Origin of the sequence: Pseudonocardia autotrophica, from assembly GCF_003945385.1 — a bacterium.
Lineage (GTDB): Bacteria > Actinomycetota > Actinomycetes > Mycobacteriales > Pseudonocardiaceae > Pseudonocardia > Pseudonocardia autotrophica.
Genome location: NZ_AP018920.1, coordinates 907,547 through 963,488, shown reverse-complemented (window position 1 = coordinate 963,488; position 55,942 = coordinate 907,547). Strand labels below are relative to the sequence as shown.

Sequence of the window (55,942 nt, the reverse complement as noted above, 5' to 3'; positions counted from 1 at the left end):
GCTCTGACACTGCTCCGACACGGCCCTGACAGGGCCGGACAGGATCGGATCGCTGCCGGCGGCGACCTCACACCGGCGATCGGCCCGGTCCCACCGCCACCCCCCGACGGCGGCGGCGGAACCGAACCGCTCCCCCCGTCACGGCGACGCTCCCCAGCCCGCCGTGACGTGTTCGACGGTATCCGCTGGAGAAGGCGTCCGTATCGGTCGAAGTACTGATCTCCAACCCCCGGCTCCTCCTACCGAGGTAGGAGGAACGCCCTATCCTTCGGCGCGCTCGGCGGCCGCCAGCCACTCGATCTCGACCGTCTCCCGCTCGGCGACGACCGCCTTGAGCTCCCGGTCCAGCTCCATCAGCCGGTCCGGGTCGGTGGCCGCCTCGGCCAGCTGGCCGTGCAGCCGCTCCTCACGCTTCGTGAGCTGTTCCATCCGCCGTTCGAGACGCTGCGCGTCCTTGCGGGCGGTCCGCTGCGCGGCGGCGTCCACCTTCGGGGCGTCCCCGGCCCGGGCCGGGGCCGACGCGGATGCCGGTGCGGCGGAGGCCTGCCCGGCCGGGCCGCGGCCCGCGGCCGCCCGGCGCTGCAGGTAATCGCCGATCCCACCGGGCAGGTGGGTCAGGTTCCCGTCGCCGAACAGCGCCAGCACCTGGTCGCAGACCCGCTCGGTGAGGTACCTGTCGTGGCTGACGACGACCAGCGTCCCCGGCCAGCCGTCGAGCAGGTCCTCCAGCCCGGCGAGGGTGTCGACGTCGAGATCGTTCGTCGGTTCGTCGAGCAGCAGCACGTTCGGCTCGTCCATCAGCAGCCGGGTCAGCTGCAACCGGCGACGCTCGCCGCCGGAGAGCCGTCCGACCGGTGTCCACTGCCGGGCCGCGGGGAACCCGAGCTGTTCCAGCACCTGCGACGCCGTCATCTCCTGCTTCCCGAGCCGCACGTACTTGGCGACGGCCTCGGTCGCCTCCAGCACCCGCATCTCGGCGGGCAGGTCGATCAGCTCCTGGGTCAGCTGCGCCAGCTTCACCGTGCTGCCCTGCACCCGGCGGCCGGAGTCCAGCTCCCGCTCACCGGTCAGCGCGCGCAGCAGCGTCGTCTTCCCGGATCCGTTGATCCCGACGATGCCGACCCGGTCGCCCGGGCCGAGCCGCCAGGTCACCCGGTCCAGCAGGGTCCGCCCGGCGATCTCGACCGTGGCGTCCTCCAGCTCCAGCACGGTGCGGCCGAGCCGGTTGGTGGCGAACTGCATCAGCTCGACGGTGTTGCGCGCGGCCGGGACGTCCGCGATCAGCGCCTCGGCGGCCTCGATCCGGTACCGCGGCTTCGAGGTGCGGGCGGGCGGGCCACGCCGCAGCCAGGCCAGTTCCTTGCGGGCGAGGTTGCGGCGGCGCTGCTCGGCGGCGTCGGCCTGCCGGGTGCGCTCGGCCCGGGCGTAGACCCAGTCGGCGTAGCCGCCGAGATACGACTCGACCTGCCCGTTCGCGACCTCCCAGGTGCGGGTGCAGACGGTGTCGAGGAACCAGCGGTCGTGCGTGACGACGACGAGTGCGATCCGGCGGGCGATCAGGTGGTTCGCCAGCCAGCCGATGCCCTCGACGTCGAGATGGTTGGTGGGCTCGTCGAGCACCACCAGGTCGAGCTCGCCGACGAGTGCCGCGGCCAGCGCGACCCGCCGCTTCTCCCCACCGGAGAGCCCGTCGGTGGGCCGCTCCAGTGCGGTGTCGACGGACGCTCCCGCTCCGCTCCGCGGCGTGATCCCGAGTCCGTCCAGCACGTCCCGCACCCGCGGATCGGACGCCCACTCGTGATCGGCGCCGTAGTGCTGCAGCACGATGTCGCGCACGGTCGACCCGGCCGGGAACCGGTCCCGCTGGGCGAGGTGCGCCATCCGCAGGCCGCCGAGCCTGCTGACCCGGCCGCCCTCGGTGGGGCGTTCCCCGGTGATCACGTCGAGCAGGGTGGTCTTGCCGCCGCCGTTGAGGCCGACGACGCCGATCCGCTCGCCGCGTTCCACCCCCAGCGAGACGGCGTCGAGCAGCACCCGCGAGGCGTCACCGGGCACGTGCGCGGTGACGTTCTCCAGGTTGAGCAGGTTCTCGGGCATCAGTTCCTCCGGCCCTCAGGCACGTGCCGGCGGCCAGCTGCCGGATCCGGTCGGACCGCCACGTCCCGGCGGCGGCTCGTGTTCGTCGATCACCCGCGCGCCGCCGACCGGTCCGTGCGCGACGCGGACGGTGCGGCACACGCCCATCCCGGCCAGCTCGGTGGCCACCTCGACGGCGGCGTCGGAGTCCGCGCAGAGGAACGCGCAGGTCGGCCCCGATCCGGAGACCAGCCCGGCGATCGCCCCGGCGTTCACCCCGGCGCGCAGCGTGCGGCGCAGGTCCGGCGCCATCGAGACGGCGGCGGCCTGCAGGTCGTTGCCCAGGTTCAGGGCGAGCTGGCGGGGATCCCCGCCGGCCAGTGCCTCCAGCACCGGTTCGACCGGGCGCTCGGGCGGCTCGGCGCCACCGCGCAGCCGGTCCAGCTCCCCGAACACCGCCGGGGTGGACAGCCCGCCGCGGGCCAGTGCGATCACCCAGTGCAGCCGGTGCCGGGCGAGCACCGGGATGACCTGCTCACCGCGGCCGGTGCCGAGCGCGGTGCCGCCGTGCAGGCCGAACGTGACGTCCGAGCCGAGCTCGGCGGCGAGCCCGGACAGCTCCTCGCGGCCCAGCTCCATCCGCCACAGCGCGGACAGTGCGACCAGCGCGCCCGCGGCATCGGCGGAGCCACCCGCCATCCCGCCGGCGACCGGGATGCCCTTGCGCAGGGTGACCCGGACGTCCGGTGCACGGCCGGCCCGCTCGGCCAGCAGCTCGACCGCACGCCAGGCCAGGTTGGTGGCGTCCAGCGGCACTTCGGCGACGCCGTCGCCGTGCACATCGAGCGTGGGCTCCTCGGCCGGCTCGACCGACACCTCGTCGAACAGGCTCACCGCGTGGAACACGGTGACCAGGTCATGGAATCCGTCCGGCCGCACCCCGCCCACGGCGAGATGCAGGTTGATCTTCGCGGGTACCCGGACGGTGACCGGTCGCGGCACGGCGGACAGCACCGCTCAACCCTACGGGCAGCGCCGCGCGGCGTGCCGCCACCCGGGCGGACGGGTGGCCCGGCTCACCGGCCGCGGCTGCGCATGTGCTGCGGCAGGGCGAAGCAGGCGACGGCCACGAACCCGACCACCAGCACCGCGGCGGGCAGCAGCACCGACTGCGCCATCGCCGTCGCGAAGGGTTCGCGCAGCTCGTCGGGCAGTGCGCCGGCCGCGAAGGCGGAGTCCGGGGTGGCCGCCGCCCCCGGCACCAGTGCGGTGATCCGGGCCTCCATCAGCACCGCGATGCCCGCGCTGCCCAGTACCGCACCCAGCTGCCGGGTGGTGTTGTAGACACCGGACCCCGATCCGGCCTGCTCCATCGGCAGGTTCCGGGTCGCACTGGTCGAGATCGGCGCCCACACGCAGGAGTTCGAGATGCCGAGCAGTGAGATCGGCAGCAGCAGCTGCCAGACCGGCGTGTCCGGGCTCATCACCGCGGCCAGCCAGAACAGCCCGATCGCGAACGTCGCCATGCCGAAGCCGCCGATCAGCCGCGGATGGATCCGGTCGGTGAGCCGCCCCGTCCACGGGGCCAGCGCCCCGGAGAGGACCGCGAGCGGCACCAGCAGCAGCGCCGCCTCGGTCGGCGAGAACCCGCGGACGTTCTGGGCGTAGATCATCAGCGGGAAGCCCTGCGCGGTGATCGCGAAGCCGACCGTGCAGATCGCGATGTTGGCGAGCGAGAAGTTGCGGTCGCGGAACAGCTGCAACGCGACCAGCGGCTCGGAGCGGGTGCGGGACTGCCACCACACGAAGACGACCAGCACCACCGCGCCGGCGACGATCAGCATCCACACCGGGATCGGGCCGACGATCGGCCCCCAGTCGTACCGCTGACCCTCCTGGATGCCGAAGACCAGCAGGAACACCCCGGTCGCCGACAGCACCACGCCGACCAGGTCGAACCGCCGCTTCGAGGTCTCCAGCGACGGCACCAGGTACCAGACGGCGGCGAACGCGACGACGCCGAGCGGCACGTTCACGAAGAAGATCCACTCCCAGCCGAGCGCGCCGACCAGCACCCCGCCGAGTACCGGCCCGGTGAGTGTCGCGACCCCGGCCACCGCGCCCCACAGGCTCATCGCCCGCCCGCGCTGGGCCGCCGGGAAGGTCCGGGTGATCACGGCCATCGTCTGCGGGGTCATCATCGCCGCGCCGAGCCCCTGCGCGACGCGGGCGACGATCAGCTCGCCGATGGTCCCGGTCAGGCCGCACCACAGCGACGCCACGGTGAACACGGCGAGCCCGGCCAGGTAGACGTTCTTGGGCCCGAACCGGTCACCGAGCCGGCCGGTGACCAGCAACGGCACGGCGTAGGCGAGCAGGTAGGCGCTCGTCACCCAGACCACGGTGTTGACGTCGGTGCCGAACGCGACCAGCAGCGCCGGCGTCGCGACGGTGACGATTGTCGCGTCGACGAGAATCATGAAGAAGCCGATGACGAGCGCCCAGAGCGCCGGCCACGGACTCGTCCCGTCCGCGCTCACGACCGCCTCGCGTGCCCTCGTCACCCGACCATCATGCGACCCACGGGCCCGGCCCGCCGCGACGGGCTCCCGCTTCCGCGCCGGCCTCCCGGAGCGTCGCTCAGGCCGGTGGGGTGAAGCGCCCGTCCACCGCGGTCCAGCCACCGTCGACGAACAGGGTCGAGCCGGTGACGAAGGCGGCCGCCTCCGAGGCGAGGTAGACCACCGCACCGGTCAGCTCGGACGGCCTGGCCCACCGGCCGAGCGCCCCCTTGGTGGCGTAGGCGGTGTACCAGGCGTCGTCGTTGCGGATCTGGGCGGTCAGCGGCGTCTCGACGACGCCCGGCGCGATCGCGTTGACCCGCACCCCGGCCTCGCCGAACTCCACGGCCGCCGTCTTCACCAGCTGCTCGGTGCCCGCCTTGGTCGCCGCGTAGACGGACTGCCCCGGCTCGACCACGGAACCGCGGATGGACGAGAAGAGGATCATGCTGCCGGTGCCGCGCTCGACCATCCCGCGGCCGAACGCCTGCACCACCGAGAAGGTCGCGCGCAGGTTGAGGCCGACGACCCGGTCGAACTCGTCGAGCGAGTAGTCGAGGATCCGCTTGCGGACGTTGGTCGCGGCGGTGTGCACGAGCACGTCGACCGGGCCGGCGTCGCGGGCGGCCCGCTCGACGGCGGCCGGATCGGTGACGTCGAGCACCAGCGGCTCCCCGCCGGTCGCCGCGGCGGCGGCCCGTGCGACGTCGGCGTCGCGATCGGCGCAGATCACCTGCGCACCGTGCGCGGCCAGCCCGAGCGCGAGCTCGTGGCCGATCCCACCGGCACCGATCAGCACGGCCCGCCGGCCGTCGAGGCGGAACAGGCCGGAGTACGGGTTGTCGGTCATGTCGGTCATGTCGGTCATGTCGGTCGTCTCGCTCATTCCGGCCGGATCACGGCCATCCGGGTGACGGTCAGTTCCTCGATCGCGAAGCGGGGGCCCTCCCGGCCGATGCCGGAGTCCTTCACGCCCCCGTAGGGCATGACGTCGGAGCGGAAACCGGGCACCTCGTTGACCACCACGCCACCCACCTCCAGCTCGTCCAACGCGGTGAAGGCGGTGGCCAGCGAGCGGGTGAACACGGCGGCGTGCAGGCCGTAGCGGGACCGGTTGACCGCCTCGAACGCGGCGGGCAGGTCGGGCACCGAGCGGATCGCGACGACCGGGCCGAAGATCTCCTCGCACCACGCGTCCGCGGACTCAGGGACGTCGAGCAGCAGGGTCGGCTCGACGGTCCGGTCGATCACCCGGCCGCCGTGCGGCACGGTCGCACCGGCCTGTCGTGCCCGGTCGATCCAGGAGAGCACCCGCTCGGTGGCGGCCGCGTCGATCAGCGGGGCGACGCGGGTGGAGGGCTCCCGCGGGTCGCCCACGGTCAGCTCCCCCATCCGCGCCGTCAATCGGGCGACGAACTCCTCGCGGACCGGCTCGCAGACGAGTACCCGCTGCACCGCGATGCAGGCCTGGCCGTTGAAGTAGAAGCCGCCACGCAGCACGGCGTCGGCGGCCCGATCGAGGTCGGCGTCCGCGGCGACCACCAGCGCGGTGTTCGAGCCCAGCTCGAGCAGGGTCTTGCGGGGCGCGGCGGCACGGGCGATGGCGTGCCCGACGGCCGCGGAGCCGGTGAACGACACCGCGGCGACCCGGGGATCGGTGACCAGGGTCCGCCCGACCTCGGCGTCGCCGGTGACGACCTGCACGAGCTCGGCGGGGGCACCGTGCGCGACGAGTGCCCGGCGGACGACGTCGGCCAGCCACAGCGTGGCCAGCGGGGTGGCCGGGGCCGGCTTGCAGATCACCGGGCAGCCCGCGGCGAGCGCCGGCGCGATCTTGTGCGAGGCGAGCAGGAACGGGGCGTTGAACCCGGCGATCCCGACGACGAGCCCGATCGGCTTGCGCACCCAGAAGCCGACCAGACCCTCGCCGGAGGGCTGCAGGTCCAGCGGGACCGTCTCGCCGTGCAGGTGGCCGATCTCCTCGGCGGCCGCCTCCCAGGTGAACAGGGTGCGGTCGACCTCGACCGTGCAGTCGGCGCGGGTCCTGCCGGTCTCGGCGATCAGCAGCTCGACGAACGCGTCGCGGTGCCCGGCCAGCTCGCGGTGCACGTCGAGCAGCACGGCCCGGCGGGTTCCCGCCGCGAGCCGGGCGGCAGGGCGGACGGCGGCGGCACCGGCGTCCAGCGCGGCCGTCGCGTGCTCGATCCGCCCGACCGGGGCCCCGGCGACCTCGGAGCCGTCGTAGGGGAACACCACCGGGGCGGACCCGGTGTCGGTCCGGTGACCGGCTCCGATCGGCAGGCCTGGCGGGAGCTCGGGCAGCACGAAGGTCATGGACGGGCACTCCTCGGGACCGCGATGTCGGGAACGGCGCGGGATCTGGTCAGACCAGCTCCGGCTTCAGCGCAGCATGCATACCCCGGCCGCTGCGCGTCAAGCCGCGTTGATGCAGGTGAAAGCCCATGACTCTTGACATGCGTCGTCGCGGCGGGTCAATCTCGATCCTGTATCCACTGATGCATCCACCGGATCCGGATTCACCGCCCCACCGACGGAGGTCGTCGATGACCGAGCCCCGCCCGGCCGCGTCCGGCCTGGTCGAGGAGGTCGCGTCGGTGCTGCGCGAGCGGATCTACGCCGGGCGCCTCGCGCCCGGCGAACGCCTGCGCCAGGAGGGGCTCGCCGGCGAGCTCGGGGTGAGCCGCACCCCGCTGCGCGAGGCGATCCGGCAGCTCGAACAGGACGGGTTGCTCCGGGTCGATCCGCGAAACGGCGCCCGGGTGGTCTCCGGCGACCGCGACACCCTGCTGCAGGCCTACGAGCTGCGCGCGGTCGTCGACGGGCTGGCCGCACGCCTCGCCGCCCGGGCCCGCCCCGGGGCGGGGCGGATCCGCGAGCTGCGGGCGATCCTGGCGGCCCAGCGCGCCGCACTCGACCCGTGGGAGGCCCGCACCTACACCGCGGCCAACGTGGACTTCCACGAGCACCTGCTGCACCTGTCGGGGAACGAGTTCCTGCTCGACCGCGCACCGCTGCTGCGGATGACCGCACAGGTGTTCACCCCGGTGGCGCTGATCGACCCGGCCGGTGCCCGGCGGGCGGTCACCGAGCACACCGCGATCGTCGGCGCCGTCGAGGCCGGCGACGAAGCCGCGGCGGAACGACTGGCCAGAGCCCACATCGAGACGACCATCGAGCAGCTGCGCGGCGATGCGGCGCACGCCCGGCGATGACGAGGGAGTGACCGGATGAGCACCTGCTACGTCGCGTCCGACATCGGTGGGACCTTCACCGACACGGTCGTGATCGACGACTCCGGCCCGACCGGCCGCCGCAGGTCGTCGACCGTGCCCGAGGACCCGGCGCAGGTAACCGGCGTGCCGGGCACGCACCGACTCGCGGTGCCCGGCCGCACCGGGATCATCGGCCGGCTGCCGGGCCCCGGCGCCCGGTCGCACCGCTCCTCCTCGGAAGGAACCACCCATGCGTGAGTACGACCTGGCCGTCGTCGGCGGGGACGGGATCGGCCCGGACGTCACCGACGCCGCCCTGGCCGGTGTGCTGGCCGCGGCCGGCCGCTTCGGCTTCGCGATCCGCACCACCCGGCACGATCTCGGCGCCGAGCGCTACCTGCGTACCGGCACCGTGCTGGACGACGACGCCGTCGCCGCGCTGCGCGGGCACGACGCGATCCTGCTCGGCGCCGTCGGCGATCCGCGGGTCCCGCCCGGCGTGCTGGAGCAGGGCCTGGTGATCGCGCTGCGGGTCGCGCTGCGCCAGTCGGTGAACCTGCGACCGGTCCGGCTGTACCCCGGCGTGACCAGCCCGGTCACCGGCGTCACCCCGGACAACTGCGACCTGGTGATCGTCCGGGAGAACACCGAGGGCCTCTACAGCGGCGGCGGTTCCACCTCGCACGCCGGGACGCCGCACGCCATCGCCCTGCAGCACTCGGTGACCACCACCGCCGCCACCCACGACGCGGTGCAGTTCGCGTTCCGGCTGGCCGCCGCCCGCCGGGGCCGGCTCACGCTGTGCCACAAGACGAACGTCCTGGTGCACGCAGGGCGGCTGTGGTCCGACGTGGTGGAGCAGGTCGCCGCGGACTTCCCCGATGTCGAGCACGACTACGTGCACGCCGACGCCATGTGCCAGCACCTGCCACTGGATCCCGGCCGCTTCGACGTGGTGGTCACCGACAACCTGTTCGGCGACATCATCAGCGACCTCGGCGCCACCGTGCAGGGCGGTCTCGGGCTGGCCGCCAGCGCCAACCACAACCCGCACGGCGACGGGCCCAGCATGTTCGAGCCGGTGCACGGCTCGGCGCCCGACATCGCCGGGACCGGCGGGGCGAACCCGGCCGCGGCGGCGCTGTCGGCCGCGATGTGCCTGGCCGGGCTCGGCGAGGCGGAGGCCGCACTGGCCCTGGAGGCGGCGACCGCGTCCGTGCTCGCGGAGCTGCCCGCCCTCGCCGGACCGGCGATGGGCGCCGACACCGCGACGATCGGGGCCCGGATCGCCGAGCGGGTCGGCAGCGCCGCGCCGATCGGTGATCCGGCGACGTCGTTCGTCGCGGCGTTCGCCGGTCTCGCGCCGCGCCGGACCGCACCGGCGTGACGACCGGGGACGCCGACCACCGGGTGTTCCAGCGGGTGGTCGACCACGTCGAGCGGGCGATCGCCGGGGGCGAGATCACCCCCGGCGACCGGCTGCCCAGCGAGCGCGAGCTCGGCGAGCGGTTCGCGATCGCCCGGACCTCGGTCCGCGAGGCGCTGCGGGTGCTCGAGCACGCCGGGCTGATCCGGTCGCAGCCCCGCGACCCGCGCGGACCGCTCGTACTGGCCCCCTCCCCCGGCCCGGCCCGCCGCTCGATCGCCACCTTCACCAGCACCGCCGGCTTCGGGCTGGCCGAGCTGGTACAGTTCCGGATGGTCGCCGACGCCTCGGCGAACCTGCTCGCCGCCCGCAGGCGCACCCCGGCCGACCTGGTCGCCCTGGAACGCAACACGGCCCGGATGCGCACCGCCATCGGCGCCGGCTACGTCGAGTTCGGACTCGCCGACCTGGAGTTCCACGAGATCATCGCCGGGGCCGCCGGGAACCGGCTGGTGCAGCTCTACGGCGACGTGACCCGGGAGGCGGTGCTCGGGATGATCCAGCGCACGATCATCGACGCCGACGACCGGCACACCCTGATGCTGCGGTCGGTGCGCCACCACCGCGCGGTGTTCGACGCGATCGCCGACCGGGACGGGCTGCTGGCGTCCCGGCTGGCTCGGGAGACCCTCTACGCCTACTACGCCGAGCACGTCGGCGACGACGATCGGGAGATCATGGCCGACCTGGTGCGGGAGGTGGGCGGCAGACTGCCGGAGCAACCCTGAGCCTTCTCCGATGATTCGGATCGTCCCGGCTCTCACGACCGCAACTGCGGACTACGTGATCTACTGTGCCGGTTGCGATGCGCAAGGCCGGGTGGAGGTCGGGATGGCGGGAACACGGCTCCGGGCGGTACTCGCCGCCGTGCTGGTGATGGCGTTGTCGGCGGGCTGCGCGCAGGGGGCCGCCCCGGCGGCACCACCGCGCACGGTGATCGATGCGACCGGGGCGGCGGTGGCCCTGCCCGCCACGGTGGACCGGATCGCCGACGCCTGGCCGGCGCACACCGAGGTCGTGCGCATGCTCGGCGCGGGTGACCGGATCGTCGCCACCGTGCTCACCCGGTCCGCGGCACCCTGGCTCTACGAGATCCAGCCCTCGCTCGACCGGGTGCCGACGGTGTTCACCAACTCCACGGTGTCCACCGAGGAGCTGCTGCAGACCCGTCCGGACGTGCTGTTCACCGACCGGGGAACGCAGATCGCGGCGAAGACCGACGAGCTCGGCATCCCGACCGTGCAGCTGGGCTTCCAGAACTACCCGGACCTCAAGCAGATGGTCAGCACGACCGCCGAGGTGCTCGGCGGTGACGCACCCGCCAGGGCCGTGGCCTACAACGACTATCTCGACCGGACGCTCGCGCAGGTCACCGGCCGTACACGGGATCTTCCCGAGCAGGCCCGCCCGAGCGTGCTGCACGTCTATTCGCTCGATCCGCTCGTCGTGGACGGCACCGGCAGCATCATCGACGAGTGGATCACCGCGGCGGGTGGTCGCAACGCCGCCCAGGTGCAGGGCAACGTCACCCCGGTCTCGACCGAACAGGTCGCGGCCTGGAATCCGGACGTGGTGATTCTCGCGAAGAGCGCGTTCGTCGCCCGCGACACCGGTGCCCAGACCGTGGACAAGCTGCGCGCCGACCCGTTCTGGAGCAGGCTGCCCGCGGTGGCGGGAGACCGGGTCGTGGTCAACCCGGCCGGCGGATGGCACTGGGCCCGCTACGGCGTCGAGTCCGCACTCCAGCTGCGCTGGGCGGCCACGGTCCTGCACCCGGACCGGTTCGGCGACATCGACATGGTCGCCGAGACCCGGTCGTTCTACCAGCAGTTCCTGGATCACCCGCTGGACGACGCGCAGGCGCGGCGGATGCTCGCCGCCCAAGATCCGGAGTGAGCGCACCACCGGCGGTGCGGGGCGGGCGGACGATCGCCGTTCTGGCGGTCCTGCTCACCGGAACGGTGATCGTGTCGTTCGTGCTGGGGGTGACCGGCTACCCGCCGGGTCTGGTGGCCCGGGTCCTGGTCGAGCATCTGGGCGGGCCCGCCTCCGGTGCGGCGGAGATCGACGACACGACGATCTGGCTGATCCGGATGCCCCGGATCGTGGCCGCCGTCGTGGTCGGCGCGGCGCTCGCCGCAGCCGGAACCGCGTACCAGGCACTGTTCCGCAACCCGATGGTGTCGCCGGACCTGCTGGGCGCCTCCGGCGGAGCGGGGGTGGGCGCCGCGACCGGCATCCTGCTGGCGTGGAGCGCCCCCGCCGTGCAGGTCGCCGCGTTCGCCTGCGGGCTGGCCGCGGTCGCGGCGACCTACACCGTCGGCCGGGCCGTCGGGCGGGGCGCCGACAGCACCCTGACACTCGTGCTGACCGGCATCGTCGTCTCCAGCCTGTGCTCGGCACTGATCTCGCTGGCGAAGTACCTGGCCGACCCCGACGATGCGCTCCCCCAGATCACGTTCTGGCTGCTCGGCGGCCTGGACTCGGTGACGCTGCGCGGCAACCTGTTGCCGATCCTGGCTCCGGTCGCACTGGGCCTGCTTCCGCTGGTCGTGCTGCGGTGGCAGCTGACGGTGCTCTCCACCGGTGACGACGACGCCGCGACCCTCGGGGTGGACACCCGGCTGGTGACCGGACTGGTGATCGTCGGGGCGACGCTGATGACCGCTGCCGCGGTGTCCGCGGCCGGTGTGATCGGCTGGGTCGGGCTCGTCGTCCCGCACGCCGCCCGGCTGCTCGTCGGGCCGGATCTGCGTCGCGCACTGCCGGTCGCCGCACTGCTGGGCGCGTTGTTCCTGCTGGTCGTGGACAACGTGGTGCGCGTCCTGCTGCCCGCCGAGGTGCCGATCGGCATCCTCACCGCGTTGATCGGCGCGCCGTTCTTCCTGGTGCTGCTCGCCCGGCGGGGGCGGGCATGGCGGTAGTGCTGGACCTCGACCGGGTGTGCTGCGGGTATCGGGACACCGACCTGTTCACCGACGTCTCGCTGCGGGTCGCCGAGTCCGAGGTGCTGTGCCTGCTCGGGCCGAACGGGGTCGGCAAGTCGACGCTGCTGCGCGCCGTGCTCGGATCACTGCAGCTGCGCGCCGGACGGGTGCGGATCGCCGGCCGGGACGTCGGTGAGTGGAGGCGGCGCGCGCTCGCCCGCACCGTGGCGCACGTGCCGCAGGCCGCGGCCGCCCCGTTCCCGTTCACCGTGGCGGAGGTCGTGCTGATGGGTCGCACGCCGCACCTGGGTGTGGCCCGCTCACCCGGGCGGGCCGACCGGGAGATCGCCGCCCGGTGCCTCGAACGGCTCGGGATCGGCCACCTCGCGCACCGCCCCTACACCGTGACCAGCGGCGGGGAGCGCCAGCTGGTGCTGGTGGCCCGGGCGCTGGCCCAGCAGCCGCGGCTGCTCCTGCTCGACGAACCCGCCTCGGATCTCGACCTGGGCAACCAGGCCATGCTGCTGCGGACGGTCCGCGACCTGGCGGCCGGCGGCCCGGCCGTCGTGATGATCTCGCACGCCCCCGAGCACGCCTTCGCCGTCGCGGACACCGCCGCGCTGCTCGACCGCGACGGCGTGTTGCGGACCGGCACACCGGCCGAGGTGCTGACCGAGTCCGAACTGACCCGGGTCTACGGCGGCCCGGTCCGGGTGCTCACCGGCACCGGCCCGGACGGTTCCACCGTCCGGGGCTGCGTACCCCTGCTCTGAGCTGCCCGCCCGCGCGCGGCTCAGCCGGGGTGGTGAGCCGCAGCGACGGCCGCGAAGTCGGCCACCGAGAGCCGCTCGGCCCGGGTGACGGGATCGATCCCGGCGGCCCGCAGCGCCGCCTCGGCGGCGGCCGGTGACCCGGCCCAGCCGGCGAGCGCCCCGCGCAATGCCTTGCGCCGCTGGGCGAACGCGGCCTCGATCACCGCGAACGTCATCCGCCGGTCGGCGCCGGCCGGCGGATCCTGCCGGACGAACCCGAGCAGTCCCGAGTCGACGCCGGGGACCGGCCAGAACACCGCGCGCGGCACCGGCCCGGCCCGGCGGGCGTCGGCGTACCAGGCGAGCTTCGCGCTGGGCGCGCCGTACTCCCTGGAGCCCGGACGGGCGGCGAGCCGGTCGGCGACCTCGGCCTGCACCATGACCAGCCCGCGCTCGATACCGGGCAGCTCGGCGAGCAGGTGCAGCAGGACCGGGACGGCGACGTTGTACGGCAGGTTCGCGACGATCGCGGTCGGGGCGGCGGCGCCGGGTCCCGCGGCGGCGGCCAGCTCCGCGGCGGTGATCCGCAGGGCGTCCGCTGCGGTGACGGTGAGCCGGTCCGCGAGACCGGGCGCCCGCTCGGCGACGGTCTCGGTGAGCACCCCGGCCAGCACCGGGTCGATCTCGACCGCGTGCACCCGGGCGACGGCGGGGAGCAGCGCCAGGGTGAGCGACCCGAGTCCGGGGCCGACCTCCAGCACCACGTCGTCGGGGCCGACGCCGGCGACCTTCACGATCCGCCGGACGGTGTTGCCGTCGTGCACGAAGTTCTGGCCGAGCTTCTTGGTGGGGCGCAGGCCGAGCCGGTCGGCCAGCACCCGGACGTCGGCGGGGCCCAGCATCCGGGCGGTCCCGTTGTCGCTCACGGCCCCATTGTCGCGGGGCGCCCGCGGGGCGGACGAGCCGGGGATCAGCGCAGGCCGAGCTTGCGCGAGCAGGCGGGCCATGCCCCGTAGCCGCCGCGGTCGTCGCGCACGTTCTCGGCGATGTCGATCTGCTGCTCGCGGCTCGCCTTGTCGGCGGTGGGCGCATACTTGCCGCCGCCGTAGGCCTGCCAGGTCTGCTTGTTGAACTGCAGGCCACCGTGGTAGCCGTTGCCGGTGTTGATCGACCAGTTGCCGCCGGACTCGCACTGGGCGAGCTTGTCCCAGGAGCCACCGTTCGACACGGCGGGCGCCGACGGGCTCTCCGGCGCCGGCTCCTCGACCTTCTTCTTCGTGCCGACCTTCACGACCCGCGGGGTCGCCGGGGTGTCCTGGCCGGCGCCGATCCGCTCACGGGAGACCTCGTCGCCCTGGTCGTAGGTGACGCGCCAGATCACGCTGCGTTCACCCTCGGCGCCCGGATCGACGATGGTGCGGGTGCCCTCCTCGAGGGTCGGGTCCGCCACCTCCTGCTCCGGGACGGGGAGCTTCAGCAGTTCGACGACCTGTGCGTCGACGATGTCCGATGCACTCGCCGGTGCGGCGACCGGGGCGAACGACGCCGGGGAGGCGGTGTTCTCCAGCGCCATCGTCGCGGTGCCGAGATCGGTCGCGCCGGCAGCCAGGTCGGCGCGCAGCGTCTGCGTCTCGGACTCGGCCTGCGGCGCCATCACGGCCGCGGCGAGGCCACCGGTCGGCAGCGAGAACAGCGCCGCCGCGGCGACGGTGCGTACACCCGCCTTCGAACGGCCGGAGGAACGGTGCCTGCCCTCGTACCCGGCACCGTCCAGACCGGCCGGTGCGGAAATGGGAAGCGGACGCGTGACGTCGTCGTCTCCGGACACACCAACGTTGCGCTCGAACATGACTTCCCGGGGGACTCGGCTCTCCGGGCAGGGGGTCTGACCAGCGGAGACGACGGCCGGCGCGGAGCCGGGGAGCGGAACCGATGCTGGGGAGCGGACCGGCCGTCGTCCCGCGGGTCAGGGGGAATTCCCATCCCGGTGGGTACGAGGCAGGACGTTAGCGGACCGTGACCCACCGGGGGGCACCCGACGCGCTTGCCGCGGCGAGCGGCTCGTGATCGACGGTGAGTGACGACCGGGTCGCCGCCGGGCTCGGCGGACGGCGTTATTCGGTTGCGCCCGTCCGGAAGACCCGCTCGGCGTTGCATCGAGCCATCTCGGCGACACGTGCTTCCGTCTCCCCGCGCGTCGCGGCCATCCCGCGGACCGTCCAGGGCAGTACGTAGGATTCGTTGGCCCGGCCGCGGTGCGGATGCGGGGTGAGGAACGGCGCGTCGGTCTCGACGAGGTACTGCTCGTCGGGCACGAGTGCCGCGGCGGCCCGCAGCTCGTCGTTCCGCTTGAAGGTGACCGGACCGGCGAACGACAGCAGGTAACCGGCGTCCACGCATTCGCGGGCCATCGCCGCGTCACCGGAGAAGCAGTGGAACACCACCGTGTCCGGTGCCCCCTCCTCGCGCAGGATGCGCAGCACGTCGTCGTGCGCGTCCCGGTCGTGGATCATCAGCGGCTTGCCGGTGCGCTTGGCCAGCCCGATGTGCCAGCGGAATGCGTCCTGCTGGGCGGACGGCGGCGAGTGGTCCCAGTAGTAGTCCAGGCCGGTCTCGCCGATCGCGACCACCCGATCGTCGGCGGCCAGCCGCTCGATCTCGGCGAGATCGGCGGCCGGCACCGACGCGGTCCGGGTCGGGTGCAGCGCGACCGCCGCCCACACCCGCCGGTCGGCGTGCGCGGCGCGCACCGCGAACCTGGCGGCCGCCAGGTCGTCCGCGATCGTCACCGCGCCGACCACGCCGACCGCCGCCGCCCGGTCCATCAGGGCGACGACGTCGGCGTCGGTCTCGCAGCCGCAGGCGTCGAGATGGGTGTGGCTGTCGATCGTCGGCGCGGCGAGGGGTTCCGGCGGGTCCGGCCTGGGTCGCCTGCCGTGCGGCGGACTCCCCTGCTCGCTCACTGCTGGATCGGGGCCCAGTCCGGGCCCGTCTCCCCCAGCTCGGGCGCGAGCTTGGTGAAGATCGGCGACGGCTTGGCCAGCGGGCGCCCGACCTCGATCGGGGTGGAGCCCCAGTGCGCCTGCTCGGCGGCGTAGTCGCCGGTCAGGACCGGGTACGACGGCCCGTCGCCGAGATCCTCGACCTCCTGGCACTCCGGCTGGGCCGCCCACACCCCGCTGCCGCCCAGCGCCTCGTGCACCTGCTGCGCGGAGTGCGGCAGGAACGGGGTGAGCATCGTGTTCGCGTCCTGTACGACCTGCAGCGCGGTGTGCAGGATGGTGTCCCGGCGCTCCGGCTCGTCCTTGCGCTTCCACGGCTCCTGGTCGGAGAGGTACCGGTTCGCAGCGGTGACCACGCGCATGGCCTCGCCGGCCGCCTGCTTGAACCGGTTCCGGGCGAGCAGCCCGCCGACCGTGTCGAACCCGGCCCGCGAGTAGGCGAGCAGTTCGGCATCGGCCGGGGCCGGTGCCGCCGGCGTCGGGATCGCGCCGACGTTCTTGTGGGCCATCGAGATCGACCGGTTGACCAGGTTGCCCCACTCGTTGGCCAGCTCGAAGTTGGTCCGGCGGACGAACTCGTCCCAGGTGAAGTCGACGTCCTGGTTCTCCGGACCGGCGACCGAGATGTGGTAGCGCAGCGCGTCCGGCCCGAACTCGCGCAGGAAGTCGCCGACGTAGATGACGGTGCCGCGGCTGGTCGAGAACTTCGAGCCGCTCATCGTCAGGTACTCCGAGGACACGACCTCGCTGGGCAGGTTCAGCGTGCCGAAGGCGCCGGGCTCGCCGCCGCGGTCGCCCTGGCCGTTGTGCCCGAGCATGATCGCCGGCCACATCACCGAGTGGAAGGTGATGTTGTCCTTGCCCATGAAGTAGTACGCCTGGGCCTCCGGGTCGGTCCACCACTGCTTCCAGGCGTCCGGGTCGCCGCTGCGCCGGGCCCACTCCACCGACGCGGACAGGTAGCCGATCACCGCGTCGAACCAGACGTAGATCCGCTTCATCGGATTGTCCGACCAGCCGTCCAGCGGCACCGGGACGCCCCACTCGAGATCCCGGGTGATCGCCCGCGGCTTGAGGTCCTTGGCCAGGTTCGCGGAGAACCGCAGCACGTTCGGCCGCCAGTCGGTGCGGGTGGACAGCCAGGAGCCCAGCGCCTCGGAGAACGCGGGGAGATCCAGGAAGAAGTGCTCGGTCTCGACGAACTTCGGCGTCTCACCGTTGATCTTCGAGCGGGGGTTCTTCAGGTCGGCCGGGTCGAGCTGATTGCCGCAGTTGTCGCACTGGTCGCCGCGGGCGCCGTCGTAGCCGCAGATCGGGCAGGTGCCCTCGACGTAGCGGTCCGGCAGGGTGCGGCCGGTGGACGGGCTGATCGCGGCCAGCTGCGTCTTCGGCACGATGTAGCCGTTGCGGTACAGCGACGAGAAGATCTGCTGCACGACCTCGTAGTGGTTCGAGGTGGTGGTACGGGTGAACAGGTCGTAGGACAGCCCCAGACCCTGCAGGTCGGAGGTGATGACCTTGTTGTACTTGTCCGCCAGCTGCCGCGGGGTCAGGCCCTCGGCGTCGGCCTGCACCTGGATCGGGGTGCCGTGCTCGTCGGTGCCGGAGACCATCAGCACCCGGTCCCCCACCATTCGCCGGTAGCGGGCGAAGACGTCGGAGGGCACACCGAAGCCGGAGACGTGGCCGATGTGCCGGGGGCCGTTGGCGTAGGGCCACGCCACGGCGGTCAGCACGGCTTTACTCATGCTCCCCAGCCTATTCACCGTGACCACCGGGTTGCCGGGCGGCACGTCCGCACCGCATCCCCGGGCCGGGTGATCCACCGGCCGCCGCATCCGGCCGGTGCCATGATGGACGTCATGGATGCTGCCGAGCGGGACCGCGACGCCCTGCTGGACGCGGCTCTGCAGCAGTGGGCGGACGGCGGCTGGGTGGCCGTGGACCTGGCGTCCGCCGCCGAGCGGGCCGGTCTGGCGGGCGGGTGCACCGACGAGTTCGGCTCCGGTGTCGACCTGGCGTGCGCGGTGTTCGACCAGGTCGTCGACGAGCGCGCGGCCGCCACGCTCAGCGCGGTCGAGCAGGCCGAACCGAACGTGATGGCGCGGGTGCGGGCGGCGCTCGAAGCGTTCTTCGACAACATCGCCACCGACCCGCGACGGGTGATCGCCCTGGTCGACGCGATCGGCTGCCCGCCGCTGGTCGCCCGGCGGCGCAGCGCCAACCGGGGCTTCGCGGAGCTGATGGTGAGCGGCAACGCCGAGAGCCGGATCGAACCCGACGACCTGCGGGTGGCCGGGCACTTCTGCCTCGGCGGGCTCACCGAGGTCATCCTGGCCTGGCAGGACCCGGAGAGCCCGGTGACCCGCAGCCAGGCCCTCGAGCACGGGATCCGGCTCTACGAGTCCTGCCTGGCGACCCGCTGACCCGGCCCGGGCTCACGCCTGCGCGGAGCCGCCGTCCCCGCTCAGGTGCAGGGCGCCGGCGGTGGTCCGCAGCCCGACGCCGAGCGTCTCGAGCCCGAGGACGGGTGGAGCACCGCCCTGATCCGCGCTTACCCCGGTGCGCAGCGGCCGGACCTTCGCCGGACCAGGGCCGCGGCGTACCGTTGCACCGTGAACGTGGACGTGACACCGCTGCCCGGGATCGGGGTGCGCAAGGAGATCGAGCTGCGCAGCGGGCGCCGGGTCGGGGTCATCGCGCACCGCGACGGCAGGATCGAACTGATCCTCTCCCGGGCCGACGATCCGGACGCGTGCCTCGCCGAGATCCCGCTCAGCACCGAGGAGGCGGGTGCACTGGCGAACCTGCTGGGCGCCCCGCAGCTGGTGAACCAGCTCAACGACGAGCACCGCGACCTGCCCGGCATCACCACCCGCAAACTGCCGATCAGGACGAACAGCCCGTACGACGGCCGGCCGCTCGGCGACACCGCGCTGCGCACCCGCACCCAGGTGTCGGTGGTGGCCGTGATGCGGGCCGGACAGGTGTGTCCGTCGCCCACCCCGGACTTCGTGCTCGTCGCCGGGGACATCGTGATCGCCGTCGGGGAGGCGGACAAGCTCGAGCAGGCCGCCGACGTACTGGCCCGCGGCTGAGCCGCCTTGGACCACACCGCGCTCGAACTGCTCGAACTCGGCGCCGTCTTCTTCGGCCTCGGCCTGTTGGGCAGGCTCGCCCACCGGATCGGACTGTCCCCCATCCCGCTGTACCTCGTCGGCGGGCTCGCGTTCGGCGTCGGCGGAATCGTGCCGCTCGGCGACATCGGTGACTTCACCTCGCTGGCCGGTGAGGTCGGCGTCGTCCTGCTGTTGTTGCTGCTCGGGCTGGAGTACTCGGCGGCCGAGCTGGTCACCGGGCTCCGCCGGTCCTGGCTGGCCGGGATCGTCGACATCGTGCTCAACGCGGCGCCGGGCGTGGCGGTCGCGCTGATCCTCGGCTGGGGCCCGGTCGGGGCGATGGTGCTCGGCGGCGTCACCTACATCTCGTCGTCCGGGATCGTCGCCAAGGTGCTGTCCGATCTCGGGCGGCTGGGTAACCGGGAGACCCCGGTGGTGTTGTCGGTGCTGGTGTTCGAGGACCTGGTGATGGCCCTCTACCTGCCGATCCTCACCGCGCTGCTGCTCGGGGTGACGCTGTGGGGCGGGATCGGCGCGGTCGGGATCTCGGTCGCGGTGATCTCGGTGGTGCTGGTCGTCGCGCTGCGCTACGGGCGCTACGTCTCCGCCGTCGTCGACTCCGACGACCAGGAGGTCTTCCTGCTCAAGGTGCTCGGCGCCGCACTGCTGGTCGCCGGGTTCGCGCAGGCGATGCAGGTCTCGGCGGCGGTCGGTGCGTTCCTGCTCGGGATCGCGATCTCCGGCTCCACCGCGGAGAACGCCACCCGGCTCCTGGAACCGCTGCGGGACCTCTTCGCGGCCGTGTTCTTCGTCGTGTTCGGGCTGTCCACCGACCCGGCGACGATCCCCCCGGTGCTCGGCTGGGCGCTCGTGCTGGTCGTGTCGACCACCGTCACCAAGTTCGCGACCGGTTGGTGGGCGGCCCGCCGGGCCCGGATCGGGCGGATGGGCCGCGCCCGCGCCGGGGCGGCGCTGGTCGCCCGGGGCGAGTTCTCCATCGTCATCGCCGGCTTGGCCGTCGGGTACGCCGCGGTGCCCGACGAGCTGTCCTCGCTGGCCACCGGGTACGTGCTGATCATGGCGATGGTGGGGCCGATCCTGGCCCGCTACGTCGAGCCGCTGGTGCGGCTGTTCCCGACCCGCCCCGCCACCCCGGTCTGATCCGGCCCGGCCCGGTCGGGCCGCGCCGGTCCGATCCGCGCCGTTCAGGCCGCACGGGTCGGGCCGCGCCGGTCGGGTCGGGCCGGTCGCGTCGCGCCGGTCAGCTGTCGCGGGCCGCGAGGGTCGCGTTGTAGAGGTCCCGCTTCGGCACCCCGGCCGCCTCGGCGACGGCGGCGACGGCGTCCTTCAGCCGCTCACCGTCGTCGACCCGCTCCCGGACGGCGTCGACCAGCGACGCCACCGGCGGCGCCTGCCCGGCTTCGGCGCCGGCCAGCACCATCGTCACCTCGCCGAGCACGTCCCCGCTCGCCGCCCACTCGGCCAGCTCCGCGAGGGTGCCGCGCCGGACCTGCTCGTAGGTCTTGGTCAGCTCCCGGCACACCGCGGCCCGTCGATCCGGCCCCAGCACCTCGACGGCCGCGCGCAACAAGTCTGCCGTGCGCCGCGGCGACTCGAAGAAGACCACGGCCCGGCGTTCGTCGCGCAGCGTCTCCAGCCAGCGGCGCCGCTCCCCCGGCCGCCGCGGCGGGAAGCCCTCGAAGCAGAACCGCTCGGCGGGCAGCCCGGACAGGACCAGCGCCGTCGTCACCGCGGACGGGCCGGGCAGGCACGTCACCGGGAGGTCCTCGGCGGCGGCCGCGGCGACCAGCCGGTAGCCGGGATCGGACACGGCGGGCATTCCGGCGTCGGACACGACCAGCACGGTCGCCCCGTCCCGGACGGCCGCCAGCAGGCCGGGTGCCCGCTCGCTCTCCACCGCGTCGTAGTGGCTGACGATCTTACCCGTGTAGGTGACGCCGAGCGCCGCGGCGAGCGTGCGGAACCGGCGGGTGTCCTCGGCCGCGATCACGTCCGCGGTGCCGATCAGCTCCCGCAGCCGGACCGACGCGTCCCGCGGGTCACCCAGCGGTGTGGCGGCCAGGACCAGGACACCGGGAGCAGCGGTCGATGCGGACATCGCACCACCCTACGATCGGGCCCTGTGGCCACCTCGACCGCCGACCCCGGGAGCCGGGTCGCGGGAGCGGCCCCCGAACCGGGGCTGACGCCCCGCGGCACTCCCCCACCGCTGCGCCGTGCCGATCCCGGTCCGGCCGCGCGGCTCGGCGCGCCGCCGGCCACCGACCGGCTGCGCGGCTGGCTGATCACCGCCGGGGTGGTGCTGCTGGCCGCGCTGCTGCGCTTCTACGAGCTGGGCCAGCCCACCGACCGGGGCACCCCGGTGTTCGACGAGAAGCACTACGTGCCGCAGGCCTGGGAGATGGTCCGCAACGGCGGGGTGGAGAACAACCCCGGCTACGAGAAGATCGTCCATCCACCGCTGGGTAAGCACCTCATCGCGCTGGGCCAGATGGTGTTCGGCTACGACGGCGTCGGCTGGCGGGTGGCCGCCGCGCTGGCCGGGGTACTCACCGTGCTGCTCGTCGTGCGGGCCGGGCGGCGGCTCACCCGGTCCTCGGCGCTCGGCGGGCTGGCCGGGCTGCTGCTGATCGTGGACGGCCTGTCCCACGTGCAGTCCCGGATGGGCATGCTGGACGTGTTCGCCGCACTGTTCGTGGTGGCCGGGTTCACCGCGCTGCTCTGCGACCGGGACGACGTACGGGCCCGGATGGCCCGGGTGGTGGCGCAGGGCCGGGTCGGGGATACGCCGTTCGGGCCACGCTGGGGGGTGCGCTGGTGGCGGCTCGCCGCCGGTGTCTGTCTCGGGCTGGCCTGCGGCGTGAAGTGGAGCGGCTCCTACTACGTCGCCGCGTTCGGCGTGCTCTGCGTGCTGTGGGACGTGTCGCTGCGCCGCCGTGCCGGCGTCGCCCGGCCGTGGGCGGGCACCGTGCTGCGCGACCTCGCCCCCGCCCTGTGGGCGCTGGCGCTGGTCCCGATCGTCACCTACGTCGCGTCCTGGTGGGCGTGGTTCGGCAGCGAGACCGGGATCGACCGGCACCAGGTGGGCCGCGAGATCGGCGTCGGCGGGCCGTTCGCCTGGGTGCCGGACGCGCTGCGGTCGCTCTGGTACTACCACGGTCAGGCGCTGGCGTTCCACGCGAACCTGACCACCGGCAGCGCCGGGCAGCATCCCTGGGAGTCCAAGCCGTGGACGTGGCCGATGGGCCTGCGGCCGATGCTCTACCGCTACTCCGACGAGGCCACCGGCTGCGGTGCCTCCGAGTGCGTCTCGGCGGTGATGCTGATCGGCACGCCGACGCTGTGGTGGGCGTCGATCCCGGTCCTGCTGTGGGGCCTGTGGCGGGCGGTCACCCGGGTGGACTGGCGCTGGACGGCCGTGCTGGTCGGCTACGGCGCCGGATTCCTGCCGTGGTTCATGAACCTCGACCGGCAGATGTACTTCTTCTACATGATGCCGGTGGCGCCGTTCCTGGTGCTGGCGGCCACGCTCGCGATGGGCCAGCTGCTCGGGTACGCGGGGCAGTCCGAACGACGACGCCGGACCGGCCTGCTGGCGGTCTCGGCCTGGGTGGCGCTGATCCTGGTCAACTTCGTGTGGCTGTGGCCGATCCTGGTGGGCGATCCGATCACCCCGGAGCACTGGCAGGCGCAGCTGTGGCTGCCGTCGTGGCGCTGACCCGGGCTGCGCCGGACGGGTGACCCGGGCCACCCCGGGGAACCGGGCGCCGGCGACGGCCGACTCCTTCCCGGTGATACCCGTACCCTCCCCGATCCGCCGGGTCACCCTCGTCCTGCCCGTGGTCCTGGTCGCGCTGCTGCTCGGCGCGGCGCCCGCGTGGGCGCACACCGAGCTCGAGTCCAGCACCCCCGCCGAGAACGCCGAGGTAGCGCAGGCACCGTCCGAGATCTCCCTGACCTTCTCCGAGGACGTGTCCGCGGGCACCGCCGAGATCACCGTGCGCGGCCCGGACGGCGCCGACCGTGTCGGGGGCCCCGCCACCGAGGACGCCGGCACCCTGACCGTGCCGCTCGAGCCGCTGGGTGTGGCCGGCACCTACACGATCGAGTACCGGGTCGTGTCCGACGACGGCCATCCGGTCGCCGGCACGGTCCCCTTCACCCTGACCCGGCCCGGACCGGCCGGTGCGGCGGCGAACAGCGCGCCGGCCCCGTCCGCCGTCCCGCCCGCGACACCGGCACCGGCGGCCGCCGAGGGTGCCGACGACGGCGCGGGCGGCGCCCCGGTCTGGCCGTGGGTGCTGCTCGCCGTCGTCGTGCTCGGGGGTGGGGTGGCGCTCGCGCTGCGCCGCCGTCCGGGTTGATCCCGACCGGCGACGCCATGACCGGCGACACCGCACGGCACGACGCCGGACCGGCCGTCGTCACGGGCTGGTGCGCGATCGCACTGGGTGCCGCCGTGGTCGCGGCCGGGGCGAGCGGCGGCATCGCAGCCGACTCGGTCCCGCTCGGTCTCGCCGCGACCGTCGTGCGGGGCGGCGCCGATCTGGCAGCGCTGCTCGTCGCCGGGGCGGCACTCGCCATGATCCTGGCGCCGGGGCGGGTCCCCGGCGCGGGCCGGATGCTGATCGCCGCCGTACCGGCCTGGTTCGCGGTCCTGCTGGTGGAGGCGGTCGTCCGGAGTTCGATCATGGCCGGGGAGTCGCCGGCGACGGTGCGCCCCGCCGACGTCGTCGGCTACCTGACCGGCCCGGCCGCCGGGACCGGCCTGATCGTGGCCGGGACGGCCACGCTGCTGCTGCTCGGCTGTGCCGCCGGGCTCCCGGCCGGCTCCGGCCACGGCGCCGGTCCGGCGGTGCTGGTGCTGGTCATCGCGGTCGCCGGGGCGGCCGCACCTCCGGCGTTCGGACACGCGGCCGCGTCGGCGAACGCGGTGATCGCCGTCCCCGGCGTGGTGCTGCACGTGGCCGCGGCGCTGCTGTGGGTCGGCGGGCTCGGTGCGGTGCTGGTGCTCGCCCGCGACCCGGTGCTGCTGGCGGACGCGCTGCCCCGGTTCTCCCGGCTGGCCGGATGGAGCGTCGGGGTGCTGGCGGTCTCCGGGCTGCTCGCCGCGACGGCGCGGCTGGGCTCCCCGGCTGAGCTCGTCGGCGGTGCCTACGGTGCCCTGGTGCTGGTGAAGATCGTGTTGCTGGCCGGTGCGGCCGCGCTCGGCGGCCTCACCCGGCGACGGCTGCGCGCCGGCCGGGTGCCGGTGCTCGCCTGGGCGGGGATGGAGATCGTGCTGCTGCTCGCCGCGGTCGGCGTCGCGGCGACCCTCACCCGCACCGCCTGACCCGGACCGGCCGGGCAGGCGATGTGGGCCGGGATCCCGGTCAGCCGGCGAGGCGTGCGCTGCCGGAGCCGAAGCCCAGCCAGGTGTGCCGGTTGTTCCACCAGCACCAGCCGACCTTCGCCGCGTCCTTGCGTTCGCGGCCGTCGCGTCCGGTGCCACCGGAGATCCAGACGGCCGGGGTGCGGGCGTCGAACCGGCCGGACGGTCTGCGCACCCTGGACCCGATCGTCATGAAGCAGGAGTTGCGTTCCAGCACCTCGGGCGCCTGCAGCACCCACTGGACACCTTCGGTGAGCAGCATCGGGGTCCGCCCGTCCTGGGTGAACCGGGCGTCGGCCTCGGCGGGTGAGGCGTTCGCCAGCAGGTCGCCGCGGTCCGGGTCGGCCAGCAACCAGACCGCGGCGTCGGGCACCTCGGCGACCGGGGCGAAGTCGTCGACGTCGGTCATGTCCTCGACCACGAATCCCGGCCGGTCCGCGCGGCGCATCAGCGGCGCCAGCTCCGATGGCCGCAATCCACCGACGACGAGCAGTCCGGGCCGGTCCGGCAGTGCCGCCGCCTCGGAGCGCAGGGCGTCCGGGGTGAACGCTCCGGTCGCGCCGAGCGAGATCAGCCGCTCGGCCTGGTCGGTGACGGGCGGCAGGACGGGTGCGGGCATGCGGAGACCTCCGGGGCCGGGCGACGGGGCAGACCTGCAACGCCCGCTCCGGCCGGACTGTTCCCGGACGGCCTTGCCCGATCTCGGTGCTGGATCGACCGGGCCGTGGTGCGGGGCCGGGCCGATTCCGTCGCCGGGGTGGCCGTCGCCCGGTCCGTGCGGTCACCCGTCACAGCCACTGCGCGACGCCCCCGTTGCGCGAGCAGGTCCCCGACCGGTTCTGGCTGAAGCTGTAGCTGCCGTTCTTGCACTTCGCGGTCGCCCCCGGCGGCGCACTCGAGGCTTGGGTCGGCCGCTGCACGCAGTTGCCGTCGGAGTTGATGTAGTGCGACGAGGAGTTGCAGGAGGGGGCAGCCGCGGGGGCCGGGCGCTGCGGCGGAGCCTGCGGGGCGGGTGCCGCCCGAAGCGGTGCCTGCTGGTCGGCCCGGGCCCGCGCCTGCTGTTCCTGCTCGACCCGCTCCCGCTCCGCGACCCGCGCCTGCTCGGCGCGTTCCTGCTCGACCCGCTGCTGCTCGGCGACCCGTGCCTGTTCGGCCTGCTCCTGCTCGACCCGTTCCCGCTCGACGCGTTCCTGTTCGACGCGCGCCTGCTCGATCCGTTCCTGCTCAGCCCGTTCCTGCTCGACCGCCGCGATCGCCCGCGCCTCGGTGGCCTCGGCGGTGGCGGCTGCGGTCCGCTCGCTCGCCGCGCGATCGACCGGCGGGGTCATGGCCACCGCGAGCACGAGCAGCACCGGCGCCGCGATGAGCGCGGTCATCGCCCGGCCCCGATTCGGGACCCGGCCCTCCCGGCTCCGCCACACGGCGATCGCGGCGCAGAACAGGGCGGCGAACGCGAACAGAACGCCGAACGGCGCCGTGGCCGAGAACGGGGTGGAGACCGCCGCGAGCAGCACGAGGACGATGCCCGTCGTCGCGAGCCGATTGCGCTTCGCCCGGGTTCCCACCACCGGAAGGCGCTCGGTCGGGGAGTCGTCGTGCCAGCCGGAGTGCAGGTGCCCGTTCACGTCCGTCGCCACCGTTTCGTTGAGTCACGCACCGTGTCCGGTGTCGCACTCACTGCATCGGCAGCGACGTTTCGTCCGTTTCCTCCGTAGCCACCGTTACCGCCGGTACTCCCCAACTCTGTGGATCCCGCTGCCCGGGACGACGCGGACCGACGGAGAGGGCGACCCCCTCGCCGCGGGCATGGCCCGGTGGCGGACAGGGCCCACCCGATCCCCGCAGCGAACCCGGTCCCGGCCGTGAGATCGGCAACTCCGTGCAGAGGAGGCCGAACCAGGGATCCCCGCCGATCACGGATCTACCGCTGGGGTCCGACCTCGGCGAGCAGCTCGTCGTGATCCGCCGCCGCATCGGCGAGCAGCTCGTCCGCCGGAGCCGTTTCCTCCGCGGGCGGCGTGGCGCCGTCGTCGGCCGCCCTCGTCCCGGAGGGCACTCCCTGCCGGCCCGCTCGCGCCGCTGCGGCCGCCTGCCAGCACATCTCGTCACTCCCAGGTGAATCCGTCGGGATCGGTGAGCCGACCCAGCCCACCGGAGATGCGCAGCCGGTGCGATCCCGTTCCGTCGGCGTCGACGCCGGCGTTCTTCGCCACGGCGCGACGGCTCTGCAGCGCCAGCGTCACCGCTGCGCCCGGGGTATCGAACTCGACGTACTTGGAACCGAAGCTCCGGCCGATCGCGAGCCCGGCCCCGTCGTAGAACGCCTTCGTCACGCGGACGTCGGACACTCCCAGCAACAGCACCACCTGGGCGACCCGCCCGGTGACCTCCGCGGTGTTCTTCTTCGACGACGAGGCGAGCGTCCAGACCGTCCCGTCCGGCGCGCGCACCGAGCCGCCGTATCCCCAGAAGCTCTTCGCCACCGGCTTGACCTGCGTCGCACCACCCGCCAGTGCGGCGGCCGCGACGCGGTCCACATCGGCCGGCTGCTCGAAGACCAACGAGAGGCTGAAGCCCCGGAACCCTGCCGTCGGCTCGTCCGAGGCGCGCACCTTCACGATGTCCCCGAGCCCGAGGGCCTCGTCCACGAACCGCTGCGTGCTCGCCGCGTCATCCGATTCGATGATCACCGAATCGATCCCCGTCACGGTGCTGGTACCCATCTCACGTCACCTCGTTCGTCTGATTTCCTGCGGTGACGGCAACGCTAGGTGGGCCACGACGACCCGTGCTTCTCGATTCGTGACCGGTTCGTTCGGCCCTGGCCGAGGCACGCTCGCGCCGGGCCGCGGCGCGACACCGGTTGAGCGTCCCCGATCCCGACCACGTCAGGCAGGTACTGCAGCCCTACGGCACCCCCGCCCGGCGCGGAGACTCCGGCGCCGCAGGTGCCGGCTGAACCCGGCTCACGCACGCGGCCCGGCGCCGGCGGTCACCAACGCATCGTCGACGTCGCGGCGGTGACCACCGGGACGATCGAGGAGGCCGAGCACATCCGGCGCTCCCGGAAGCCCTCGGACACAGCTGAGCAAGCCGGGCTGTCGCGCAGCGCCTTGTACCGTGCGGCGCGCGAGGGGCGACTCGAACGGATCGCTCGCGGCATCTATCTGCCGGCGGATGCCCCGGCGGCGGACTGGGACCGGACAGAGGCCTCGACCCGTCGCCCGGAGGCGACGATCTGTCTGACGGCGGCGCTCGCTCACCATGACCTGACCGATGCGATCCCTGCTGCGCTGGATGTGGCGATCCCGCGCGGCTCACGTACGCCGGTGACCACGGGTGCGATCGCCTGGCACCAGTTCGACCGAGCCACGTTCGACATCGGCCGGGAGGAGATCCCGATCTCGGGCACGGATCAGAGGATCGGGATCCACTCGCCCGAGCGATCCATCGCGGACGCGTTCCGCCTGCGTAGCCAGGTTGGGTACGAACTGGCGCGGGAGGCGTTGAAGGAGTGGCTGCGCCGCGGCGGGAAGGCTGCCCGGCTGATGGAGATCGCCTCGCGCCTTCCTCGAGCGAAGTCTCCAGTCCTCCACGCACTGGAGGTGCTGGCGTGACCGCCGGAGATGAGGTGTTCCGCCGCGTCCAATCCGCGGCGCGCACCGCAGCGGGGAAGACCGGGGCGAGTACACCGACACAGGATCTGATCAGCCCGGCGCGGCGCCAACTTGCGATTCGAGCACTCAAGCTTGCATTGCTCGGCAGGCGAAGCCACGCAGTGGACTCGGCATCCCACCCGGTAAGTCGAGCGATACCCGCTGGCGTCGTGACACGACGGTGGTGGGCCAGGGCAAGTCCCGAAGCCGTCAATCGCACCGCAACGAGGTCTTCAGCCGCCCATCGCCAGTCGACCCCGACGCGGTCGTCGTGAAGTTCGCGAGGATACTCGGTAACAAGATCTCGGTAGTCCTCTGGATCGCGAATGAGAAACACTGCATCAGCCGCAACTTCGTCGAATGCAAAACGCCGAAGCGGCCTGTTCAGCCCACTGAATTCACTGCCTTCACCGCGCGCCCATGCGCTGCTACCGTCGGGCAGGAAAGAGGACGTCCAGAGCGCCCCCTCGGGCTTGTCGCCGTGCAGGTCGCTCACGGGGTTGACGATATGGATCGGACGCACATCGACGGATTCCGTAAAGACGGCCTGAGGCGATTCTATACCGTCACCCCGTAGCCAACCCTGACTGAGGACCCGGCCAAGCGCATGAGCTGTCTGGTCGAGATCTTCGTCCGCTCGCTCCGTGAAATCTTCCACTGCATACTGGTGACTATTAGCGAGAACGATATCCCAGTGAGCTCTTTCCAACCTGCTGAGGTCGGATCGGTCACGTGCGGCGCGGCATCGCTGAAGTAGGTGAAGCTCCTGGTAGACGGGCGATTGACTAGATCAACTCGTCCAACCAGGAGCTTCAGGGTGCTTGTCTACCCGTCGTCGATGCCCGTGTCCAACCGCGCCCTGCAGGTCCTGGCCGACGCGCTGCGCCACCGCCGCACCGTCCTCGGAAGCCGATGGCGGCGACTCACCGCCGGCGAGCAGGCGCTGCTGGTGCTGGCACATCTGAACAAGGGCGAGACCTACACCGCGCTGGCGGGCGGATTCGGTGTCGGCACCACCACGGTGTTCCGCTACGTCCACGAGGGCATCGACGTCCTCGCCGCACTCGCGCCGACCCTCGACGAGGCCCTCGATGTCGCCCGGCGCAAGGCGTTCGTGATCCTGGACGGCACCCTGCTGGCGATCGATCGGGTCGGCATGGGATCGGGCTATGACCGGGCGTTCTACTCCGGCAAACACAAACGTCACGGCGTGAACGTCCAAGTCCTCGCCGACCCGTCTGGTCGGCTGGTGTGGGCCTCACCAGCTCTGCCCGGTGCCCGCCACGACATGGGCGCCGCCTGCGAACACGGCCTGATCGACGCGCTCAACGACACCGGGATCCACGTCGTCGCCGATACCGCGTACCAGGGTGGTGGTTCGGCGATCCGGGTCCCGCAGCGCCGTCGCCGCCTCGACCCCGACACCGGCCGCTACCGGCAGCTGTCGCGGGCGCAGAAGCAGGTCAACGCCGCACACGCCCGTCAACGCGGTCCCGGGGAGCGAGCGAACGCCCAGCTCAAGTCGTGGCAGGTGCTCCGCAAGATCCGCAGCTGCCCGCGCCGCGCGACGACCCTGGTCCAAGCGGTGATGGTGCTGATCCAGACCGCCTGAGATCAAGTTGGAAAGGGTTCAGTAGGTCTCAACCAGATCTTGACTACCCGGGTTGATCTGGTGCTCGACGAGCGACTCAGCCGCCTGCAGGATGACCGGACCCCAGACTCGAGTGCTCGGCATTCCTGGTCTCCCCCTGCGTGTGAGGCCGTTGGCTCGCCAGACGATCGCCGCCGGGGCGGCCATCCGGATCACCTTCTCCGCCGGATACGTCAGCGCCACCTCGATCCTGCCCGCCTTCGTCCATGGCGTCCGCAGGGACCCGGTCCCGGCAGACCGAGGTCCTGGCCGTCCCGGCAGGACTCGCCGTCGGAGTGACGCAACGAGGTACGTCCGGGGTGGGATGCCTGCGACGACTGCGATCTTGGATCACCCGGTGAGTGTCTCCAGGACGGCGTACGCCCACGGAGCCCGCGAGGACCCACGGGCGGGGAATCAGATGCTGAGTGCGTCCCCGAGAAGAGTCACGTAGGTCGGGTGCGCCAGGGGGAGGGAGTCGAGGAGGTCGCGCGCGGTGAACCAGCGGAGCTGTTGATGCTCGTGCGGGGCGAGGTTTCTGATGTCTCCGTGCCAGTGACGGATGAGCCACAGCGACAGGTCGATCCCCAGATCGTCGTCGGCCAGACGGCTCCAGGGCTCCTCGACGGTGGCCTCGATGCCCAGTTCCTCGCGCAGTTCGCGACGCAGGGCCCGGCGAGGAGATTCGCCCGGTTCCACGTGTCCGCCCGGAACATCCCACACGCCGGGGAACGAGACACGATCCGGATGCCTCAGCCCCAGCAGCACCCGGTCACCGTCCATGAGCACCCCACCCACCAGCGCGACCCGCGAGGACGCCGAGCTGCCGGTGAGGGCGAACCGTTCGAGCACCGTCCGCGTGGAGGCATCGGTCACCGTCCACAGCAGCTCCCTCACCCTGAACGACACGTCCAGGCCGCTGCCACTCAGCTGCGTCCAACACGCAGACAACGACTGTGCAGTGCTGGGGTGGGCGACGGTCGCGTGGAACGGGTACCCGCTGAATCTCTGGGGCGGAAGAAGCAGCCGATCCCTCAGCGCCTCCAAGCCGCCCCGGGAATCCTCGACCATGACGAAAACCCCACCTCGACCCTCCGCACAGCCGAAGGCTCCGAGCCGGATCGGAAACGCCGGCATCTCGTCGGCTGCGCGCGCCGCCCGCTCCAACAACAGTTCGGCATCGACCGTCTCTTCCGGGTATACGACCGTGACGTGCGCCGGGACCACATCACGCATCACGGGATCCCACACCGAACGCAACTCATCGACAGCACGCGCAGCATCGCCATCCAGATGCACCGCCAAGTGCCGCCGAGACCCTCGCTCCACCACCCTCACCAGCTAGCACCTGTGCTCGAGCATCCGGGTCGGATTCCAGCCCTGATGAGCGCCGACTCCGGCAAGACCCACCGACCGGGCGAACAGGAGACCGAGGGACCTCGACGAGCTCGGGCGCAAGCGCACAGCCCTGATGCGGGCCCACTACGACGATGCCGGCCCCATCGACTGCTGACGGTCGAGACGGACCGACCGGCTCGGGCATGAACGACACCACCCCGGCCTCTGTTGGAGGTCGGGGTGTGGATCAGACATTTATGGTGGAGCTGAGGGGAATCGAACCCCTGACCTTCTCGATGCGAACGAGACGCGCTACCAACTGCGCTACAGCCCCGCGGCCCGCCCTCGCGGGCTGACCTGAAGAACACTAACAGACCCCTATTCGCCCGCCGCACGCCGGTGCAGGGTCGGGTCGTCGAGGACGTCCGGCTCCTCCTCGGCGTCCACGTCGACCAGCGACGTGCCGTCCGGGACCGGCGGCGGCGGGGCCGCGACCAGCCTCGGGAGCGACGACTCGTGCTCGGTCGAGGCCGGTCCCTCCACGGTGCGCCGGCGGGCCGGAAGGACCCCGAGGGGCTGTCCGGTCCCGCGCACCCGGGTCGGTTCGCCGTCGTCGGCGGTCCAGTCGACGTCGTCGTCACCGTTGTCGGGCCGCTCGGCGTCCGCGGTCACGGCCTCGGTGTCCGGGTCGTCGATCTGCCCGGGCGCCTGCGGCTCCGGCTCGTCGGCCGTGGCCCGGCGGGGAGCCGCGAGCCGGGCCGCGCGGCGGGCCCGGATGGCCTCCTCGATCCGGACCTGCCGGCGCAGGTAGGTGAGGTAGCCGACCAGGCCGGCGCCCAGCACGCCGGCGACCCACCAGAACACGGTGGACACCAGCAGCGCGGTGACACCCGCCACGACCAGCAGCACGAGCAGCGCGAGCACCACGCGCTGACGGAACGTGTACTTGGCGTGCGCGGCCGCGGCGGCGGCCTCGGGATCGAAACCACCGCGGCCGGGGCGGTACCGGGACGGCGCGTGGTTCGCGTCCTCGTCGTCCGGATAACCGATGCCGGTTGCGTCCGGTTCGAGCATCTCGTCACGATCGGTCTCGGCGTCGTCGTCGGTGAACCGGTCGTCTACTAACCGGTCGTCGCCGAATCGGTCCGCGGCGAACCGGTCGTCGGCGGGATCGGCGTCACCGGGCTCGTCACCGTCACCGACGGCGGCCGGCTCGGCGGTCCGGGGGTCGCGCTCCCGGTCCGCGGCACGGCCGCCGTCACGCTCGGCGTCGTCACGCTCGGCGCCGTCGGTGTACTCGGCGTACTCGTCGTAGCCATCGTGCTCGGCGTGCTCGGCGTCGAGGTGGTCGTCCTCCAGGCCGTGCACGCGGCCGTCGTCGTCGATCTCCGCGTCGAGGCCGTCGTCGTAGTCGTGGTCACCACGTCCGTAGTCGCCACGGTCGTAGTCACCACGTCCGTAGTCACCGTGCTCGCGGTCTCCGCGGTCGTGATCGCCGCCGTGTGCATCGTCGTAGCCGTCGGTGCGCGGGCCGGGAACGCCGTCCCTGCTCTGCACCAGCTCACCTACGGTGCTCGGACCGGATCGCTCCATCACCAGTACCTCCGGGTATCGATGCCGCATCGGGCGTTCCAGCACCCGACCGGACAGCAGCGCCGGGCTGAGCCGGGCCACCTCCTGCTGACGCCGGGCGACGGTCGGCACCAGGATGAGCAGCCACAGCACGACCAGACCAACGAAGATCAGAGAGCTGGGCACGGGCTGCCTCCTCCCCGACCGGCGCAGTCCACCCGATGGCCGGGCCCCGATCCCGTCCACCGAGGATCACCGTAATCGGCGAACGGTGCCGCCCCCGGCCGCGACGCGCCGTGGTCCCCCGGACGGACGGCAGAACGTGAGGGACGAGCGGTACGCCAGTGACTCCGGAGGGTGACGAATCAGGCGCGGGCCGCCCGGCCGTCCCGGATCAGCTTCGCCGCGAAACCGCCGACCGGGCGTTCCTCCACGGTCATGGCATAGGCGTAGTGGTCGCGCCATCCGCCGTCGACGTCGAGATAGCGCAGCAGCAGCCCCTCGCGCCGGAAACCGAGCTTGCACAGCACGGTGATGCTGGCCACGTTCTCCGGTCGGACGGTCGCTTCCACCCGGTGCAGCCGGACCGACCCGAAGCAGTGGTCGAGCACCATCGCGACCGCGGCCGTCGTGATCCCCCGGCGGGCGAACCGCGAGTCGCACCAGTAACCGACGTAGGCCGAGAGCAGCGGCTCACGCACGATGTTCCCGACCATCACGTGGCCCGCGAGCACACCGTCGACGGTGATCGCGAACGGCAGCGACAGCCCCCGGCGGGCCGACGAGCGCAGCAGGTACCAGCGGCCCGGCCACTCGAACGACGAGTTCCGGCGGGCCCAGCCACCGTGCGTGGTGGGCTCCCACGGGCGCAGGTAGGCCTCGTCACGCTGCCGGATCCGGGCCCACTCGCGGCCGTCGCGCAGCCGCACCGGACGCAGCCGGACCTCGTGGTCGCGTACCCGCAGCGGGCCGAGCCGGGCGGGCCACCCGGGGTGGCTGCCCGGTGGCTCCGGCACCGCCGTGGGGGGCACCCCGGTCAGCCGCGGCCGCGGGGGACGAGCTCGACCTGCTCCCCCACCGTCATCTCGGTGACGTCCTCCGGGACGACCGCCAGTGCGTTGACCTCGGCGAGCACCGCGAGCAGGTGGTTCCCCGATCCACCGAGCGGCTGGGCGAGCAACTCGCCGCCCGCGTCGTCGCGCAACAGCCGCGCGGGGACGTAGGAGCGTCGCCCGGCAGGCGAGACCAGCGGCGAGGTCAGGCGTGCGGTCCAGGTCCGGCGCCGGGCCTCCTGGCCCAGCGCGAGCCGGACCAGCGGCCGCACGAACACCTCGAACAGCACCAGCGCCGTCGCCGGGTGCGGCGGGAACAGGAAGACCGGTACCGCGTCCGGGCCGAGCCGTCCGTAGCCCTGCGCGGATCCCGGGTGCACCGCGATCCGGGTGTCGTCGATCCCGCCGAGGTCGGCGAGCGCGCTGCGCGCCTCCGCGGCGGCCGTCCCGCCACCGGCTCCGCACACCACGATGATCTCGCTGGCGGGCAGCAGGTCCTCGACGGCGCCGCGGATCTCGTCGGCGCTGCCGCCGACCGTCCGTGCGCGGTTGGTCTCGGCACCGGCCTCCCGGGCGGCGGCGGTGAGCGCGTGCGAGCAGACGTCGGCGACCTGGCCGGACGACGCCGACCGGCTCACCTCGACCAGCTCGTCGCCGACCGACACGATCGACACCCGCGGCCGCGGGTGCACCAGCAGCTTGTCCCGACCGGCCGCGGCGAGCATCGCGACCTGCGCGGACCCGACGATGTCGCCCTCCCGGACGGCGACGTCACCGGACTGCACGTCCTCACCGACCCGGCGCACGAAACCGGCGGAGGGCACGCTGCGGTGCACCGTCAGCCGGGCCGCGCCGGAGTCGGTCCACGCCACCGGCGCGACGGCGTCGGCGAGGGTGGGCAGCGGCGCGCCGGCCGCCACCCGGACGGCCTGGCCGGGCTGCAGCCGCAGCGGCTGCCGGGATCCGGCGGCGATCTCGCCGACCACCGGGACGGTGACCGGGCTCGCCTCGGTCGCACCGGCGACGTCGACGCTGCGGACCGCATAGCCGTCGATCGCCGCCTGGTCGAACACCGGGAGCGGACGTCCGGTGACGACCTCCTCGGCACTGCGCAGCCCCTGCGCGTCCGCGATCGCGACCCGCACCGGGGCGGGCCGCACGGCCACGTCCAGGATCCGGGTGAGGTGCTCCTCGACCGTGCGCACGCCGCTCAGTCCTTCAGTCGGTCGGTCAGCCAGCCGCGCAGGCTCGCGCCGTACTCGGGGTGGAGCAGCATGAAGTCGACGTAGGCGCGCACGTAACCGGCCGGGTTGCCCAGGTCGTGCCGTCCGCCGCGGTGCACGACCACGTGCACCGGATGCCCCTCGGAGATCATCAGCGCGACGGCGTCGGTCAGCTGGAGCTCGCCGCCCGCCCCGGGGGTGATCCGGTCGAGTGCGTCGAACACCGCCCGGTCCAGGAGGTAGCGGCCCGCCGCAGCGAAGGTGGAGGGTGCCTCGTCGGCCGAGGGCTTCTCGACCATGCCGTGCACGCGCTTGACGTCGTCGTCACCGGTCTCGGAGACCTCGAACACGCCGTAGGCGGAGATCTCCTCGCGTGGCACGTCGACCGCGCAGAGCACGCTGCCGCCGTACTCGGCCCGGACCGCCGCCATCGTGGCCAGCACGCCGGTCGGCAGGACCAGGTCGTCCGGGAGCAGCACCGCGACGGCCTGCTCGTCGTCGGCCAGCGCCGGGCCGGCCTGGGCTACCGCGTGCCCGAGCCCTTTCGGCTCGTGCTGGTACACCGACTCGACCTCGAGCAGCCCGGGTGCGCGGCGGACCCGTTCGGCCAGCTCGCCCTTGCCCCGCTCCTCCAGGGTCTTGACCAGATCGCCGTCCTCACGGAAGTACGCGGCGACCGAGTCCTTGCCCGGTGAGGTCACGATCAGCAGCCGCTCGGCGCCCGCCTGCGCTGCCTCGGCGGCGACGAGTTCGATGCCCGGGGTGTCGACGACGGGGAGCAGTTCCTTCGGCACCGCCTTCGTGGTCGGCAGGAACCGCGTTCCGAGACCGGCCGCGGGGACCACGGCGGTGCGGAACGCCCCGGCCGTTCTGGTGGTCTGCGCGCTCATGGTCGGCGAGCCTAGCCACAGCCCTACCCTGGAGCCGTGACGGCTCGCGCGGAGACAACCGACGGATCGTCCCCTGATCAGGGCGGGGGACCCGGTGACGGCAAACAGACGCTGCGCCGCACGCTGCTGGCCGCACGCAGGAACCGGTCCGCCGAGGACCGGGCCGCGGCCACCGCATCGCTGAGCCGGCATGTGATCTCGCTCGCATCCGGCACGCCCGGTCCGGTCGCCTGCTATCTGCCGATCGGCGGTGAGCCCGGTGCCGCGGCCGGGGATGTTCCGGCGCTCCCGGACGCACTGCTCGCCGCCGGGCACGAGGTGCTCGTCCCGGTCGTTCCGGACGAACCCGGGCCGCTGGACTGGGCCCGCTACACCGGTCCGGACGGGCTGGTCGACGGCCCGTTCGGGACCCGGCAGCCGGCCGGTCCGCGATCGGGCCCCGACGCCGTGGCCTCGGCAGCGCTGGTCCTGGTCCCGGCGCTGGCGGTGGACCGGAGCGGGCGGCGGCTCGGCCGTGGCGGCGGCTACTACGACCGCACGCTGCCGAGGGTGGCCGAGGGCGCCGGGATCGCCGTGCTGCACGACGGCGAACTGCTCGACGCGGTCCCGGCCGAGCCGCACGACATCCCGGTCGGGCTCGTGGTGCTCCCCGGTGCCGGCGTGGTGCAGGTCTCGCCCGATCGGTGACCCTCGACGGACGGACGGGTCGGAGTCCCGGCGGCCGCAGAGTATGCTGGCACTCGCCGTCTTGGAGTGCCAACCGTCGTCCCGGAGGATGTTGTGCCGACCTACCAGTACGCATGCACAGCGTGTGACCACCGCTTCGAGGCGGTCCAGGCGTTCTCCGACGACGCTCTCTCCGAGTGCCCGAACTGCGCCGGCAAGCTGCGCAAGGTCTTCTCCTCGGTCGGCATCGTGTTCAAGGGCAGCGGCTTCTACCGCACCGACTCGCGTTCGGGCTCGGTGAGCGGCAACGGCTCCTCGGAGACCTCGTCCTCGTCCGACTCCTCCTCGTCGGACAAGTCGTCGGCCGGATCGTCGTCGGAGAAGTCGTCGTCCTCCGACTCGTCCTCGTCCTCGTCGTCCGACTCGTCGTCGAAGTCGTCGAAGTCGGAGAGCTCCTCCTCGTCGTCCTCCTCGAAGGCCGCCGCCACCTCCTGATCGGGAGAGTTGTCCACAGGCCGTCCGGTTGTCCACAGGTCGGCGGTCCACCTCCTGAACCACCTTTTTCCGCCTTACCGTCGATCCGTGGCCGGATCCGGAGGGCGGACGGATGGACGACGATCAGCGGTCCCGCAGACCCTGGGACAGGGTGCTGCCGGGAATCACGCACGGCCCGTCCTGGGCACGGGCGCTGTTGTTGCGCCGGGCGCTCGCGGCGGTGCTCGCAGTCGCGGCGCTGGTGGTCGCGCTGCTCCCCGATCCGGCCGACGAGCGATTGCCGGTGCTGGTCGCCGCCCATGATCTGGCGGCGGGCAGCCCGATCGGGCCTGCCGACGTCGCGGTGTCCGGGTGGCCGGCCGCGCTGGTCCCCGGCGGGGTGCTGCGGACCGTGGCGGAAGCGGGCGGCCGGGTGCCGGCCGGCCCGGTTCGGGCCGGCGAGCCGATCACCGACCTGCGCCTGGTCGGGCCGGGTCTCGCCGAGCGGACCGGTGGCCCCGGTGCCTCCGCGGTGCCGGTGCGTCCGGCCGATCCCGCGGTCGCGGCGCTCCTGACCCCGGGCACCCGGGTCGATGTGATCGCGGGCGGGCCGGAGGGGCCCCGGGTGCTGGCCGCCCGGGCCGGTGTCGTCGCCGTGCTGCCCGACACGCCGGCCGGTCCCGGATCCGGGACCGGGACCGGCCCGGGGCCGCTGGTGCTGGTCGCGCTGCCCGAGGCCGAGGCCACCGCGGTCGCCGCGGCGACCCTGGCCGGAGAGGTCACGGTGACGCTGCGATGACCGCCCGGCCGGGGGCACGCCCGGTGGCCCGGTGGATGACGCTGCGGATGACGCCGCCCGTGGCGCGGCCGGTGGCGCCGCCGGTGGCCCAGTCGGTGGCGCGGTCAGTACGGGCGGGACACCAGCCCGGTGCCGTGCGCTCCGGCGTACGCGGCGCGCGCAGGTGGCTCCCATCCCTGCAGCAGCGCGTCGTCGACCGCGTACACCGCCACCCCGATCGGCCGGCAGACCTCGATCGGGTCCCGGGCATCCGGGCCCCACATCGGGATCGACAGGTCACCACCGGGGCAGGTCGACAGCGCCGCGAGCAGGTCCACCTCGGCGAACAGCTCGATGAAGTCCCCGGGCCGGGCCGGGCACGCCTTCATGAAGTACTGGTCGCGCTCGTTCAGCCCGGTGCACTGGAAGACGTTGAGCACGTCGTGCACATCGAACTCGGTGAGCCCGTACGGTGCGACCGCCCGGACCAGGTTCGAGTGGCAGTGGAAGTCGAAGTCGGCGCCGGTCAGCATCCGGTTCACGTAGGGGTCGCAGCGCGAGCCGAGCGTGTCGTGCACCCGGCCGCCGTGGTCGTCGACGCCGTAGCGCTCCAGCGTGTCGGCGACGATCGTCGCCAGCGGCCGCAGATAGGGCAGCGTCGACCACAACCGGTCGAACCGGGTGACATGCGCCGCGTGCAGCTGACGGGTGCGCGCCGCCCAGAACCGTTCCCGCGGGTTGTCCCGGTGCCACAGATTGAGGTCGCCGACCTGCGGTCCCTCCACGGTGTACAGCCGTACGACGTGCCCCGCGGGCACGGTCCACGCCCGGCCGGAGCGGATCGGGATCTCGAACTCCTCGACCAGGGTGCGGCCCGCCGTGTCGTCGCCGATCGGGCCGTAGAGGTCGCGATCGACGTGCAGCGGCGATCCCGGGCCGGCCTGGTAGGCCGCATCCGTCGGTCCCATCGTGCTCAGCCTCCGTGGTGCGGCGGCCGGTTCTCGGTGAACCAGCGGTCCGGGTCGCGGTCGTCGCGTTCCTCGGCGGAGCCGCCGTCGGAGCGCTCGTCGGAGGTACCGACCGGGTCGTCGCCGAAGATGTCCTCGATCCGCCTGCGCCGGCGGTCCGCTGGTTCGGTCATGGCGTCCATGGTGCCGTGCCCGCAGATGTCGATCACGTTGCAGGAGGCCGTGGTGTGCCGTCGCGACCCCACCGGGCCGTCGCACGGTGCCACCATGGAGTCGGCCGTGACGCAACACGCCCGCGACCGTGGCGGGCCCGACGAGGAGGGGAGGCGGACATGGGGTTCCTGGACAAGGCCCGCGAGGCTGCGGAGAACGCACTGGAGAAGGCCGCGCCGCACCTGGAGAAGGCGAAGGAGAAGGCCGGACCACATCTGGAGAAGGCCCGGGAGAAGGCCGGTCCGCTGGTCGAGAAGGCTGCCGAGCGGGTCGATCACGCCACCGGCGGCAAGTACTCCGAGCAGATCGACGGCGTCAAGGGCAAGGTCGAGGAGGCGCTCCGGAACGACACCGGGACCGCCCCCGGCGCCGGCACGCACACCGACGGGGTCCCGCCGGTGCCGCCCGCTCCGCCGGGTGGCGACGCGCTCAAGCCCGACGGCAACCCGGCCGCGTCCCAGCCGTCCGCCTCGGACGACCGGAAGGACGGCGACGTCCCACCGGTTCCGCCGCCTCCGGCGAGCTGATCCGCACGAACGGCGGGCCCCGCACGGAGTGACTCCGCCGGGGCCCGTCCGGGTCAGCGGGGGATCAGGCGTCCAGGCCGGACAGCTCCGAGATCACGTGCGGCACGAGCGGGGTGACCGTTGCCATGCCGTCACGCACCGCAGCCCGCGAGGCGGCCAGGTTCACCACCAGCGTGCTGCCGGAGACACCGACGACACCACGGGACACCCCGGCGTCGACCGCTCCGGCGGCCAGGCCGGAGGCGCGGATCGCCTCGGCGATGCCCGGCACCGGCCGGTCCAGGACGCCGGTCGTCGCGTCCGGGGTGACGTCACGCGGCGAGACGCCGGTCCCGCCGACGGTCACCACCAGGTCGACGCCACCGATGACAGCGGTGTTCAGCGCGCTGCGGATGGCGACCACGTCGCCGGGGGCGCTCACCACGCCGTCGACGACGAAGTTCGCCTCCTCCAGCAACTCGGTGACCAGCGGGCCGGTGGCGTCGGACCGCTCACCGGCACTCACCCGGTCGTCGACGATCACCACGAGGGCACGACCGATCTGCGGATCCGACATCTCCATCCCCTCACCCTAACGCCGGGCCCAGCACACTCCCGGGGGGAGGCCGTGCCGGTACGGAGAGGGGGAACCCGCACCGGCACGACGCTCCGGTTCGCGTTCGACGGGGCACCATCGAACACCGGGCCAGCCCATCACGCCGGTCTTTCACACGTCAACGAGATCCAGGTCGCTCCCCCGGCCGGCCCCGTGCGGTCACTGCTCCCCGAGGGTCACCTGGACCGTCCGGTTCTCCAGCTGCAGCTCGACGGAGGTCCCCGGCGGCTGGGAGCGGACCGCAGCCTGCAGATCCGTCCCGGTGGAGATCCGCTGGTCGCCGAGGCGCACCACCAGGTCCTGCGGGACCAGACCCGCCTGCTCGGCCGCACCACCCGGGCTGACGGTCTGGATCCGCGCCCCGCCCAGCTGCGGATCGTCGGTCACCTCGACGCCGAGCACGGAGTGCGTTGCCGGGCCACCGGTCCGCAGCTGATCGGCGATCCGCCGGGCCTGGTTCATCGGGATCGAGAAGCCGACGCCGATCGAGCCGCCGCCCGGGCCGGCCGTCGCGATGGCCGAGTTGATGCCGACGACCCGGCCCTCCATGTCGACGAGCGGACCGCCCGAGTTGCCCGGGTTGATGGCCGCGTCGGTCTGGATGGCGTTGAGCACGGTCGACTCGTTGCCCGCATCGCCGCCGACGCTCACCGCGCGGTCCAGCGCGGAGACGATACCGGTGGTGACCGAGCCACCCAGCCCGAGCGGCGAGCCGATCGCGGTGACCTGCTGGCCGACCCGGACCCCGTCGGAGTTCCCGAGCTCCACCGGGACGAGACCGGCCAGCTGCACCCGGACCAGCGCGACGTCGGACTGCGAGTCCTGGCCGACGATCGACCCGACGGCGACCCGGCCGTCCTGCAGGACCGCGCGCAACGTCCCGCCCGCCGCGGCAGGCTCGACGACGTGGTTGTTGGTGAGGATCAGGCCGTCGTCGCTGATCACCATGCCGGAGCCCTCACCGCGGCCGCCGTTGTTGCCGGCGCCGCCCTCCACCCGCAGCTGCACCACGCTCGGCAGGACCCGCGCGGCGACCGCCTCGACCGGGGTCACCGGCAGATCGGACTCGACATCGGGCACCGGATCGGCGAGCACCCCGCCGCCGGACGCCGACGACCGGGAGATGTCCGCCCCGATCGCCCCGCCGATGGCGCCCGCGACCAGCGCGAGGATGAGCCCCCCGACGATCAGCGCGATCGTGCGCCGGGGCCGGCTCGGTGGCGGTTGCGCCACCCCGCTCGCGTACGGATGGGGCTGCTGCTCGGTCGGGTAGGCCGCCGTGCCGGGGTAGGGCGCCGCGCCGTAGGGCGGCGGGTACGGCAGGTGGCGCTCCCCCGCGTACTCCGGGGGCGGGGTGCCGGGGCGGGCCCACGGGTTGGCCGGGATCTCCCAGCGGTCGGTCGGTGGGTCCTGGCCCGGTGCCGTCCCCTGCTGGGCGGCAGCGGTACCGGGCCACGCCGGATCGGGCGCGGATGCCTGCCGGGCCGCGTCGCCGTGTTCGGAGCCGGCGACGCCGTCACGCTCGGGACCGGCCGTGCCGTCGGCACCGTCACCCCGGGAGCCGGCAGCGCTGTCCCCCGCGGAACGGGCGGCGCCCTCAGGCACAGAACCGGCCGTGCCCTCGCGCACGGAGCCTACGGTGCCGGTGCCTGCGGTGCCGGCGTGATCTCCCAGGGCACCGGCAGGATCGCTCAGCGCACCGGCGGCGTGATCGCCCGGGGCACCGGCCGTGCCGTCGGTCCCCGCCGAGGTGCCGCCGCCGGCTGCCCCGGTGTCCGCCGTCCCGGTACCGGTCCCGGCTGCACCGGCCGGCATCGCGCCGGCCGCGCCGTGCGCCGCAACAGCACCGTCCCGTGCCGCGCCACCGCGTGCCGCACCATCCTGTGCCGCACCGTCGGCGTCGGCACCAGCCGTGGCCGCACCTGCTGCACCGCCACCGGCTGCACCGCCACCGGCTGCACCGGCACCGGCTGTGTCGGCACCTGCTGCGCCGGCGCCGGCTGTGTCGACACCTGCCGTGTCATCCGGCGCCGGGTGTGCCGCGTCCCGCGGCCCACCGCCGGCCCGGTCGATCCCCGGCCCGGTGCCCGCAGCGCCGTTCCCACCGTCGCTCCGGTCACGCACCACGTCGTGGCCCGTCGCGTCGGACGCGTCCCCGGAGCCCTCCGGGCCCGACGAGCCGTCCGTTCCGGGGCTCTCGTCGGGCGGGTTCTCCTGGGCCATGCGTCCACCGTCCGTCACGTCGCCTGCACGGTCCGACCGCCCGGACCGTCACCCCTCCAGGCTATGGGCTGTCGGGTTCCGCCACGTATCGGCCCGGTAGCGCCATCGACAGCATCGCGCCCCCCTCCGGGGCGCTCCCGGCGCGCACCTCGCCACCGTGCCGGGACGCCGCCTGCGCCACGATCGACAGGCCGAGCCCGGATCCGGGCATGGTGCGCGAGGTGTCCGCGCGGTAGAAGCGGTCGAACACGTGCGGCAGGTCCTCCGCGGCGATGCCGTTTCCCTCGTCGGCGACCTCGATCACGATCCACTCCGCGGCGATCGGGATCATCGACAACCGCACCCGCCCGCCGGGCGGGCTCCACTTCACGGCATTGTCGAGCAGGTTCAGCACGGCGCGCTCGAGCGCGCTGGCGTCGCCGTCGAGGATCCACCGGGTCAGGTGGACGTCGAACTCGGTCTCCCCCGCGCGCCGGCGGACCCGTGCCAACGCCCGCTCGACGATCTCGCTCAGCTCGAGCGCCTCGGTCGTCATCGTCGGGGCGTCGTCACGGGCCAGCTCCACCAGGTCCCCCACCAGGTGCGACAGCTCCTCGACCTGGGCGCGGACGTCGTCGAGCAGCTCCACCCGGTCGTCGGCGGGGAGCTCGGGGGTGTCCGCCCGGTCCGCAGCGGTGAGCAGCTCCAGGTTCGTGCGCAGCGAGGTCAGCGGGGTCCGCAGCTCGTGCCCGGCATCGGCGACGAGCCTGCGCTGCTGCTCCCGGGACGCGGCGAGAGCACCGAGCATCGCGTTGAACGACTGCGTCAGCCGGGCCAGCTCGTCCGACCCGGCGACCGGGATCGGCCGCAGGTCGCCGGTGCTCGCGACCCGCTCGGTCGCCGCGGTCAGCCGCTGCACCGGCCGCAGACCGGTCCGCGCGACGGCGACACCGGCCAGCGCGGCCAGCACCACCCCACCGAGCCCGACCAGGGGCAGCGCGGTCCCCATCCGGGCCACCACCTTGGTGATGGTGTCCAGCTGCTGCGCGATGACGAGCGCGCGCCCCTCGTCGGCGCGCACGGCGACGACCCGGTACGGGACACCGTCCAGGATCTCGGTGCGCCCCGGCTGGGTCGGGCCGCCCTGGGCGACGGCCAGCTCCGGCTCTCCCACCGGCGGGATCGACGACTCGTCGGCCGAGGTGTAGACGCCCGACGAGTACAGCAACGCGATGTGCAGATCGGCCGCGCCGAGGACGGCCGGCGGCAGCGTCGCCAGCAGCTGCGGGTTGATCAGGTCGCTCTGCGCGGCCAGGTAGGCGCGCTGGCGGAGGCTCTCGTCGAGCGAGCTGGTGAGGTTCTGCCGGACGACCAGGAACGCCGCCATCGACACGATCAGCACCATCGCCGCGGCGACCAGCGCCGCCAGCACCCCGATCCGGGCGCGCAGGGTGAACCGCTCGCGCTCGTCGGCACCGTGCGTCCGGCGCCACCACCGCTCCGCGCGCTCCTCGGTCGGGGTCAGCCGCAGCGACGCGCTGATCTGCGACCGGATCCCGCTCACGGCGGCGACTCCCGCAGCACGTATCCGACGCCGCGCACGGTGTGGATCAGGCGGGGCTCACCGTCGGCCTCGGTCTTGCGACGCAGGTAGCCGACGTACACCTCGAGCGCGTTGCCGCTGGTCGGGAAGTCGTAGCCCCAGACCTGCTCCAGGATCTGCGCGCGGGTCAGCACCCGGCGCGGATGTGCGATCAGCAGCTCGAGCAGCGAGAACTCGGTGCGGGTGAGGCTGATCGGCCGGCTGCCCCGGGTGACCTCACGGGTGTCGGGGTCCAGCGACAGATCGGCGAAGGTCAGCGCGGCGCTCGCCCCGCCGGCCTCGTCCGGATCTGGGGTCCGCCTGCGCAGCAACGCACGCAGCCGGGCCAGCAGCTCCTCCAGCGCGAACGGCTTGGGCAGGTAGTCGTCGGCACCCGCGTCGAGCCCGGCGACCCGGTCGGACACCGCGTCCCGCGCCGTCAGCACCAGGATCGGCAGCGAGTCGCCCGCGCTGCGCAGCCGTCGGCAGACCTCCAGCCCGTCGACCCGCGGCATCATCACGTCGAGGACGAGTGCGTCCGGGCGATCGGTGAGCATCATGTCCAGCGCGGCCTGGCCGTCCTCGGCGAGGGCGACCTGATAGCCGTTGAAGGCCAGCGACCGGCGCAGCGAGTCCCGGACCGCCTTGTCGTCGTCGACGACCAGAATGCGCATGCCGCCCAGTCTCGCCCAGTCTCCTGAGAGAGGTCTGAGCGGGAGCTGATCGGTGCGGGTGTGGATCTGCCGCTCACCCGGGTAGTCGTCCGGTATGACCGACGAGTTCGAGTTCTTCTTCGACCCGATCTGCCCGTTCTGCTGGGTCACCTCGCGCTGGGTGGTGGAGGTCGGCAGGCAGCGCGAGATCGCGGTGAGCTGGCGTCCGCTGCCGCTCGCGCTGCTCAACGAGGGGATCTCCTACGAGGAGCGGCTGAAGGTCTCCGACGCCTACCCGGAGTCGCACCGGCGCGGGCTGGAGATGCTGCGGGTGATCGCGGCCGCGGAGGCGAAGCACGGCCCCGAGGTGGTCGGCGACCTCTACACCGCGTTCGGCGAGCTGGTGTGGGACACCGAGGCCCCGGACGGTGACGGCTTCAACCCGGTGATGCAGGTGATGGCGCAGCAGCGCGACCTGGGTCCGGTGCTGGAGAGGTTCGGACTGTCGCCCGGGCTCGCCGACGCCGCGCAGGACGACGGGCTCGACGCCGGGCTGCGCGACAACGTGGCCGAGGTCCGCAGGCGCTGCGGTGACGACGTCGGGACCCCGGTACTGGCGTTCACCCCGCCGGACGGGCCGGGGCTGTTCGGCCCGGTGATCGACACGGTGCCGTTCGGTGAGGACGCGTTGCGGCTGTGGGACGCCGTGTTCACCCTCGCCACCTGGCCCGGCTTCGCCGAGCTCAAGCGGGGCCTGCGCTCGTTCCCGGAGACCCCGCTCACCGCGCGGATCGCCCGCGGCGAGACGAGCGTGCGCTGAGGTTCTGCTTCACTGGCGTCCGTGACCGACCCGGGAGAGCTCGGCTTCTCGAACCGGACCGGCCGCCCGCCCGGGCGGCTGATCACGCTCGCGTCCCGGGTGCTGCCCGGTATCCGGCGGGTGCAGAGCCAGATCGAGCCGTACGCCGAGTTCTGGCAGGAACGCAACCGGGCCGAGCTGCGCCGGAACGGCCCGCTCTGTGTCGCACTCGGCGACTCGATGGCCCAGGGGATCGGGGCGTCCGGGCCGGAGGGCGGCTGGGCGGGCCGGCTCGCCCCGGCGCTCGGCTCGTCGTGGCGGCTGGTCAACCTCTCGCAGTACGGCGCCCGGGTCGACGACGTGCTGGACCGCCAGCTCCCGGCGGCCCTGCGGCTGGCACCGGACCTGCTGGTCTGCCTGGTCGGGTCGAACGACCTGATGCAGCCGCGGCACCAGGACGGGATCGGTGACCGCTACGTGCGGCTGCTCGACCGGCTCCCGCGCGGCACCGTGATCGGGAACCAGCCGGGGACGTTCGCGGCGGCGCTGCAGGTCAACGGCCTGATCGACGACGCGGTGCGGCGCCGCGGGCTGGTGCTCGCCGAACTGCGGGACCCGCGGACCCGGCACTGGCGGGGCAAGCTCGCCTCCGACCGGTTCCACCCGAACGACCGTGGCTACCACGCGATCGCGGAGGTCTTCACCGAAGCGCTGCGTCGCGCCGGGTACCGGCCGCGTCGCTCTGGTTAGGTGGTCCGATGGCGACCGAGAAGCTGCCGCGCAAGGTGTACGAGGCGGAGCTGCTGCACCTGCAGGGTGAGCTGCTGAAGATGCAGGAATGGGTCAGGGCGACCGGCGCACGGATCGTCGTCGCCTTCGAGGGCAGGGACGCGGCCGGTAAGGGCGGCGCGATCCAGCGGGTCAGCCAGTACCTCAATCCGCGGTTCTGCCGGATCGTCGCGCTGCCGGCGCCGACCGAGCGGCAGCGGACCCAGTGGTACTTCCAGCGCTACATCGAGCACCTGCCCGCGGCCGGGGAGATCGTCCTGCTGGACCGCTCCTGGTACAACCGCGCCGGCGTCGAGCGGGTCATGGGATTCTGCACCGACGCCGAGTACCGGCTGTTCCTGCGGCAGGCACCGGTGTTCGAGCAGCTGCTCGTCGACGAGGGCATCCACCTGCGGAAGTACTGGTTCTCGGTGAGCGCCGACGAGCAGGCCCGGCGGTTCGCCGAGCGGCTGGAGAACCCGCTGAAGCAGTGGAAGCTGTCGCCGATGGACCTGGAGTCGATGACCCGCTGGGACGACTACTCCAAGGCCCGCGACGACATGCTCGTGCACACCGACACCGAGCACGCGCCGTGGTGGATCGTGGAGGCCGAGCAGAAGCGCAACGCGCGGATCAACATGATCCACCACCTGCTGTCGTCGGTGCCGTGGGAACCGGTGGAGCGCAAGGTGTTGACGCTGCCGGACCGGAAGAGCTCGGGCAACTACGAGCGGCCGCCGCGGGAGGTCCAGCGCGACGTCCCGGACCACGCGGCGACCCTGCTGTGAGCGTCGTCCTCATCACCGGCTTCCCGGGCTTCCTCGGGTCGGCCCTGCTCCCGCGGACGCTGCACCGCGCGCCGGACGCGCGCGCGGTCGCGCTGGTGCAGGAGCGCTTCGCCGACCAGGCACGGGCGGCTCTGGCCCGGATCGAGCGCGACGACCCGGCGATCGCCGGCCGCACCGATCTCGTCGTCGGCGACATCACCGTGCCGGGGCTCGGCCTGCCCGACGACGAGCGTGCCCGGCTGCTCGCCGGACCGCTGGAGATCTTCCACCTGGCCGCCGTCTACGACCTGTCGGTGCCGGCCGACCTCGCCTGGCGGGTGAACGTCGAGGGCACCCGGAACGTCGTGGCGTTCGCCCGGGCCGCGACCTCGCTGACCCGGCTCCAGTACGTGTCCACCTGTTACGTCTCCGGCCGCTACGACGGCCTGTTCGCCGAGACCGACCTGGAGCTCGGGCAGCCGTTCGCGAACCACTACGACCACACCAAGCACGAGGCCGAACGGGTCGTCGCCCGCGCACGTGACGCGGGCCTGCCGGTGACCGTGTACCGGCCGTCCATCGTGGTCGGTGACTCGGCCACCGGGGCGACCCAGAAATTCGACGGGCCCTACTACCTGCTGCAACTGCTGGCCCGGCAGGGCGTGACGGCGGCCGTGCCGCTGCCCGGCCGAGCGGCGCGCACGCAGTTCAACCTGGTGCCGTCGGACTTCGTCGTGGACGCGATCGCCGCGCTCGCCGGGCACGACGGGGCGCTGAACCGGACCGTCGCGCTCGCCCAGCCGGACCCGCCGACGGTGACCCGGATGTGCGAGGTGTTCGCCGACCGGCTCGGGAAGCGACTGCGGACGGTGCCGATGCCGACCGGGCTCGCGGCGTTCTCGATCGACCGGGTGCCCGGGGTGGGCAGGCTGTTCCGGGTGCCGTCGAGCACCCTGGACTACCTCACCCACCCCACCCGCTACGACGTCGCGGCGACGACCGCGCTGCTCGACGAGGTCGGGGTGCGGTGCCCGGCGTTCGACGACCATGTCGACGCGATGGTCACGTTCTTCCTGCGCAATCCGGGGCTGGGTAGCGCCGCGATGGTGTGAGGGGACGGTCAGCCGAGCTCCGGCGGGCCGTCGGGCGCGTTCGTCCCGAGCGGGTCCTCGACCGACATCGCGGCCCGCTCGCTGGAGCGGACGTGATCACGCATGGCGAACTCGGCACCGAACCCGTCCTTCTCACGAACCAGCTCCAGCACACGCCGATGTTCGGCCAACGACGCACCGAGCCGGCCGGGCCGGGTCAACGACGCCGACACCAGCCGGTGATACGCGAGCTGGTTCATCAACGTCCGGTAATGCGCAACCAGCCGAGAATTGTCCGCACCGATCACCAACAGCTCGTGGAACTCGTGCACCAGCCGCGCATACGCCCCGGCATCATCACGAGCCACCGCCTCCCCCGACCGCTCCAGGTTCTCCGCGAGCTCGTCGAGAACGGGGATGTCCCCACGCCCGGCCAGCAACCGCGCGCCCATCCCCTCCAGCATCTCCTTGAGCTCGAACAGCTCGACGAGCTCACGCCGGGTCGGCACCCGCACGAACGTGCCGACCCGCGGCCGGATCTCGACGAGGCCCTCGATCTGCAGCTGTTTGAGGGCCTCGCGGACCGGGGTGCGGGAGACCTCGTACTCGGTGGCGAGGGCCACCTCCGACAGCGACTGTCCCGGGCCGTGCGCGCCGTCGACGATGGCCGCGCGCAGACCGTCCAGCACCCGGGCCTGGGCGCCGCGGGCGCCGCCGGTCGTGGCCGCTGCGCCCTGCCCCGGGACCGATGTCATGACGACCAACCTATCTTGCATGTCAGAATCGGCACAACGAACCGCCGGAGCCACAGCCGCACGCGGCGAGGTTCGGGAAACACGTCGTCGTCAGGCTTCCTACACGCACGACGACCGGCGTAATTGCATGCAAGAACACTACGATCGGAGGGTCCCCGTGGCCGTACCCCGCTTCCCCGCCACTCCGGACGTCCCGGAGATCGACTGCAGCGACCAGCCGATGTTCGTCGGCCGGGTCCGCGCCCGGTTCGCCCGGCCCGGCGGGCGGGCCGGCGACCTGACCGTGCTGGCGACGACGTTCGACCCCGGCGCGGGCACGGTCTGGCACAGCCACGACACCGACCAGGTCCTCGTCCTGACGGCCGGGGCGGGCCTGGTCGACTACGACGACGGCGACACCGTCCCGCTCACCGCCGGCGACACCGTCGTCGTGGACCGGGGGCGCCGGCACCGGCACCTCGCCGATGCCGCCGAGGGGATGACGCACCTGTCGGTGACCGGCCCCGGCGAGAGCCACCTCCTCGGATAGCCGGCCGCCCCGGCAGGTGGCAGCACGTCGTCGTGCGGCATCTCGGTCCCGCCCGGCGCGACGGCGACACCGGGCGCGGGCTCCCGCCGCCCGGCCGCCCGCCGCCGATGCGATGGCCGGGTACGACTAGGACCGCAGGACGAACGGGTCGCCCGCGGGCTCGTCGCTGGTGTTGATCCACACGCTCTTCAGGCGCGTGTACTCGCGAACGACCTCGGTGCCGTGCTCGACTCCCATGCCGGAGGTCTTGAAGCCCGATCGCGGCGACATCGGTGACATCGCGCGGTACATGTTCACCCACACCGTCCCGGCGTCGAGGGCGGCGGCGGCCCGGTGCGCGCGGGCCAGGTCACGGGTCCAGATCCCGGCCGCGAGGCCGTAGCTGGAGTCGTTGGCGATGCGCAGCGCCTCCGCGTCGTCGTCGAACGGCATGATCGCGACGACCGGCCCGAAGATCTCCTCGCGGCACATCCGGCTGTCGTTCCCGAGCCCGGTGAACACGGTGGGTTCGTGGAACCAGCCACCGAGTCCGGTGTCCGGCCGGCCGCCGCCGAACGCGACCGTCCCGCCGTCGGAACGCCCGGCGGCCACGTACTCCTCGACCTTGGCGAGCTGGGCCGGCATCGCCAGCGGGCCGAGCTCGGTGGCGGGATCGAGCGGGTCGCCGATCCGGATCGTGCGGGCCCTGTCCACGACCCGCTCGACGAGCTCGTCGTAGACCGAGCGGTGCACCAGCACCCGGCTGCCGGCGATGCAGGTCTGGCCGGCAGCGGCGAAGATCCCGGCGATCACGCCGTTCGCCGCGCTCGCCACGTCGGCGTCGGAGAACACCAGCTGGGGTGACTTGCCGCCCAGCTCGAGACCGGCCCGGACCAGCCGGCGGCCGGCGTGCTCGGCGATCCGGGCGCCGGTGGCGGTGCTGCCGGTGAAGGACAGTTTCGCGACGCCCGGGTGGTCGACCAGCGGGGCACCCGCCTCACCGCCCAGGCCGGTGACGACGTTGACGACGCCGTCCGGGAAGCCGGCCTCGGCGAACAGCGGCGCGAGCGCGAGCATCGAGGCGCTGGTGTACTCCGACGGTTTCACGACGGCGGTGTTCCCGCAGGCCAGCAGTGGTGCCAGCTTCGCGACCGTCAGCGTGAGCGGGGAGTTCCACGGGGTGATGGCGCCGACCACACCGACCGGTTCCCGGCGGGTGTAGTTGAGGACGTCGACGCTGCTCGCCGGAATCGTCTCGCCGTGGATCTTGTCCGCGAGGCCGGCGTAGTAGAAGAAGTACTCGGGAAGGCCTGCGAGCTGCGCCGTCATCTCACGCAGCAGCTTGCCGTTGTCGGTGCTCTCGACGCGCGCCAGCTCGTCGGCGTGCTCGCCGACCAGCTCCCCCATCCGGCGCAGCAGGGCGCCCCGGCGGGTCTGCGACATCCGGCGCCAGGCGGGCGACTCGAAGGCCCGGGTCGCGGCGTCCACGGCGCGTTCGACATCGGCCGCCGTGCCCCGGGCGGCTTCGTACCAGGGCTGCCCGGTGGTGGGGTTGTCGCTGCTCAGGTACTCCCCGCCGGCCGGCGGGACGTGCTCGCCACCGATCAGATGGTCGTGTCGCGGCAACGTCGCCGGAGTGGCGGCGGGGACGGTGGACATAGCGGTCATGGGACCAGTGCTCCTGTGGACGGGTCGGTCGTTGAGCGGTGCCGGACTGCGGCGACGACGGCATCCGGACGTTCCAGCGGCAGGAGGTGCCGGGCACCGGGAACGATCACCGCGTGGCCGTCGGGAACGCGGGCCGCGAGTGCCTCGGACATCGCCGGGGTCGAGCCGGGATCGTCGGCGCCGGTGATCGCGGTGACCGGTGGGACGAGCCGGGGCAGTTCCGCCCACAGCTCGGCGTCGGCACGCGCGAACACGTCGTAGCAGGCCAGATAGGAGCCGGGCCGGTTGGTCGCCAGCGTCGCCCGCACCCGTACCGCAAGATCGGGCTCCGCCGCGGACCACTCCGGTGAGAACCACCGTCGGACCGCCGCGTCGAACGTCGCGTCCAGGTCCGCACGGGCGGACCGCAGCCGGTCCACCACCGCCTCCCGCTCGGCGAGCGTGCGTCCGGCGACGCCGCTGACCAGGGTCAGCGCGGCGATCCGCGCCGGATGGTCCAGCGCGACCCGGGTGGCGACGAGCGCCCCGAGCGAGAACCCGGCGAGGAGCACCGGACGCGGCGCCGCCGCGAGCAGCTCGGCGACCGGAGCGGCGAGATCGGCGAGGGTCGTCCCGGGCGGGGCGTCCGGGGCGGCACCGTGCCCGAGCAGGTCAGGGGTGTGCACGGCGCGTCCGTCGGTGGCCAGCTCCGGCGCGACGCGGTCCCACATCGTGTGGTCGAGCCCCACACCGTGCAGCAGGATCACGTCGGCCGGCTTGCTCACTTCTCGCTCGCCAGCGGGGCGAGGCGGGCCTGCGGGCGGCCCTGTGCGGCGGCGGCGAGTCCGATCACGATCTCGTCGCTGCGCGGGCCGTCCGGGACCCGCGCCTCGACGGTCTGGTGGTGCGAGCGGATCGTCGCGTCGGTGACGTGCTTGAGCGGGATGTCGAACACGGTCCCGGCCGGGGCCCGCTTCTCGACGGCCGGCAGCAGCGTCGTGGCCTGCGCGGCGTCCCGGAAGTGGTTGCCGAACTTCAGGGTGTGGATCAGACCGGAGCCGTGCTCGATCTCCCCGTCGAGGCCGACGATCGCGGCCTTGCCGAACGCTTCCACCGGGGCACCGAGGGCGGTGACGACCCGGTCGGACAGGAGCTTGCCGAGCTCGGGCGCGACCTCGTCGATGGTCGGGCCGAGGTCCTGCACCCAGCCGCGGCCGGCCCACGGGTTCTCGACGACGGCCAGCACGACGGCGACCCGCGCCGGCGGCTCGACCGGCCGTCCGCCCTCGGTGTGGATCTCGTCGACGACGGTGTGGATGGCGCGGATCGTGACACTCATGAGACGGACTCCATCGGGTTCTCGGTGACGGCGGAGCGGCCGGTCGGGCCGTCCAGGACGGTTCGGGCCGGCGCGGCGTCGGTGCGCCGGTCCCCGATCCGGGCGTTCGGGCGCGGGCCGTCGGACGCGGCGGCGACCACCGCGATCTCGTCGGGGCCCGGGCCGTCCGGCACCCGGACGGTGATGGTCTGGTAGTGCGAACGGGTCGGCGCGTGGTCCTTGTGCCACAGCGGGACGGTCAGCGGTGCTCCGGCTGCGGCGCGCTGGTCGGAGAACACGATGATCGACTCGCCATCGGTGCGGTGGCGCAGCACGTCGCCGAAGTACGGGGTGTGGATCAGCGCTCCGGCGTGCTCGATCTCCCCGTCGAGGCCGACGATCGCGGCCTTGCCGAAGGCTTCCACCCTGTCTGGGCCGCCGAGCACGGCGAGCAGCCGGTCGGAGAGGGCGTGCGCGATCCGCGGGGCGAGATCCACGACCTCGGGCGACAGGTCGTCCTGGATTCCACGGCCCAGCCACGGGTTGGCGATCACGGCGACCGCCGCCACCCGCCGGACCGGGACGCGGACGGGCTCGCCGAGCTCGCGCAGGCTCTCCTCGACGACGGTGACGATGCGGCGGATCGGGCCGGTCACGCGGCGCCGCCGGCGAACTGGGGCATGACCTTCTCGGCGAACAGCTCGAAGCTGCGCATGGCCTTCCCGTGTGTCAGGCCGGGATGGGTGGTCCACAGCAGCAGGTCCTGCAGGTTCAGCTCCTCCTGCAACTCGTGCACCTTCTCCGCGACGTGGTCGGGGGTGCCGACGAGCAGGTTCCGCTCGGCGAGGAAGTCGTAGTCGAGTTCGCGGCCGGTGATGTCCTCGCCGACCTCGCGCAGGTTGTTCAGCCCGCGCCAGTGACAGATCCAGCGGTAGGAGGTGAGCAGTGCCTCCTCGAAGTCGGCCCGCGCCTGCTCCATGGTGTCGGCGACGTAGACGTCGCGGACCAGCGACAGGCCGGACCCGAGCGCCTGCTCGGCCCCGGTCGCCTCGGCCAGGGTGTCGCGGTACAGCTCGAACCGTCCCTTGAGCTCGGAGATCGGCGGCATCCAGAAGATGCCGTTCATCCCGGCCCGGGCGGCCCCCTGGATCGAGCGCGGGGTGTCGATGACCTGGTGCAACGGCGGGTGCGGACGCTGGAACGACTGCGGGACGACCTTCAGCGCGTTGAGCGTCCCGTCCTCGCCCAGGAACTCCGGCGACGGCGGCGACAGCGGGTGGCTCCACTCGATGCCGGGCTGCGGGTAGGTGAAGAACCGGCCGCTGTGCGAGAAGAACTCCCCGCTCCACGCCTTGCGCAGGATCTCCACCGACTCCTCGAACAGGGCACGGTTCTGTTCCTGGTCGCGCGGGTCGGCGACCGGGTTGAGGTTCATCGCCTCCCGCCCGTAGAGGCCGCGCCCGACGGCCACCTCGACCCGGCCGCCGGAGAGCTGGTCGAGCATCGCCACGTCCTCCGCCAGGCGGACCGGGTTCCAGAAGGTGACGATGTTGGCGGCCTGGCCGATCCGGATCCGCGAGGTCCGGGCGGCGATGTCGGTGCCCATCTGGACCGGGTTCGGGATGAGCTCGTAGCCCTCGTGCCCGAAGTGGTGCTCGGTGTACCAGATGGAGTGGTAGCCGGCTGTGTCCGCGTAGGTCGCGACCTCCCGGATCTCGTCGAGGACGCCCGCGACGTCGTCGAGCCGGCCGGGTGCGCCGACGTTGTGGAAGATGGAGAAACGCATCTCAGGACTCCTTCGTCGATGAGTGGCCGCCGAGTGGGTCGGCGGCGGCGAGGGTCGCCCGCTCGCTGGAGCGGACGTGATCACGCATGGCGAACTCGGCACCGAACCCGTCCTTCTCACGAACCAGCTCCAGCACACGCCGATGTTCGGCCAACGACGCACCGAGCCGGCCGGGCCGGGTCAACGACGCCGACACCAGCCGGTGATACGCGAGCTGGTTCATCAACGTCCGGTAGTGCGCAACCAGCCGAGTGTTGTCCGCACCGATCACCAACAGCTCGTGGAACTCGTGGACCAGCCGCGCGTAGGCCCCGGCGTCATCACGAGCCACCGCCTCCCCCGACCGATCGAGGTTCTCGGCCAGCTCGTCGACCTCCCGGACGGCCCCACGGGCGGCCAGCAATCGCGCGCCCACCCCCTCGAGCATCTCCTTCAGCTCGAAGAGTTCGACCACCTCTCGACGGTCCGGGGAGCGGACGAAGGTGCCGACCCGCGGGCGGATCTCGACCAGGCCCTCGATCTGCAGCTGCTTGAGCGCCTCCCGGACCGGGGTCCGGGAGACCTCGTAGCCGGCAGCGAGAGCGATCTCGGACAACGGCTGCCCGGGCAGGTACCTGCCCTCGATGATGTCCCGTCGCACCCCACCGAGGACGCGCTCCTGCGCACCCTGCCGGTGGTCGGTCGTCAGCTCTTGCATGCATCACAGCCTACAAACCGAGTGTCCTGCTCGTCAACGAACGGCACCCCGGAGCACACATACCTCCCATAATGCCTGGTCCCGCGCCGCGCACTGACGTCCGACCAACCGTGACAACGTTCTTGACCGTCGGCCACTTGCATGCCACAGTGCCATGCATCACCACCTGGGGCATCCGCTCCGCGAGCGCACGCTCATCTGCTCCCGCTTCGGAGGCATCAATGTCGACGCCCAGCGCCGAGCCGTCGGAGACCCGACGTCCCGGTTCCGTCCTGTACGTCTCACTCGGGCTCACCATCGCGATCGTGGTCTGGGGCGCCGCCGCCGGCGGATCGCTCTCCCGCGCCGGTGCCGCCGCGCTCGACGGCATCACCCGCGGCTTCGGATGGGCCTATCTGCTCGTCTCGCTCGGTTTCCTGGTCTTCCTGGTGTTCCTGGCATGCAGCAGGTTCGGCAGGCTGCGCCTGGGCCGCGACGACGAGCGACCGGCGTTCCGCCGCGTCACCTGGTACGCCATGATCCTGTCGGCGGTGATGGGGATCGGGCTGATCTCCTACGGCGTCGCCGAGCCGATCTCGCATCTCGCCGCGCCGCCGCACGGGCTCGCCGATCCGATGACCGCGGACGCGGCCGTCACCGCGATGCAGTTCTCCTTCTTCGACTGGGGGCTGCACGCCTGGGGCATTTTCGCCGTGTTCGGCCTGGCGATGGCCTGGTCGATGTTCCGGCGCGGACGCCGTGGCCTGGTCAGCGCCCTGTTCCGCCCGTTGCTCGGCAAGCGTGCCGACGGCCCGGTCGGCGCTGCGATCGACGTGTTCGCGGTGATCGCCACCCTGTTCGGCACCACGACGTCGCTCGGGCTGGGTGCCATGCAGATCAACGGCGGGTTCTCGGCGCTGTTCGGCGCACCGAACTCGGCCGGGATGCAGTTCGTGATCATCGGCGTGATCACCCTGTTGTTCACCGCGTCGGCGCTGACCGGCGTCGCCCGCGGGATCCGCTACCTCTCCGAGATCAGCATCGGGCTCGGTGGGCTGCTGTTCCTCTTCGTGCTCGCGGTCGGGCCGACGATCTACCTGATCGATCTCTACGTGCAGTCCGTCGGGCGCTACCTGAGCCAGCTGGTCTCCGCCAGCCTGATCACCCCGGCCGGTGGCGACATCGCCTTCATGCAGTCGTGGACGTACTTCATGCTCGCGTGGTGGCTGTCCTGGGCCGCCTTCGTCGGCGTGTTCCTGGCCCGCATCTCCCGCGGCCGGACCGTCCGCGAGTTCATCGTCGGCGTGCTGCTCGTCCCGA

General features: G+C 73.0%; 58 protein-coding genes, 1 tRNA gene and 1 pseudogene (1 of these 60 only partly in view). 25 read left to right on the top strand and 35 right to left on the bottom strand.

Going from position 1 to position 55,942, the window contains the following annotated elements:
* Positions 1-261: 261 nt before the first annotated feature.
* The 5 genes from Pdca_RS04730 to Pdca_RS04710 all read right to left on the bottom strand — a co-directional run bounded on the left by Pdca_RS04730 (position 262) and on the right by Pdca_RS04710 (position 6,971).
* The gene (locus Pdca_RS04730) at positions 262-2,097 is read right to left on the bottom strand and encodes an ABC-F family ATP-binding cassette domain-containing protein (protein WP_085914740.1); all 1,836 of its coding nucleotides are present in this window, start codon (positions 2,095-2,097) and stop codon (positions 262-264) included.
* Positions 2,098-2,112: 15 nt separating this feature from the next.
* Complete coding sequence (locus Pdca_RS04725) at positions 2,113-3,090, bottom strand: 4-(cytidine 5'-diphospho)-2-C-methyl-D-erythritol kinase (protein WP_085914741.1); 978 nt, start codon at positions 3,088-3,090, stop codon at positions 2,113-2,115.
* A 62-nt stretch (positions 3,091-3,152) separates the two neighbouring features.
* Positions 3,153-4,640, bottom strand: coding sequence for a DHA2 family efflux MFS transporter permease subunit (locus Pdca_RS04720; RefSeq protein WP_085914742.1), 1,488 nt, complete (start codon positions 4,638-4,640; stop codon positions 3,153-3,155).
* A 76-nt stretch (positions 4,641-4,716) separates the two neighbouring features.
* On the bottom strand, positions 4,717-5,523 hold the full coding sequence (locus Pdca_RS04715) for an SDR family NAD(P)-dependent oxidoreductase (RefSeq protein ID WP_232021416.1): 807 nt from the start codon (positions 5,521-5,523) through the stop codon (positions 4,717-4,719).
* Positions 5,520-6,971, bottom strand: coding sequence for an aldehyde dehydrogenase family protein (locus tag Pdca_RS04710; protein ID WP_085914743.1), 1,452 nt, complete (start codon positions 6,969-6,971; stop codon positions 5,520-5,522). Before Pdca_RS04710 ends, Pdca_RS04715 begins: the two co-directional genes overlap by 4 nt.
* A 230-nt stretch (positions 6,972-7,201) precedes the next feature.
* Between Pdca_RS04710 and Pdca_RS04705 the strand changes: the two genes are divergently transcribed.
* The 7 genes from Pdca_RS04705 (at position 7,202) to Pdca_RS04675 (ending at position 12,996) form a co-directional block, all read left to right on the top strand.
* On the top strand, positions 7,202-7,870 hold the full coding sequence (locus Pdca_RS04705; RefSeq protein ID WP_085914744.1) for a GntR family transcriptional regulator: 669 nt from the start codon (positions 7,202-7,204) through the stop codon (positions 7,868-7,870).
* A gap of 15 nt (positions 7,871-7,885) precedes the next feature.
* Positions 7,886-8,128: a hypothetical protein gene (locus Pdca_RS04700; RefSeq protein ID WP_085914745.1), complete on the top strand. Its 243-nt coding sequence runs from the start codon at positions 7,886-7,888 to the stop codon at positions 8,126-8,128.
* Positions 8,121-9,257 carry a 3-isopropylmalate dehydrogenase gene (locus tag Pdca_RS04695; RefSeq protein ID WP_085914746.1) on the top strand — a complete coding sequence of 379 codons (1,137 nt, stop codon included), beginning with the start codon at positions 8,121-8,123 and terminating at the stop codon, positions 9,255-9,257. Before Pdca_RS04700 ends, Pdca_RS04695 begins: the two co-directional genes overlap by 8 nt.
* Entirely contained in the window at positions 9,254-10,024 is a 771-nt protein-coding gene (locus Pdca_RS04690) for a FadR/GntR family transcriptional regulator (protein WP_085914747.1), read from the top strand. Before Pdca_RS04695 ends, Pdca_RS04690 begins: the two co-directional genes overlap by 4 nt.
* A gap of 103 nt (positions 10,025-10,127) precedes the next feature.
* Complete coding sequence (locus Pdca_RS36280; RefSeq protein WP_125911264.1) at positions 10,128-11,192, top strand: ABC transporter substrate-binding protein; 1,065 nt, start codon at positions 10,128-10,130, stop codon at positions 11,190-11,192.
* Positions 11,189-12,220: a FecCD family ABC transporter permease gene (locus tag Pdca_RS04680; protein WP_197719922.1), complete on the top strand. Its 1,032-nt coding sequence runs from the start codon at positions 11,189-11,191 to the stop codon at positions 12,218-12,220. Before Pdca_RS36280 ends, Pdca_RS04680 begins: the two co-directional genes overlap by 4 nt.
* Positions 12,211-12,996: an ABC transporter ATP-binding protein gene (locus Pdca_RS04675; protein ID WP_125911263.1), complete on the top strand. Its 786-nt coding sequence runs from the start codon at positions 12,211-12,213 to the stop codon at positions 12,994-12,996. Before Pdca_RS04680 ends, Pdca_RS04675 begins: the two co-directional genes overlap by 10 nt.
* A gap of 20 nt (positions 12,997-13,016) precedes the next feature.
* Here Pdca_RS04675 and rsmA read toward each other — a convergent pair whose 3' ends face one another.
* The 4 genes from rsmA to metG all read right to left on the bottom strand — a co-directional run bounded on the left by rsmA (position 13,017) and on the right by metG (position 17,725).
* Positions 13,017-13,877, bottom strand: coding sequence for a 16S rRNA (adenine(1518)-N(6)/adenine(1519)-N(6))-dimethyltransferase RsmA (gene rsmA, locus Pdca_RS04670; protein ID WP_218031429.1), 861 nt, complete (start codon positions 13,875-13,877; stop codon positions 13,017-13,019).
* Between the two features lie 68 nt (positions 13,878-13,945).
* Positions 13,946-14,803: a resuscitation-promoting factor gene (locus tag Pdca_RS37440; RefSeq protein ID WP_269462837.1), complete on the bottom strand. Its 858-nt coding sequence runs from the start codon at positions 14,801-14,803 to the stop codon at positions 13,946-13,948.
* Positions 14,804-15,089: 286 nt separating this feature from the next.
* The gene (locus Pdca_RS04660; protein WP_085914752.1) at positions 15,090-15,938 is read right to left on the bottom strand and encodes a TatD family hydrolase; all 849 of its coding nucleotides are present in this window, start codon (positions 15,936-15,938) and stop codon (positions 15,090-15,092) included.
* Complete coding sequence (gene metG / locus Pdca_RS04655; protein ID WP_085914753.1) at positions 15,935-17,725, bottom strand: methionine--tRNA ligase; 1,791 nt, start codon at positions 17,723-17,725, stop codon at positions 15,935-15,937. The genes Pdca_RS04660 and metG overlap by 4 nt, the downstream gene beginning before the upstream one ends.
* 114 nt (positions 17,726-17,839) lie before the next feature.
* Between metG and Pdca_RS04650 the strand changes: the two genes are divergently transcribed.
* The 3 genes from Pdca_RS04650 (at position 17,840) to Pdca_RS04640 (ending at position 20,257) form a co-directional block, all read left to right on the top strand.
* On the top strand, positions 17,840-18,403 hold the full coding sequence (locus Pdca_RS04650; RefSeq protein WP_125911262.1) for a TetR/AcrR family transcriptional regulator: 564 nt from the start codon (positions 17,840-17,842) through the stop codon (positions 18,401-18,403).
* A 189-nt stretch (positions 18,404-18,592) separates the two neighbouring features.
* The gene (locus Pdca_RS04645; protein WP_085914771.1) at positions 18,593-19,075 is read left to right on the top strand and encodes a cation:proton antiporter regulatory subunit; all 483 of its coding nucleotides are present in this window, start codon (positions 18,593-18,595) and stop codon (positions 19,073-19,075) included.
* Positions 19,076-19,081: 6 nt separating this feature from the next.
* Positions 19,082-20,257 (top strand): cation:proton antiporter, encoded by a 1,176-nt coding sequence (locus Pdca_RS04640; RefSeq protein ID WP_085914755.1) that lies wholly within the window; start codon positions 19,082-19,084, stop codon positions 20,255-20,257.
* A 100-nt stretch (positions 20,258-20,357) separates the two neighbouring features.
* Here the strand turns inward: Pdca_RS04640 and rsmI are convergent, their stop codons facing one another.
* Positions 20,358-21,215, bottom strand: coding sequence for a 16S rRNA (cytidine(1402)-2'-O)-methyltransferase (gene rsmI, locus Pdca_RS04635; RefSeq protein ID WP_085914756.1), 858 nt, complete (start codon positions 21,213-21,215; stop codon positions 20,358-20,360).
* 24 nt (positions 21,216-21,239) lie between these two features.
* Between rsmI and Pdca_RS04630 the strand changes: the two genes are divergently transcribed.
* The 3 genes from Pdca_RS04630 to Pdca_RS04620 all read left to right on the top strand — a co-directional run bounded on the left by Pdca_RS04630 (position 21,240) and on the right by Pdca_RS04620 (position 24,449).
* Positions 21,240-22,835 carry a dolichyl-phosphate-mannose--protein mannosyltransferase gene (locus tag Pdca_RS04630; RefSeq protein WP_166665898.1) on the top strand — a complete coding sequence of 532 codons (1,596 nt, stop codon included), beginning with the start codon at positions 21,240-21,242 and terminating at the stop codon, positions 22,833-22,835.
* A 73-nt stretch (positions 22,836-22,908) separates the two neighbouring features.
* Positions 22,909-23,481: a copper resistance CopC family protein gene (locus Pdca_RS04625; RefSeq protein WP_085914773.1), complete on the top strand. Its 573-nt coding sequence runs from the start codon at positions 22,909-22,911 to the stop codon at positions 23,479-23,481.
* Positions 23,482-23,498: 17 nt separating this feature from the next.
* A complete protein-coding gene (locus Pdca_RS04620) occupies positions 23,499-24,449 on the top strand; it encodes a CopD family protein (protein WP_085914757.1) in 951 nt (316 codons plus the stop codon).
* 40 nt (positions 24,450-24,489) lie between these two features.
* Here Pdca_RS04620 and Pdca_RS04615 read toward each other — a convergent pair whose 3' ends face one another.
* From Pdca_RS04615 to Pdca_RS04600, 4 genes are all read right to left on the bottom strand, one after another.
* Positions 24,490-25,107: a DUF5701 family protein gene (locus Pdca_RS04615; RefSeq protein WP_085914758.1), complete on the bottom strand. Its 618-nt coding sequence runs from the start codon at positions 25,105-25,107 to the stop codon at positions 24,490-24,492.
* 169 nt (positions 25,108-25,276) lie between these two features.
* Complete coding sequence (locus Pdca_RS37760; protein ID WP_232021415.1) at positions 25,277-26,125, bottom strand: DUF3761 domain-containing protein; 849 nt, start codon at positions 26,123-26,125, stop codon at positions 25,277-25,279.
* A gap of 284 nt (positions 26,126-26,409) precedes the next feature.
* A complete protein-coding gene (locus Pdca_RS04605) occupies positions 26,410-26,589 on the bottom strand; it encodes a hypothetical protein (RefSeq protein ID WP_085914759.1) in 180 nt (59 codons plus the stop codon).
* Positions 26,590-26,593: 4 nt separating this feature from the next.
* Positions 26,594-27,211: a VOC family protein gene (locus tag Pdca_RS04600; RefSeq protein WP_166665897.1), complete on the bottom strand. Its 618-nt coding sequence runs from the start codon at positions 27,209-27,211 to the stop codon at positions 26,594-26,596.
* A 225-nt stretch (positions 27,212-27,436) separates the two neighbouring features.
* Here Pdca_RS04600 and Pdca_RS04595 point away from each other — a divergent pair, with 225 nt between their 5' ends.
* A complete protein-coding gene (locus Pdca_RS04595; protein ID WP_197719921.1) occupies positions 27,437-28,105 on the top strand; it encodes a type IV toxin-antitoxin system AbiEi family antitoxin domain-containing protein in 669 nt (222 codons plus the stop codon).
* Positions 28,106-28,961: 856 nt separating this feature from the next.
* Entirely contained in the window at positions 28,962-29,756 is a 795-nt protein-coding gene (locus Pdca_RS04590) for a transposase family protein (RefSeq protein WP_125911261.1), read from the top strand.
* A gap of 18 nt (positions 29,757-29,774) precedes the next feature.
* Here Pdca_RS04590 and Pdca_RS35195 read toward each other — a convergent pair whose 3' ends face one another.
* The 7 genes from Pdca_RS35195 to Pdca_RS04560 form a co-directional block, all read right to left on the bottom strand.
* Positions 29,775-29,978, bottom strand: coding sequence for a hypothetical protein (locus tag Pdca_RS35195; RefSeq protein WP_141287000.1), 204 nt, complete (start codon positions 29,976-29,978; stop codon positions 29,775-29,777).
* Positions 29,979-30,191: 213 nt separating this feature from the next.
* On the bottom strand, positions 30,192-31,073 hold the full coding sequence (locus Pdca_RS04585; protein ID WP_232021623.1) for an NUDIX domain-containing protein: 882 nt from the start codon (positions 31,071-31,073) through the stop codon (positions 30,192-30,194).
* A 297-nt stretch (positions 31,074-31,370) separates the two neighbouring features.
* Positions 31,371-31,446: transfer RNA gene (locus tag Pdca_RS04580), tRNA-Ala, on the bottom strand.
* A 44-nt stretch (positions 31,447-31,490) separates the two neighbouring features.
* Positions 31,491-32,870, bottom strand: coding sequence for a divisome protein SepX/GlpR (gene sepX / locus Pdca_RS04575; RefSeq protein WP_085915971.1), 1,380 nt, complete (start codon positions 32,868-32,870; stop codon positions 31,491-31,493).
* 179 nt (positions 32,871-33,049) lie between these two features.
* A complete protein-coding gene (locus Pdca_RS04570) occupies positions 33,050-33,700 on the bottom strand; it encodes a GNAT family N-acetyltransferase (protein WP_269462836.1) in 651 nt (216 codons plus the stop codon).
* 20 nt (positions 33,701-33,720) lie between these two features.
* The gene (gene glp / locus Pdca_RS04565; RefSeq protein WP_085915973.1) at positions 33,721-34,941 is read right to left on the bottom strand and encodes a molybdotransferase-like divisome protein Glp; all 1,221 of its coding nucleotides are present in this window, start codon (positions 34,939-34,941) and stop codon (positions 33,721-33,723) included.
* Positions 34,942-34,946: 5 nt separating this feature from the next.
* Positions 34,947-35,849, bottom strand: a complete 903-nt coding sequence (locus Pdca_RS04560; RefSeq protein ID WP_085915974.1) for a UTP--glucose-1-phosphate uridylyltransferase — start codon at positions 35,847-35,849, stop codon at positions 34,947-34,949.
* A 36-nt stretch (positions 35,850-35,885) separates the two neighbouring features.
* Between Pdca_RS04560 and Pdca_RS04555 the strand changes: the two genes are divergently transcribed.
* Both Pdca_RS04555 and Pdca_RS37755 read left to right on the top strand, forming a co-directional pair.
* Positions 35,886-36,536 (top strand): 5-formyltetrahydrofolate cyclo-ligase, encoded by a 651-nt coding sequence (locus Pdca_RS04555; protein ID WP_232021414.1) that lies wholly within the window; start codon positions 35,886-35,888, stop codon positions 36,534-36,536.
* Positions 36,537-36,602: 66 nt separating this feature from the next.
* Positions 36,603-36,722: pseudogene (locus Pdca_RS37755) on the top strand (FmdB family zinc ribbon protein); the annotation flags it as partial.
* 62 nt (positions 36,723-36,784) lie between these two features.
* Here the strand turns inward: Pdca_RS37755 and Pdca_RS37750 are convergent.
* Positions 36,785-37,027, bottom strand: a complete 243-nt coding sequence (locus tag Pdca_RS37750) for a hypothetical protein (RefSeq protein WP_307724068.1) — start codon at positions 37,025-37,027, stop codon at positions 36,785-36,787.
* Between the two features lie 95 nt (positions 37,028-37,122).
* Here Pdca_RS37750 and Pdca_RS04545 point away from each other — a divergent pair, with 95 nt between their 5' ends.
* Positions 37,123-37,788, top strand: coding sequence for an SAF domain-containing protein (locus tag Pdca_RS04545; protein WP_232021413.1), 666 nt, complete (start codon positions 37,123-37,125; stop codon positions 37,786-37,788).
* A 104-nt stretch (positions 37,789-37,892) separates the two neighbouring features.
* On the opposite strand, the gene Pdca_RS04540 is transcribed toward Pdca_RS04545, so the two are convergent.
* The gene (locus tag Pdca_RS04540) at positions 37,893-38,735 is read right to left on the bottom strand and encodes an urea carboxylase-associated family protein (protein ID WP_085915976.1); all 843 of its coding nucleotides are present in this window, start codon (positions 38,733-38,735) and stop codon (positions 37,893-37,895) included.
* Between the two features lie 5 nt (positions 38,736-38,740).
* Positions 38,741-38,908, bottom strand: coding sequence for a hypothetical protein (locus Pdca_RS35315; RefSeq protein ID WP_166665827.1), 168 nt, complete (start codon positions 38,906-38,908; stop codon positions 38,741-38,743).
* A 159-nt stretch (positions 38,909-39,067) separates the two neighbouring features.
* On the opposite strand from Pdca_RS35315, the gene Pdca_RS04530 reads away from it, so the two are divergent.
* A complete protein-coding gene (locus Pdca_RS04530) occupies positions 39,068-39,475 on the top strand; it encodes an antitoxin (RefSeq protein ID WP_085915978.1) in 408 nt (135 codons plus the stop codon).
* Between the two features lie 64 nt (positions 39,476-39,539).
* On the opposite strand, the gene Pdca_RS04525 is transcribed toward Pdca_RS04530, so the two are convergent.
* The 4 genes from Pdca_RS04525 to Pdca_RS04510 all read right to left on the bottom strand — a co-directional run bounded on the left by Pdca_RS04525 (position 39,540) and on the right by Pdca_RS04510 (position 44,528).
* Complete coding sequence (locus Pdca_RS04525; RefSeq protein WP_373865526.1) at positions 39,540-40,031, bottom strand: MogA/MoaB family molybdenum cofactor biosynthesis protein; 492 nt, start codon at positions 40,029-40,031, stop codon at positions 39,540-39,542.
* A gap of 198 nt (positions 40,032-40,229) precedes the next feature.
* Positions 40,230-41,675, bottom strand: a complete 1,446-nt coding sequence (locus Pdca_RS04520) for a S1C family serine protease (RefSeq protein WP_158092321.1) — start codon at positions 41,673-41,675, stop codon at positions 40,230-40,232.
* Positions 41,676-42,354: 679 nt separating this feature from the next.
* On the bottom strand, positions 42,355-43,827 hold the full coding sequence (locus Pdca_RS04515) for a sensor histidine kinase (RefSeq protein WP_085915999.1): 1,473 nt from the start codon (positions 43,825-43,827) through the stop codon (positions 42,355-42,357).
* Between the two features lie 5 nt (positions 43,828-43,832).
* Complete coding sequence (locus tag Pdca_RS04510) at positions 43,833-44,528, bottom strand: response regulator transcription factor (RefSeq protein ID WP_085915981.1); 696 nt, start codon at positions 44,526-44,528, stop codon at positions 43,833-43,835.
* 94 nt (positions 44,529-44,622) lie between these two features.
* On the opposite strand from Pdca_RS04510, the gene Pdca_RS04505 reads away from it, so the two are divergent.
* Genes Pdca_RS04505 through Pdca_RS04490 form a run of 4 tightly spaced genes read left to right on the top strand, consistent with a single transcriptional unit; the run spans position 44,623 to position 47,953 of the window.
* Positions 44,623-45,327: a mycothiol-dependent nitroreductase Rv2466c family protein gene (locus Pdca_RS04505; protein ID WP_085915982.1), complete on the top strand. Its 705-nt coding sequence runs from the start codon at positions 44,623-44,625 to the stop codon at positions 45,325-45,327.
* 21 nt (positions 45,328-45,348) lie between these two features.
* The gene (locus tag Pdca_RS04500) at positions 45,349-46,056 is read left to right on the top strand and encodes an SGNH/GDSL hydrolase family protein (RefSeq protein ID WP_085915983.1); all 708 of its coding nucleotides are present in this window, start codon (positions 45,349-45,351) and stop codon (positions 46,054-46,056) included.
* A gap of 8 nt (positions 46,057-46,064) precedes the next feature.
* The gene (gene ppk2 / locus Pdca_RS04495) at positions 46,065-46,862 is read left to right on the top strand and encodes a polyphosphate kinase 2 (RefSeq protein WP_085915984.1); all 798 of its coding nucleotides are present in this window, start codon (positions 46,065-46,067) and stop codon (positions 46,860-46,862) included.
* Positions 46,859-47,953, top strand: coding sequence for an SDR family oxidoreductase (locus Pdca_RS04490; protein WP_085915985.1), 1,095 nt, complete (start codon positions 46,859-46,861; stop codon positions 47,951-47,953). The genes ppk2 and Pdca_RS04490 overlap by 4 nt, the downstream gene beginning before the upstream one ends.
* A gap of 8 nt (positions 47,954-47,961) precedes the next feature.
* Here the strand turns inward: Pdca_RS04490 and Pdca_RS04485 are convergent, their stop codons facing one another.
* Positions 47,962-48,687, bottom strand: a complete 726-nt coding sequence (locus Pdca_RS04485; RefSeq protein ID WP_085915986.1) for a GntR family transcriptional regulator — start codon at positions 48,685-48,687, stop codon at positions 47,962-47,964.
* A 157-nt stretch (positions 48,688-48,844) separates the two neighbouring features.
* On the opposite strand from Pdca_RS04485, the gene Pdca_RS35310 reads away from it, so the two are divergent.
* Positions 48,845-49,216 (top strand): cupin domain-containing protein, encoded by a 372-nt coding sequence (locus Pdca_RS35310; RefSeq protein WP_158092322.1) that lies wholly within the window; start codon positions 48,845-48,847, stop codon positions 49,214-49,216.
* A 126-nt stretch (positions 49,217-49,342) separates the two neighbouring features.
* Here Pdca_RS35310 and Pdca_RS04475 read toward each other — a convergent pair whose 3' ends face one another.
* From Pdca_RS04475 to Pdca_RS04450, 6 genes are read right to left on the bottom strand one after another with little or no spacing between them, the layout of a single operon-like run.
* A complete protein-coding gene (locus Pdca_RS04475) occupies positions 49,343-50,863 on the bottom strand; it encodes an aldehyde dehydrogenase (RefSeq protein WP_232021411.1) in 1,521 nt (506 codons plus the stop codon).
* On the bottom strand, positions 50,860-51,627 hold the full coding sequence (locus Pdca_RS04470; RefSeq protein ID WP_085915988.1) for an alpha/beta fold hydrolase: 768 nt from the start codon (positions 51,625-51,627) through the stop codon (positions 50,860-50,862). Before Pdca_RS04470 ends, Pdca_RS04475 begins: the two co-directional genes overlap by 4 nt.
* On the bottom strand, positions 51,624-52,181 hold the full coding sequence (locus Pdca_RS04465; RefSeq protein WP_085915989.1) for an amino acid synthesis family protein: 558 nt from the start codon (positions 52,179-52,181) through the stop codon (positions 51,624-51,626). The genes Pdca_RS04470 and Pdca_RS04465 overlap by 4 nt, the downstream gene beginning before the upstream one ends.
* Complete coding sequence (locus tag Pdca_RS04460) at positions 52,178-52,816, bottom strand: amino acid synthesis family protein (protein ID WP_085915990.1); 639 nt, start codon at positions 52,814-52,816, stop codon at positions 52,178-52,180. The genes Pdca_RS04465 and Pdca_RS04460 overlap by 4 nt, the downstream gene beginning before the upstream one ends.
* Entirely contained in the window at positions 52,813-53,946 is a 1,134-nt protein-coding gene (locus Pdca_RS04455) for an LLM class flavin-dependent oxidoreductase (RefSeq protein ID WP_085915991.1), read from the bottom strand. The genes Pdca_RS04460 and Pdca_RS04455 overlap by 4 nt, the downstream gene beginning before the upstream one ends.
* A 1-nt stretch (position 53,947) precedes the next feature.
* Positions 53,948-54,643 (bottom strand): GntR family transcriptional regulator, encoded by a 696-nt coding sequence (locus Pdca_RS04450; protein ID WP_085915992.1) that lies wholly within the window; start codon positions 54,641-54,643, stop codon positions 53,948-53,950.
* A gap of 221 nt (positions 54,644-54,864) precedes the next feature.
* Here Pdca_RS04450 and Pdca_RS04445 point away from each other — a divergent pair, with 221 nt between their 5' ends.
* Positions 54,865-55,942: the 5' portion of a BCCT family transporter gene (locus Pdca_RS04445; protein ID WP_085915993.1), read on the top strand. Its footprint extends 542 nt past the window's final position; 1,078 of the gene's 1,620 nt are visible here — the first part of the coding sequence; the start codon lies at positions 54,865-54,867; the stop codon falls past the right edge of the window.

Bases quoted from the DNA above. Each gene is read 5' to 3' on its own strand.
- Pdca_RS04730 (WP_085914740.1), bottom strand. From the start codon at position 2,097: ATGCCCGAGAACCTGCTCAACCTGGAGAACGTCACCGCGCACGTGCCC.
- Pdca_RS04715 (WP_232021416.1), bottom strand. From the start codon at position 5,523: ATGAGCGAGACGACCGACATGACCGACATGACCGACATGACCGACAAC.
- Pdca_RS04710 (WP_085914743.1), bottom strand. From the start codon at position 6,971: ATGACCTTCGTGCTGCCCGAGCTCCCGCCAGGCCTGCCGATCGGAGCC.
- Pdca_RS04705 (WP_085914744.1), top strand. From the start codon at position 7,202: ATGACCGAGCCCCGCCCGGCCGCGTCCGGCCTGGTCGAGGAGGTCGCG.
- Pdca_RS04700 (WP_085914745.1), top strand. From the start codon at position 7,886: ATGAGCACCTGCTACGTCGCGTCCGACATCGGTGGGACCTTCACCGAC.
- Pdca_RS04695 (WP_085914746.1), top strand. From the start codon at position 8,121: ATGCGTGAGTACGACCTGGCCGTCGTCGGCGGGGACGGGATCGGCCCG.
- Pdca_RS36280 (WP_125911264.1), top strand. From the start codon at position 10,128: ATGGCGGGAACACGGCTCCGGGCGGTACTCGCCGCCGTGCTGGTGATG.
- Pdca_RS04675 (WP_125911263.1), top strand. From the start codon at position 12,211: ATGGCGGTAGTGCTGGACCTCGACCGGGTGTGCTGCGGGTATCGGGAC.
- rsmA (WP_218031429.1), bottom strand. From the start codon at position 13,877: ATGCTGGGCCCCGCCGACGTCCGGGTGCTGGCCGACCGGCTCGGCCTG.
- metG (WP_085914753.1), bottom strand. From the start codon at position 17,725: ATGAGTAAAGCCGTGCTGACCGCCGTGGCGTGGCCCTACGCCAACGGC.
- Pdca_RS04650 (WP_125911262.1), top strand. From the start codon at position 17,840: ATGGATGCTGCCGAGCGGGACCGCGACGCCCTGCTGGACGCGGCTCTG.
- rsmI (WP_085914756.1), bottom strand. From the start codon at position 21,215: ATGTCCGCATCGACCGCTGCTCCCGGTGTCCTGGTCCTGGCCGCCACA.
- Pdca_RS04620 (WP_085914757.1), top strand. From the start codon at position 23,499: ATGACCGGCGACACCGCACGGCACGACGCCGGACCGGCCGTCGTCACG.
- Pdca_RS04615 (WP_085914758.1), bottom strand. From the start codon at position 25,107: ATGCCCGCACCCGTCCTGCCGCCCGTCACCGACCAGGCCGAGCGGCTG.
- Pdca_RS04605 (WP_085914759.1), bottom strand. From the start codon at position 26,589: ATGTGCTGGCAGGCGGCCGCAGCGGCGCGAGCGGGCCGGCAGGGAGTG.
- Pdca_RS04600 (WP_166665897.1), bottom strand. From the start codon at position 27,211: ATGGGTACCAGCACCGTGACGGGGATCGATTCGGTGATCATCGAATCG.
- Pdca_RS04560 (WP_085915974.1), bottom strand. From the start codon at position 35,849: ATGAGCGCGCAGACCACCAGAACGGCCGGGGCGTTCCGCACCGCCGTG.
- Pdca_RS04545 (WP_232021413.1), top strand. From the start codon at position 37,123: ATGGACGACGATCAGCGGTCCCGCAGACCCTGGGACAGGGTGCTGCCG.
- Pdca_RS04540 (WP_085915976.1), bottom strand. From the start codon at position 38,735: ATGGGACCGACGGATGCGGCCTACCAGGCCGGCCCGGGATCGCCGCTG.
- Pdca_RS35315 (WP_166665827.1), bottom strand. From the start codon at position 38,908: ATGACCGAACCAGCGGACCGCCGGCGCAGGCGGATCGAGGACATCTTC.
- Pdca_RS04530 (WP_085915978.1), top strand. From the start codon at position 39,068: ATGGGGTTCCTGGACAAGGCCCGCGAGGCTGCGGAGAACGCACTGGAG.
- Pdca_RS04525 (WP_373865526.1), bottom strand. From the start codon at position 40,031: ATGTCGGATCCGCAGATCGGTCGTGCCCTCGTGGTGATCGTCGACGAC.
- Pdca_RS04510 (WP_085915981.1), bottom strand. From the start codon at position 44,528: ATGCGCATTCTGGTCGTCGACGACGACAAGGCGGTCCGGGACTCGCTG.
- Pdca_RS04505 (WP_085915982.1), top strand. From the start codon at position 44,623: ATGACCGACGAGTTCGAGTTCTTCTTCGACCCGATCTGCCCGTTCTGC.
- ppk2 (WP_085915984.1), top strand. From the start codon at position 46,065: ATGGCGACCGAGAAGCTGCCGCGCAAGGTGTACGAGGCGGAGCTGCTG.
- Pdca_RS04485 (WP_085915986.1), bottom strand. From the start codon at position 48,687: ATGACATCGGTCCCGGGGCAGGGCGCAGCGGCCACGACCGGCGGCGCC.
- Pdca_RS04475 (WP_232021411.1), bottom strand. From the start codon at position 50,863: ATGACCGCTATGTCCACCGTCCCCGCCGCCACTCCGGCGACGTTGCCG.
- Pdca_RS04465 (WP_085915989.1), bottom strand. From the start codon at position 52,181: ATGAGTGTCACGATCCGCGCCATCCACACCGTCGTCGACGAGATCCAC.
- Pdca_RS04455 (WP_085915991.1), bottom strand. From the start codon at position 53,946: ATGCGTTTCTCCATCTTCCACAACGTCGGCGCACCCGGCCGGCTCGAC.
- Pdca_RS04450 (WP_085915992.1), bottom strand. From the start codon at position 54,643: ATGCAAGAGCTGACGACCGACCACCGGCAGGGTGCGCAGGAGCGCGTC.